The organism is Nonomuraea sp. NPDC050663 (assembly GCF_044456985.1).
GTDB lineage: Bacteria > Actinomycetota > Actinomycetes > Streptosporangiales > Streptosporangiaceae > Nonomuraea.
The window spans coordinates 449,000-497,070 of record NZ_JBITGL010000008.1 but is presented as its reverse complement, the minus strand read 5'-3'; the positions used below and the strand labels follow the sequence as shown (position 1 = coordinate 497,070).

The 48,071-nt window shown below is 69.2% G+C and carries 52 protein-coding genes, 1 tRNA gene and 1 pseudogene (1 of these 54 cut by a window edge); 32 read left to right on the top strand and 22 right to left on the bottom strand.

The window, feature by feature from the left end:
- On the bottom strand, positions 1–257 hold a 257-nt coding region (locus ACIBH1_RS27365; RefSeq protein ID WP_397316774.1), incomplete at its 3' end, for a transposase.
- A gap of 666 nt (positions 258–923) precedes the next feature.
- Here ACIBH1_RS27365 and ACIBH1_RS27360 point away from each other — a divergent pair.
- The gene (locus ACIBH1_RS27360; RefSeq protein ID WP_397316773.1) at positions 924–1,463 is read left to right on the top strand and encodes an SMI1/KNR4 family protein; all 540 of its coding nucleotides are present in this window, start codon (positions 924–926) and stop codon (positions 1,461–1,463) included.
- A gap of 61 nt (positions 1,464–1,524) precedes the next feature.
- Positions 1,525–2,037 (top strand): GNAT family N-acetyltransferase, encoded by a 513-nt coding sequence (locus ACIBH1_RS27355; protein WP_397316772.1) that lies wholly within the window; start codon positions 1,525–1,527, stop codon positions 2,035–2,037.
- Positions 2,038–2,148: 111 nt separating this feature from the next.
- Here ACIBH1_RS27355 and ACIBH1_RS27350 read toward each other — a convergent pair whose 3' ends face one another.
- Positions 2,149–2,547: a hypothetical protein gene (locus ACIBH1_RS27350; protein ID WP_397316771.1), complete on the bottom strand. Its 399-nt coding sequence runs from the start codon at positions 2,545–2,547 to the stop codon at positions 2,149–2,151.
- A gap of 158 nt (positions 2,548–2,705) precedes the next feature.
- Between ACIBH1_RS27350 and ACIBH1_RS27345 the strand changes: the two genes are divergently transcribed.
- Positions 2,706–3,017 (top strand): putative quinol monooxygenase, encoded by a 312-nt coding sequence (locus tag ACIBH1_RS27345; protein WP_397316770.1) that lies wholly within the window; start codon positions 2,706–2,708, stop codon positions 3,015–3,017.
- A 23-nt stretch (positions 3,018–3,040) separates the two neighbouring features.
- Here ACIBH1_RS27345 and ACIBH1_RS27340 read toward each other — a convergent pair whose 3' ends face one another.
- Positions 3,041–4,297, bottom strand: coding sequence for an MFS transporter (locus tag ACIBH1_RS27340; RefSeq protein WP_397316769.1), 1,257 nt, complete (start codon positions 4,295–4,297; stop codon positions 3,041–3,043).
- Positions 4,298–4,418: 121 nt separating this feature from the next.
- On the opposite strand from ACIBH1_RS27340, the gene ACIBH1_RS27335 reads away from it, so the two are divergent.
- The 8 genes and pseudogenes from ACIBH1_RS27335 to chrA all read left to right on the top strand — a co-directional run bounded on the left by ACIBH1_RS27335 (position 4,419) and on the right by chrA (position 12,298).
- Positions 4,419–6,074, top strand: coding sequence for an ABC transporter ATP-binding protein (locus ACIBH1_RS27335; RefSeq protein ID WP_397316768.1), 1,656 nt, complete (start codon positions 4,419–4,421; stop codon positions 6,072–6,074).
- The gene (locus ACIBH1_RS27330; RefSeq protein ID WP_397316767.1) at positions 6,071–7,774 is read left to right on the top strand and encodes an ABC transporter ATP-binding protein; all 1,704 of its coding nucleotides are present in this window, start codon (positions 6,071–6,073) and stop codon (positions 7,772–7,774) included. Before ACIBH1_RS27335 ends, ACIBH1_RS27330 begins: the two co-directional genes overlap by 4 nt.
- 9 nt (positions 7,775–7,783) lie before the next feature.
- Entirely contained in the window at positions 7,784–8,422 is a 639-nt protein-coding gene (locus ACIBH1_RS27325; RefSeq protein ID WP_397316766.1) for a TetR/AcrR family transcriptional regulator, read from the top strand.
- Positions 8,423–8,480: 58 nt separating this feature from the next.
- Positions 8,481–9,392 carry an aminoglycoside phosphotransferase family protein gene (locus ACIBH1_RS27320; RefSeq protein WP_397316765.1) on the top strand — a complete coding sequence of 304 codons (912 nt, stop codon included), beginning with the start codon at positions 8,481–8,483 and terminating at the stop codon, positions 9,390–9,392.
- Between the two features lie 255 nt (positions 9,393–9,647).
- A complete protein-coding gene (locus ACIBH1_RS27315; RefSeq protein ID WP_397316764.1) occupies positions 9,648–10,004 on the top strand; it encodes a hypothetical protein in 357 nt (118 codons plus the stop codon).
- Positions 10,001–10,480 (top strand): Chromate resistance protein ChrB, encoded by a 480-nt coding sequence (locus ACIBH1_RS27310; RefSeq protein ID WP_397316763.1) that lies wholly within the window; start codon positions 10,001–10,003, stop codon positions 10,478–10,480. Before ACIBH1_RS27315 ends, ACIBH1_RS27310 begins: the two co-directional genes overlap by 4 nt.
- Positions 10,477–10,907: pseudogene (locus ACIBH1_RS27305) on the top strand (chromate resistance protein ChrB domain-containing protein). The gene ACIBH1_RS27310 and the pseudogene ACIBH1_RS27305 overlap by 4 nt, the downstream one beginning before the upstream one ends.
- Positions 10,904–12,298, top strand: coding sequence for a chromate efflux transporter (gene chrA, locus ACIBH1_RS27300; RefSeq protein WP_397316762.1), 1,395 nt, complete (start codon positions 10,904–10,906; stop codon positions 12,296–12,298). The pseudogene ACIBH1_RS27305 and the gene chrA overlap by 4 nt, the downstream one beginning before the upstream one ends.
- Before the next feature lie 47 nt (positions 12,299–12,345).
- Here the strand turns inward: chrA and ACIBH1_RS27295 are convergent, their stop codons facing one another.
- Positions 12,346–12,615 carry a hypothetical protein gene (locus ACIBH1_RS27295; protein ID WP_397316761.1) on the bottom strand — a complete coding sequence of 90 codons (270 nt, stop codon included), beginning with the start codon at positions 12,613–12,615 and terminating at the stop codon, positions 12,346–12,348.
- Positions 12,616–12,969: 354 nt separating this feature from the next.
- On the opposite strand from ACIBH1_RS27295, the gene ACIBH1_RS27290 reads away from it, so the two are divergent.
- Together ACIBH1_RS27290 and ACIBH1_RS27285 are read left to right on the top strand one after the other, a co-directional pair.
- Positions 12,970–13,341, top strand: coding sequence for a type II toxin-antitoxin system RelE/ParE family toxin (locus ACIBH1_RS27290; RefSeq protein ID WP_397316760.1), 372 nt, complete (start codon positions 12,970–12,972; stop codon positions 13,339–13,341).
- On the top strand, positions 13,338–13,694 hold the full coding sequence (locus ACIBH1_RS27285) for a helix-turn-helix transcriptional regulator (protein WP_326635308.1): 357 nt from the start codon (positions 13,338–13,340) through the stop codon (positions 13,692–13,694). The genes ACIBH1_RS27290 and ACIBH1_RS27285 overlap by 4 nt, the downstream gene beginning before the upstream one ends.
- Before the next feature lie 159 nt (positions 13,695–13,853).
- Here ACIBH1_RS27285 and ACIBH1_RS27280 read toward each other — a convergent pair.
- Positions 13,854–13,927 (bottom strand) — tRNA-Gly (locus tag ACIBH1_RS27280).
- A gap of 100 nt (positions 13,928–14,027) precedes the next feature.
- Between ACIBH1_RS27280 and dcd the strand changes: the two genes are divergently transcribed.
- The 3 genes from dcd (at position 14,028) to ACIBH1_RS27265 (ending at position 16,462) form a co-directional block, all read left to right on the top strand.
- Entirely contained in the window at positions 14,028–14,603 is a 576-nt protein-coding gene (gene dcd, locus ACIBH1_RS27275) for a dCTP deaminase (protein WP_397316759.1), read from the top strand.
- A 209-nt stretch (positions 14,604–14,812) separates the two neighbouring features.
- A complete protein-coding gene (locus tag ACIBH1_RS27270; protein ID WP_397316758.1) occupies positions 14,813–15,430 on the top strand; it encodes a DUF47 domain-containing protein in 618 nt (205 codons plus the stop codon).
- Complete coding sequence (locus tag ACIBH1_RS27265) at positions 15,431–16,462, top strand: anion permease (RefSeq protein ID WP_397316757.1); 1,032 nt, start codon at positions 15,431–15,433, stop codon at positions 16,460–16,462. It abuts the gene before it with no gap.
- A 44-nt stretch (positions 16,463–16,506) separates the two neighbouring features.
- Here ACIBH1_RS27265 and mshD read toward each other — a convergent pair whose 3' ends face one another.
- Entirely contained in the window at positions 16,507–17,424 is a 918-nt protein-coding gene (gene mshD / locus ACIBH1_RS27260) for a mycothiol synthase (protein WP_397316756.1), read from the bottom strand.
- A 108-nt stretch (positions 17,425–17,532) separates the two neighbouring features.
- Between mshD and ACIBH1_RS27255 the strand changes: the two genes are divergently transcribed.
- Positions 17,533–19,323, top strand: coding sequence for a bifunctional metallophosphatase/5'-nucleotidase (locus tag ACIBH1_RS27255; protein ID WP_397316755.1), 1,791 nt, complete (start codon positions 17,533–17,535; stop codon positions 19,321–19,323).
- A 4-nt stretch (positions 19,324–19,327) separates the two neighbouring features.
- On the opposite strand, the gene ACIBH1_RS27250 is transcribed toward ACIBH1_RS27255, so the two are convergent.
- A complete protein-coding gene (locus ACIBH1_RS27250; protein WP_397316754.1) occupies positions 19,328–19,693 on the bottom strand; it encodes a pyrophosphatase in 366 nt (121 codons plus the stop codon).
- Between the two features lie 55 nt (positions 19,694–19,748).
- Between ACIBH1_RS27250 and ACIBH1_RS27245 the strand changes: the two genes are divergently transcribed.
- The gene (locus ACIBH1_RS27245; protein WP_397316753.1) at positions 19,749–20,717 is read left to right on the top strand and encodes an NAD-dependent epimerase/dehydratase family protein; all 969 of its coding nucleotides are present in this window, start codon (positions 19,749–19,751) and stop codon (positions 20,715–20,717) included.
- A gap of 73 nt (positions 20,718–20,790) precedes the next feature.
- On the opposite strand, the gene ACIBH1_RS27240 is transcribed toward ACIBH1_RS27245, so the two are convergent.
- Positions 20,791–21,387 (bottom strand): TetR/AcrR family transcriptional regulator, encoded by a 597-nt coding sequence (locus ACIBH1_RS27240; RefSeq protein ID WP_397316752.1) that lies wholly within the window; start codon positions 21,385–21,387, stop codon positions 20,791–20,793.
- Between the two features lie 63 nt (positions 21,388–21,450).
- Between ACIBH1_RS27240 and ACIBH1_RS27235 the strand changes: the two genes are divergently transcribed.
- The 5 genes from ACIBH1_RS27235 to ACIBH1_RS27215 all read left to right on the top strand — a co-directional run bounded on the left by ACIBH1_RS27235 (position 21,451) and on the right by ACIBH1_RS27215 (position 25,923).
- Entirely contained in the window at positions 21,451–22,353 is a 903-nt protein-coding gene (locus ACIBH1_RS27235; protein ID WP_397316751.1) for an RNA polymerase sigma factor, read from the top strand.
- A 252-nt stretch (positions 22,354–22,605) separates the two neighbouring features.
- Complete coding sequence (locus tag ACIBH1_RS27230; protein ID WP_397316750.1) at positions 22,606–23,259, top strand: hypothetical protein; 654 nt, start codon at positions 22,606–22,608, stop codon at positions 23,257–23,259.
- A 73-nt stretch (positions 23,260–23,332) separates the two neighbouring features.
- A complete protein-coding gene (locus tag ACIBH1_RS27225) occupies positions 23,333–24,271 on the top strand; it encodes a ribose-phosphate diphosphokinase (RefSeq protein ID WP_397316749.1) in 939 nt (312 codons plus the stop codon).
- A gap of 75 nt (positions 24,272–24,346) precedes the next feature.
- Positions 24,347–24,979, top strand: coding sequence for a maleylpyruvate isomerase N-terminal domain-containing protein (locus ACIBH1_RS27220; RefSeq protein ID WP_397316748.1), 633 nt, complete (start codon positions 24,347–24,349; stop codon positions 24,977–24,979).
- A 122-nt stretch (positions 24,980–25,101) separates the two neighbouring features.
- Positions 25,102–25,923: an NAD(P)H-binding protein gene (locus ACIBH1_RS27215; RefSeq protein WP_397316746.1), complete on the top strand. Its 822-nt coding sequence runs from the start codon at positions 25,102–25,104 to the stop codon at positions 25,921–25,923.
- An 11-nt stretch (positions 25,924–25,934) separates the two neighbouring features.
- Here ACIBH1_RS27215 and ACIBH1_RS27210 read toward each other — a convergent pair whose 3' ends face one another.
- Both ACIBH1_RS27210 and ACIBH1_RS27205 read right to left on the bottom strand, forming a co-directional pair.
- Complete coding sequence (locus tag ACIBH1_RS27210) at positions 25,935–27,083, bottom strand: FAD-dependent monooxygenase (protein ID WP_397316745.1); 1,149 nt, start codon at positions 27,081–27,083, stop codon at positions 25,935–25,937.
- A gap of 37 nt (positions 27,084–27,120) precedes the next feature.
- Positions 27,121–30,225 carry an AfsR/SARP family transcriptional regulator gene (locus tag ACIBH1_RS27205; RefSeq protein WP_397316744.1) on the bottom strand — a complete coding sequence of 1,035 codons (3,105 nt, stop codon included), beginning with the start codon at positions 30,223–30,225 and terminating at the stop codon, positions 27,121–27,123.
- Between the two features lie 78 nt (positions 30,226–30,303).
- Here ACIBH1_RS27205 and ACIBH1_RS27200 point away from each other — a divergent pair, with 78 nt between their 5' ends.
- Positions 30,304–31,179 carry a TauD/TfdA dioxygenase family protein gene (locus ACIBH1_RS27200; RefSeq protein ID WP_397316743.1) on the top strand — a complete coding sequence of 292 codons (876 nt, stop codon included), beginning with the start codon at positions 30,304–30,306 and terminating at the stop codon, positions 31,177–31,179.
- On the opposite strand, the gene ACIBH1_RS27195 is transcribed toward ACIBH1_RS27200, so the two are convergent.
- From ACIBH1_RS27195 to ACIBH1_RS27175, 5 genes are read right to left on the bottom strand one after another with little or no spacing between them, the layout of a single operon-like run.
- The gene (locus ACIBH1_RS27195; RefSeq protein WP_397316742.1) at positions 31,155–32,141 is read right to left on the bottom strand and encodes an ABC transporter ATP-binding protein; all 987 of its coding nucleotides are present in this window, start codon (positions 32,139–32,141) and stop codon (positions 31,155–31,157) included. The two genes, ACIBH1_RS27200 and ACIBH1_RS27195, sit on opposite strands and share 25 nt — an antisense overlap.
- A complete protein-coding gene (locus ACIBH1_RS27190) occupies positions 32,138–33,151 on the bottom strand; it encodes an ABC transporter ATP-binding protein (RefSeq protein WP_397316741.1) in 1,014 nt (337 codons plus the stop codon). Before ACIBH1_RS27190 ends, ACIBH1_RS27195 begins: the two co-directional genes overlap by 4 nt.
- Complete coding sequence (locus tag ACIBH1_RS27185) at positions 33,148–34,032, bottom strand: ABC transporter permease (RefSeq protein WP_397316740.1); 885 nt, start codon at positions 34,030–34,032, stop codon at positions 33,148–33,150. Before ACIBH1_RS27185 ends, ACIBH1_RS27190 begins: the two co-directional genes overlap by 4 nt.
- Positions 34,029–35,078, bottom strand: a complete 1,050-nt coding sequence (locus ACIBH1_RS27180; protein ID WP_397316739.1) for an ABC transporter permease — start codon at positions 35,076–35,078, stop codon at positions 34,029–34,031. Before ACIBH1_RS27180 ends, ACIBH1_RS27185 begins: the two co-directional genes overlap by 4 nt.
- A complete protein-coding gene (locus tag ACIBH1_RS27175; RefSeq protein WP_397316738.1) occupies positions 35,075–36,895 on the bottom strand; it encodes an ABC transporter substrate-binding protein in 1,821 nt (606 codons plus the stop codon). The genes ACIBH1_RS27180 and ACIBH1_RS27175 overlap by 4 nt, the downstream gene beginning before the upstream one ends.
- Positions 36,896–37,034: 139 nt before the next feature.
- On the opposite strand from ACIBH1_RS27175, the gene ACIBH1_RS27170 reads away from it, so the two are divergent.
- On the top strand, positions 37,035–37,391 hold the full coding sequence (locus tag ACIBH1_RS27170; RefSeq protein ID WP_397316737.1) for a DUF2809 domain-containing protein: 357 nt from the start codon (positions 37,035–37,037) through the stop codon (positions 37,389–37,391).
- Here the strand turns inward: ACIBH1_RS27170 and ACIBH1_RS27165 are convergent.
- Complete coding sequence (locus ACIBH1_RS27165) at positions 37,385–37,648, bottom strand: heavy-metal-associated domain-containing protein (protein WP_397316736.1); 264 nt, start codon at positions 37,646–37,648, stop codon at positions 37,385–37,387. The genes ACIBH1_RS27170 and ACIBH1_RS27165 overlap by 7 nt on opposite strands.
- 46 nt (positions 37,649–37,694) lie before the next feature.
- Here ACIBH1_RS27165 and ACIBH1_RS27160 point away from each other — a divergent pair, with 46 nt between their 5' ends.
- Positions 37,695–38,234 carry a type 1 glutamine amidotransferase domain-containing protein gene (locus ACIBH1_RS27160; protein ID WP_397316735.1) on the top strand — a complete coding sequence of 180 codons (540 nt, stop codon included), beginning with the start codon at positions 37,695–37,697 and terminating at the stop codon, positions 38,232–38,234.
- Here the strand turns inward: ACIBH1_RS27160 and ACIBH1_RS27155 are convergent.
- Positions 38,231–39,775 carry an OmpA family protein gene (locus ACIBH1_RS27155; protein ID WP_397316734.1) on the bottom strand — a complete coding sequence of 515 codons (1,545 nt, stop codon included), beginning with the start codon at positions 39,773–39,775 and terminating at the stop codon, positions 38,231–38,233. The genes ACIBH1_RS27160 and ACIBH1_RS27155 overlap by 4 nt on opposite strands.
- A gap of 92 nt (positions 39,776–39,867) precedes the next feature.
- On the opposite strand from ACIBH1_RS27155, the gene ACIBH1_RS27150 reads away from it, so the two are divergent.
- Both ACIBH1_RS27150 and ACIBH1_RS27145 read left to right on the top strand, forming a co-directional pair.
- Positions 39,868–40,746, top strand: coding sequence for a phosphotransferase (locus ACIBH1_RS27150; protein ID WP_397316733.1), 879 nt, complete (start codon positions 39,868–39,870; stop codon positions 40,744–40,746).
- Positions 40,743–42,260: an amino acid permease gene (locus ACIBH1_RS27145; protein WP_397316732.1), complete on the top strand. Its 1,518-nt coding sequence runs from the start codon at positions 40,743–40,745 to the stop codon at positions 42,258–42,260. The genes ACIBH1_RS27150 and ACIBH1_RS27145 overlap by 4 nt, the downstream gene beginning before the upstream one ends.
- Before the next feature lie 19 nt (positions 42,261–42,279).
- On the opposite strand, the gene lipB is transcribed toward ACIBH1_RS27145, so the two are convergent.
- The 3 genes from lipB to ACIBH1_RS27130 form a co-directional block, all read right to left on the bottom strand.
- Positions 42,280–42,915, bottom strand: coding sequence for a lipoyl(octanoyl) transferase LipB (lipB, locus tag ACIBH1_RS27140; RefSeq protein ID WP_397316731.1), 636 nt, complete (start codon positions 42,913–42,915; stop codon positions 42,280–42,282).
- 9 nt (positions 42,916–42,924) lie between these two features.
- Positions 42,925–43,095, bottom strand: a complete 171-nt coding sequence (locus tag ACIBH1_RS27135) for a PspC domain-containing protein (RefSeq protein ID WP_397316730.1) — start codon at positions 43,093–43,095, stop codon at positions 42,925–42,927.
- A gap of 62 nt (positions 43,096–43,157) precedes the next feature.
- A complete protein-coding gene (locus ACIBH1_RS27130) occupies positions 43,158–43,667 on the bottom strand; it encodes an HAD domain-containing protein (protein ID WP_397316729.1) in 510 nt (169 codons plus the stop codon).
- A gap of 314 nt (positions 43,668–43,981) precedes the next feature.
- Here ACIBH1_RS27130 and ACIBH1_RS27125 point away from each other — a divergent pair, with 314 nt between their 5' ends.
- Positions 43,982–44,809, top strand: a complete 828-nt coding sequence (locus ACIBH1_RS27125) for an undecaprenyl-diphosphate phosphatase (RefSeq protein WP_397316728.1) — start codon at positions 43,982–43,984, stop codon at positions 44,807–44,809.
- Here the strand turns inward: ACIBH1_RS27125 and ACIBH1_RS27120 are convergent.
- Positions 44,767–45,750, bottom strand: a complete 984-nt coding sequence (locus ACIBH1_RS27120) for a hypothetical protein (RefSeq protein ID WP_397316727.1) — start codon at positions 45,748–45,750, stop codon at positions 44,767–44,769. The two genes, ACIBH1_RS27125 and ACIBH1_RS27120, sit on opposite strands and share 43 nt — an antisense overlap.
- A gap of 74 nt (positions 45,751–45,824) precedes the next feature.
- On the opposite strand from ACIBH1_RS27120, the gene ACIBH1_RS27115 reads away from it, so the two are divergent.
- Positions 45,825–46,427: a TetR family transcriptional regulator gene (locus ACIBH1_RS27115; protein WP_397316726.1), complete on the top strand. Its 603-nt coding sequence runs from the start codon at positions 45,825–45,827 to the stop codon at positions 46,425–46,427.
- On the opposite strand, the gene ACIBH1_RS27110 is transcribed toward ACIBH1_RS27115, so the two are convergent.
- Positions 46,400–47,524 carry an MFS transporter gene (locus ACIBH1_RS27110; protein ID WP_397316725.1) on the bottom strand — a complete coding sequence of 375 codons (1,125 nt, stop codon included), beginning with the start codon at positions 47,522–47,524 and terminating at the stop codon, positions 46,400–46,402. The genes ACIBH1_RS27115 and ACIBH1_RS27110 overlap by 28 nt on opposite strands.
- Positions 47,525–47,588: 64 nt before the next feature.
- Between ACIBH1_RS27110 and ACIBH1_RS27105 the strand changes: the two genes are divergently transcribed.
- Entirely contained in the window at positions 47,589–47,894 is a 306-nt protein-coding gene (locus ACIBH1_RS27105; protein WP_397316724.1) for an ArsR/SmtB family transcription factor, read from the top strand.
- Positions 47,894–48,071: the 5' end (the start) of an ATP-dependent helicase HrpB gene (gene hrpB / locus ACIBH1_RS27100; protein WP_397316723.1), read on the top strand. 2,228 nt of this gene lie beyond the right edge of the window; the window shows 178 of its 2,406 coding nt (coding positions 1–178); its start codon is at positions 47,894–47,896; its stop codon lies beyond the right edge, outside the window. The genes ACIBH1_RS27105 and hrpB overlap by 1 nt, the downstream gene beginning before the upstream one ends.

The window sequence follows — 48,071 nt, the reverse complement described above, 5'->3', positions numbered from 1 at the left end:
AGCCGCTGCCAGACACCGGAGGCGTTCCACTCGGCCAGGCGCCGCCAGCAGGTCATGCCCGAGCCGTAGCCGAGTTCTTGCGGCAGATGCTCCCAGGCGATGCCGGTGTGCAGGACGAACAGGATGCCTTGCAAGGCGAGCCGGTCATCCAGTCGCTTACGGCCCGGGTGCCGGAATCTCCGTCGTCGATGCGGCAGCAGCGGTTCGATCACCGCCCATAACTCGTCGCTGACCTCCCAGGGCTTCAGCTTCGCCATCGTGTCCCTCTCACTCGGGCTACAGCGAGAGATCAAACCACGACAGAGATCATTCTGTTAGGAGCTCTTACACGGGAGACGACTGGACCTCCATCGACCGCATCCCCGAATTGCACCCACCGACCATGAGCGACTCCTATGGCAGCGTCTACGACGGGCGCCTGATCCCCCGCTTCCAGCGGGACTGGAAGCGGTCAGGAGGATGCTCCGCGGCGACCGGCAGACCACGAATTCTAAGCGGAAGTGGAGCAGCCGGCAGGCGGAACGCGGTGCCGTCGGCACACGCGCCCAGCTGCAACCTCGCGCTCGTGTCACGGCCCTTCCCGAGCCCCTTCGTCGTCCCGACGGCCCCCTGAACAAAATCGCCCAACATGCCAGGCACCTCCTCGACGCGGACAGTACAGTCAGCGGCGTCAACGGCCTGATCGAGGATCGTGCCAAGGGGAAGCTCCGGCACGACTACCACCTCTTGGACGAGGAAGACCTGGACGGTTGGCTGCGTATCGCTCGCACCGCCGGCCGTTGCGACGTGTATCTAGCCGATGCCGCCGACCGTGAGGGGGCGCTGGCAGGGGTGCTACCGCATGCGGACGGCGTTGTCCGACCTCCGTGGTAGTCGGGATGAGATGGGGTGCCAGGTCAGACAAGTCCCGCTACAGTCGCTGCGTGGCTCGCGATCTCTCCGCTCTCGATCGTCTGACGGCCCTGGTTCCGCCACCCGATGCACCGCTGTTCGGTACCCGGGACTGGGATGCGATCTTCACCGAGCTCGGGCTGGTGCTTCCGCCTGATTTCGTCGCCTTCGCCGAGCGGTACGGGAGTTCGAGTTTCGCCCGCTGGCTGGCGGTCTCGGACCCGCGAGGCTGGAGTCCAGAAGTCATCACCGGCGTCTCGGAATGGATGGACTTCTACCGGGATCTCAGAGAGGACTCGCCCGAGGACTACACGCTCGGAATGTGGCCCGAGCCAGGCGGCTTCTTCCTCTGGGGATCCACCATCGACGGCGATCATCTCGGGTGGATGACCTCCGGCGATCCGGAGCAGTGGCCGGTGATGCTCATCAAGCACGAGGCCGAGAACGGCGAGCTGCATGCGGAGACCATGACCGAGTGGCTGGCCGGGTGGGCTGCTGGAGCTCGGTTCGACGGCAGCGGCTTCGCTCGCCGGGAGGCGGGCCACCCGCTGGTGTGCGAACGGCTCGAATAGCAGTGGCGCGCCGTACTCCGTATGCTCGGCGGCTCGATTGATCGAAGAAGGGGACATCACCATGAGCGCCATCAGCACTGAGCGGCTGGACCTGCTGCCGCTCCTCGTCGAGCACGCCGAGGAGATGGCCGTGGTGCTGGCGGATCCCGCCTTGCACACCTTCATCGGCGGCGAGCCGTACAGCCCGCGGGCTCTGCGCGAGCGTTACCAGCGCCTGGTCGTGGGGTCCGCCGATCCGGAGGTCTCCTGGTTGAACTGGGTGATCAGGTTGCGGGAGGAGTCGTGCCTGACGGGCACCGTTCAGGCGACGGTGGGGCCCGGGCCGGTCGCCGAGATCTCGTGGGTGGTGGGGACTCCGTGGCAGGGGCGCGGCATCGCGGGCGAAGCGGCTCGTGGGCTCGTGGGGTGGCTCGGGTCGCAGGGGGTGCTGACCGTGGTGGCGCACATCCATCCTGACCATCGGGCGTCCGCGGCCGTGGCCACGGCGGCCGGGCTCAGCCCTACGGATGAGTGGCAGGACGGGGAACTGCGGTGGAGCGTGGACTTGGCCGGGGCTGCGGGGCACTCGTCCTGAGACGGCGGTCGAGGTCAGCGCTTGTCCTCCTCTGGTTCGAGAGATATGTGCCCAGGCGATCACCTGGGCACGTGGTTCTCTGTCTGACGGAACGGCACCGCCACGCCCCCGTCAGGCGGCGTCGAGCGCTGCGATGATCTTGCCGGCCATGGCGGCGACCGCGGGGCTGGACGCGCCCTGGCTCGCGGCCTCGATGGCGACGAGGACGGTGCCGCGGAAGTTTCCCGCCTCGGCCGGGTCCTGCTCGCCGAGCAGGGCCATGGTGGCGCTCAGAGCGGGCAGCACCTGGTCGGCCAGGTCGGCGACCGCCTTGCCGTACAGGCGGATGTCGTTGCTCCTGGCCGCGAGCACGTGGCCGACCGGGCCGGTGGCGGCGGTCAGGGCGAGGGTCCCGGCGGTGGCCATCTTGTGCGGCGACCCGGCCGCGCCGGCGGCGGCCAGCAGGGCGACGGCGCCGTAGGCGGCGGTGCGGAGGGTGGACTTGTCCTGGGTGGTGAGGGAGAGGGTCATGGTGGTGAGCTCCGTGGTGTGTGGGGCGGCTTCGATGGGATGACTATCGCGGGCGATGCTGACGTGAACCGGGTGCCGTCCTGACATGGCGGCCGCGACGGACGTCAGCGACCGATGAGATTCGCCACGGCCAATGGTCAGTCGTTGGTGACAGCCAGATGTCGAGCCACGAGGAGCAGCAGATGGTGATCGTCGCGGGGCACATCGTCGTCGAACCGCAGCAGCGTGAGGCCTATCTGGCGGGGTGCGTCGAGGTCGTCGAGCAGGCTCGACGCCAGCCGGGGTGCTTGGACTTCTCCATCGCCGCCGACCTCGTGGACGCCGGGCGGGTGAACGTCTTCGAGCGGTGGGAGTCGCAGGCGGCGGTGGAGGCGTTCCGCGGCGACGGGCCCGGTGGCGAGCAGGGGGCCGCGATGCTGGGTGCTGTGGTGGCGGAGTACGACGTCGCGGGAGAGCGGTCGCTGGCCTGAGGCAGCCGGTGGAGCATGGCAGCTCAGGACGGCTCCGCCTTGGCCAGGCCGCCGAGCTGGTCCGTGGCCGAGGTGAGCCGCCGCAATGACCGCGTGAGGACGACGACCGTGCCCAGGCCCGCCACCCCCGCGATGAGGAAGGTCGGCCCGAAGCCGAGCGAGGCGGCGACCGCCCCGGCGAGGTTGGTGGCGACGGCGTTGCCCAGCGCCTCGGCGCAGTAGAAGAGCGTGAAGTCGGTGCCGGCCTGTTCGCGTGAGGACAGGGCCATGAACATGGCGTACATCGTCACTGCGGCGGCGGTGATGAACAGGTATCCGCCCGCCTGGGCGAGGATCGGCACCGCCGTACCCCGGCCGCCGGCGACCAGCCAGCCGCCGAGGGCGGCCCAGACCACGGCGGCGAGCGCGAGCAGGGCGGACACGCTGCGGCCTAAGCCCAGACGGGTGACGACGGCCGGGGCGATCGCGGCGCCCGCGACCGACACGAGCGCGACCACGGTGGCGGCGGTGACGGAGACCTCGGTGTAGGAGGCGCCCTGGTCCACCAGCAGGGTGGTGACCAGGCCGTAGCCCATCATGAGCGGCAGCTTGTAGCCGGCCGAGAGCAGGAGCAGGCGCCACGCGCCTGGCCTGCGCAGGAAGCGGCGGATGGAGGCCCGGGAGGGGCCCGCCTCCTCCGGTGTGGGCGCGAGCAGGTCGCGCGAGAGCCACACGGGCAGCAGGCAGGCGAGGAGCAGGGCCACGATCAGCAGGATCGCCGCTGTCCACCCGGCGGCGGAGAAGGCGAAGAGCGCGCCGCTGCCGCCCGCGACCATGCCCAGGGAGAAGCCGCCGCCCTGCACCGCGTTGGCGCCGAGCCACTGGCGGCCGTGCAGGCGGGTGACGGCCAGGGCGTCGGCTGCCACGTCCTGGGTGGCGAAGAGCAGGTTGGCCGCCAGGAGCACGCCGAGCAGCAGCCAGAAGTCGGTCACGGGATCGACGGCCAGCAGGACGAGGGTCACGGCGACGGTGGCGAGCTGGCAGGTGATCACCCAGCCGACCCTCCGGCTCGCGCCCCGGGCGAGCGGCGGCCTGCGGTTGTCGATCTGGGGCGCCCACACGAACTTGGCGGCCCAGGGCAGGATCAGCAGGCCGAGCGTCCCGATCTGGTCGAGGCCGACGCCCTGGCCGTAAAGGATGGCGGGCAGGGCGATCAGCGACAGGCCGACCGGTATGCCCTGGGCGAGGTAGAGGCCGCCCAGGACGGCCAGCAGGCGGCGCGAGCCGGTGTGAGGGGGCATGGTCGGCGCCTTTCGGAGCGGCAGTGAGCAGACTCTAATAAGGTAAGCCTTGCCTATTCAAGAGTGTCTGTAACAAAATCGATCGCGTGCAGAAACCCCGCCCCATGCCGGAGGCCCGCTCATGACCGAGCTCGTCACGCTCATGGCGCCCATCCGCAAGCGCCTGATCACCGCCGCGCTCGCGCACGTGGTGTACGCGCTCAGCGCGCTCGTGCCGTTCGTGTGCGTCGCCGAGCTGGCCAGGGCGCTGCTCACCGGCGGCGACCCCTGGCCGGTCGTGTGGGTCGCGATCGGCGCGCTGCTGCTGCGCTTCCTGGCGTTCGGCGCCTCAGGGGTGATCACGCACTTCGCCGACGCCGACCTGCAGCTCCACCTGCGGCGGCGGCTGGCCGCCCGGTTGTCGAAGGTGCCGCTGGGCTGGTTCACCGAGCGCAACTCCGGCCAGGTGAAGAAGGTGCTGCAGGACGACGTGCGCGAGATGCACCATCTGGTCGCGCACGCCCTGCTCGACCTGCTCGCCGCCGCGGTCATCCCGGTCGCCGCGCTCGTCTACCTGCTGTGGGTGGACTGGCGGCTGACCCTGGTCACGCTGCTGCCCATCCCGCTGTTCGCGGCTGCCTTCGCCGTCATGATGCGCGGGTACGGCGAGCAGATGCGTCGCTGGGGCGAGGCGACCGCCCGGATCAACGCGGCGGTGGTGGAGTTCGTTCAGGGCATCGCCGTCATCAAGACCTTCGGCCAGGCCAGCCGCTCCCACGAGCGCTTCGCGCGGGCCGCCGACGACTTCGCTGACTTCTTCGGCGCGTGGGTGCGTCCCATGCTCAGGCTCAGCGGCGTCAGCACCGCGCTGATCGCGCCGCCCACGATGTTGCTGGTCACGCTGGCCGGCGGGGTGCTCTTCATCTCCCAGGGCTGGATCGCCCCCGTCGACGTGCTGCCGTTCGTGCTCGTCGGCGTCGGGCTGACCGCGCCCTTCCAGCAGCTGGACTCCGGCTCGATGCGGCTGCGTCAGGCGGCGGAGGCGGCGGGCCGGGTGGCGGAGCTGCTGGCGGAGCCGGTGCTGCCCGAGCCGTCCCCGGGAGCGACGCCGGAGGGTGCGCGCGTCGAGTTCCGCGGCGTGAGCTTCTCCTACGGCGGGACCACCCGGGCGCTGGAGGGCGTCGACCTCACGCTCGAACCCGGGACGCTCACCGCGCTCGTCGGACCGTCCGGTTCTGGCAAGTCGACGCTGGGCCGGCTGCTGGCCCGCTTCTACGACGTCGACGAGGGGGCGGTGCTCGTCGGCGGGCGCGACCTGCGCGAGATCGGCTCGGCCGAGCTCTACCGGCACGTGGGCTTCGTCTTCCAGGACGTGCAACTGCTGCGCACCTCGGTCGCGGACAACATCGCGCTCGGCAACCCCGACGCCGGCCGTACGGAGATCGAGAAGGTCGCGCGAGCCGCCCAGATCCACGAGCGGATCGAGCGGCTCCCGCGCGGCTACGACTCGGTGATCGGCGAGGACGCGCACCTGTCCGGCGGCGAGATGCAGCGCGTCTCGATCGCCAGGGCGCTGCTGGCCGACTCGCCCGTCCTGGTGCTCGACGAGGCCACGGCCTTCGCCGACCCCGAGTCGGAGGCGGCCATCCAGGACGCCCTGTCGACCCTCGTGGCGGGGCGCACGGTGCTGGTCATCGCGCACCGGCTGCACACCATCCTCGGCGCCGACCAGATCGTGGCACTCGACCACGGCCGGATCGTCGATTCGGAAACGTACCTGAGGCAGGCAATGCGATGATCAGACAACTCCACGCGCTGCTCGGCCCCCGCCTTCCCCGCCATCTGGCCTGGCTGACCCTCTACGGCGTGCTTCAGGGCGTCACGTTCGCGATGCTCGTGCCCGTGCTGCGCGCCCTGCTGTCGGGCGAGCCCGCGGGCGGGTGGCTGGGCGCGTTCGCCGCGGTGGTGGCCGCCACCGCGCTCGCCTACTACGTCCAGTCCATGTACGGCTACCGCACCGGTCTGGACGCCATGCGCGGGCTCTACCATCGCGTCGGCGACCACGTGGCCGCGCTCCCCATCGGCTGGTTCAGCTCGGACCGGGTGGGCCGCCTGAGCCAGCTCACGAGCAAGGGCGTCATGGACGTGATGCGCATCCCCGCCCACATGCTGCAGGTCGTCGTCAACGCGGCCGTCGTCCCGATGACGGTGCTGGTGTGCATGTTCGTCTTCGACTGGCGGCTGGCCCTGGCCGCCCTGATCACCGCGCCGCTGATCTGGCTGGCCTTCCGCTGGACCGCCGCCCTGACGCAACGCAACGACAGGGCGATGGACGACGCGGCCGCGGAAGCCACCGACCGGGTCGTGGAGTTCGCCAGGCAGCAGGCCGTACTGCGGGCCTTCGGCCGGGTCGGCGAGGGTCACCGGCTGCTCGACGACGCCCTGGTGGAGCAGCGGCGGGCGTTGCGCTCCATGCTCAGGACCGCGCTGCCGGGGCTCGGCGCGGTCGCGCTGACGGTGCAGTTCGCCTTCACCGTCGTCCTCGTCGCCGGGTGCGCGCTCGCCCTGGGCGGTTCGCTCGGGGCGCCCGAGCTGATCGGCCTGCTGGTGCTCGCCGTACGCTTCACCGAACCCCTCCTGACCGCCGCCGACGTGGCCGCCGACCTGCGGCTCGCCCGCGGCAGCCTGACGCGCGTCAACGAGGTGCTGGCCGAACCGGCGCTGGCCTCGGGGCCGGGAGCGGTCCCGCAGGACTCCTCGATCTCGTTCTCCGACGTCCGCTTCTCCTACGACAGCCAGCCGGTGCTGGACGAGGTGACCTTCACCGTCCCCCCGCGCACGATGACCGCCCTGGTCGGCCCGTCCGGCTCGGGCAAGACCACGATCACCCGGCTCATCGCCCGTTTCTGGGACGCAGGCTCCGGATCGGTCCGGGTCGGCGGACACGACGTGCGCGACTACCGACCAGAGGAGCTGATGGCCCAGCTGTCCATCGTCTTCCAGGACGTCTACCTGTTCGAGGGCACCCTGGAAGACAACATCCGCCTCGGCCGCCCCGCCGCCACAGACGCGGAGGTACGGCAGGCGGCCCGGCTGGCCAGGGTCGACGAGATCGCCGAGCGGCTCCCCGACGGCTGGCAGACCCGGGTCGGCGAAGCGGGCGCCACCCTCTCCGGCGGCGAGCGCCAGCGGGTCTCCATCGCCCGCGCCCTGCTCAAGGACGCGCCCATCGTCCTGCTCGACGAGGCCACCGCCGCCCTGGACCCGGAGAACGAGGCGGCGCTCGTCGAAGCGCTCACCGCGCTCACCAAGGACCGCACCCTGCTCGTCATCGCGCACCGGCTGCAGACCGTGGCCAACGCCGACCAGATCGTCGTGCTGGACCACGGCCGGGTCGCCGAGCTGGGCAGGCACGAGGAGCTCCTGGCCGGTGACGGCAGATACGCTGCGTTCTGGACGGAACGCAGCAGAGCCCAGGGGTGGCGACTGGCCGGATAGGAGCGGAACATGGCCGAGCAGAAGTGGCGCGTGCTCGGCCGCCCGCGCGGCCGCCCCGCCAGCATCACCCGCGCCGCCATCGCCGACGCGGCCCTGCACGTCGGCTTCGAGCGCCTGACCATGGCCGCCGTCGCCGACCGCCTCCACGTCAGCCACTCGGCGCTCTACCGCCACGTCAAGGACCGCGAAGGCCTGGTCACGCTCGCCATCGACCGGGCGCTCCAGCAGATGAGCTGGCCCGCCCCCGCCGGCCACTGGCGCGCCGACCTGGAAGCCCAGGCCAGAGCGATCTGGAGCCTCCTGGAGGGGCATCCCGGGCTGATGCGGGAGTTCCTCAAGCTCCGGGGCTTCCCGCGGGAGATCATGCACAGGTTCGGCTCCGCCGTACGGCAGCTGATCTCGTACGGCTTCGCGCCCGAGGAGGCCTTCCTCGCCGTCGACACCGTGTTCGACCTCACCATCGACGTCTTCACCCGGGGCGATCAGCCCGACGCGCCCGCGGCCACCGCCGACGCGTGGGCGGAGGCCGTGGGGGCGGAGCTCTCCCCGCTCATGCGCCGGGCGCTGGCCGAGCCCGCCTCCCTCTGGTTCGAGCGCAAGCTCGGCCTGGTGCTGGACGGCGTCGCCGCTCGGCACGCAGCTTCTTGACCGGTGCTCTGCGGGATCCTTGTGGTGATCCGACGGGGTGCCGTACGGTCTGCCCCTGATGAACGACATGTCCGCAGTCCTGCCGTTGCCGGACCGCAAGCCGGTCGTCGACACCGCCGTGGTGGGCCGGTTGATCGCCGCGCAGTTCCCGCACTGGTCCGACCTGGAAATCCGGCCGGTCGACGCGCAGGGGTGGGACAACAGCACGTTCCGCCTCGGTGACGAGATGCTGGTACGGCTGCCGACCGCCGAGGAGTACGCCCTGGCGGTGGAGAAGGAGCACCGGTGGCTACCGGTGCTCGCACCCGCCCTGCCGGTGGAGATCCCGGTCCCGCTGGCCAGAGGCATACCCGACGAGAATTTTCCGCACGACTGGTCGGTCTATCGCTGGCTCCGCGGCGAGCCCGCGAACCGTGCCGACGTCGGGGACATGACGGAGTTCGCCATCGACCTGGCGGGCTTCCTCGCCTCCCTGCAACGAATCGATCCGACAGGCGGTCCGGGGCCGGGGCTGCACAACTGGTTCCGAGGCGGGCCGCTGCAGACCTATGACGGGTGGACTCGGAACGCCCTGAAGACCTTGGACGGGCTGATCCCGACCGAGGTCGCCGAGGAGATCTGGGAACGGGCGCTGCGGGTCTCGTGGGACGGGCGCCAGGTCTGGTTCCACGGCGATATCGCCTCTGGGAACCTGCTGGTAAAGGACGGGGCACTCGCGGCCGTCATCGACTTCGGCACGTGCGGGGTCGGGGACCCGGCCTGCGACCTGGCGATCGCCTGGACGATGCTGACCGGCGAGAGCCGGGCTGCTTTCCGTGATCGGTTGGGGGTGGACGAGGCGGTCTGGGAGCGGGGGCGGGGCTGGGCGCTCTGGAAGGCCCTGGTCGTCTGCGCCGGATCGGTTCGCGACGGCGACGGGCTGCCGGCGGACGCGGCGGGTGTTCTTGGGGAGATCTTCGCCGCGTACTGAGGGACGGGCTCGATTCCGTGAGGTTGACGATGGGTCCCTCGAACACTCGGCTTCTCTGCCGGGCGAGGTAGCCGCAACGCTCCTGGCTTGTGCGGCTCGATGCACATGGGAGATCGATGTCCGCACTTCCTGGATACCGCTGTTTGAGCCTGTACCGCGAAGCCCGGTGTGGCGCCGCTCGACCGACATAGCCAACAGGTGTAGCCGCGGTTACAGTAACTCTGGTTTCACCCTGGAGGCCATGTGGATAGGACTGTGCTGTTTGTCTGCCCGCACGGCGCGGGCAAGAGCAGGATTGCCGCGGCCTGGTTCGCCGGAGCTGCCCCGGCCGGATGGGGCGCGTCAACCGCTGGGCTGGACCCGCAGGATCGGGTAAGCGTGCATGCTCCCCGGCTCCTGGCGGGCAGTCCGGTGGAGCGTCTGCTTGATCACGAGCTGCCTCGTCCGTTGTCGGCTGCGCCGGAGCCGTCCATGGTGGTGACGATCGACTGCCCGTCCGGGGTCATCCCTGGCGCCGTCGAGTGGCGCCTGGAACACGGTGACTTCGATCAAGCGATGGCGGATGAACTGCGTGTACGCGTGCTGCGACTGACCAAGGAGCTGGCTCTGTGACCGGTACGGCGGAGCAGTGGGTGCTGTTGGCCTATCGGATCCCGCGTCAGCCGTCCACGCTGAGGATCACCATCTGGCGCAAGCTCGATCGGCTCGGCGTGGCTCGCCTGGGTGATGGCCTGGTCGCGCTGCCCGCGGACGCACGGACCCGTGAGCAGTTGGAGTGGATCGCTCAAGAGATCAGCGAGGTGGGCGGCAGCAGCACGCTGTGGCTGGCCCTGCCAGGAAGTCCGGCTCAAGCGCAGGCCATTGCCGAGGAGATGAGGCAGGCAAGAGCGGCCGAATATCGCTCGGTCATCGAGCAGGTGCAGTCGGCGAAGCTCGCGCGGCCAGGTGAACGTGTCCGCGCGGTCAAGCGCCTCCAAGCCGAACTCCGCCGGATCAGGCGGCGCGACTACTTTCCGCCTGCGGAACGTGAAGCCGCGCGGCTGGCCGTACGAGATCTGAACACTTCGATCGAGGAGGGCGCGTCGTGAAGTGGGCGACCCGGCAAGGCGTTCACATCGATCGGGCGGCCTGCGCTTGGCTCATCCGGCGCTGCCTCGACGACCAGGCCGAATTCGTCTTCATCAACGATCCCGCGCAGGTTCCTGACGATGCGACGCCCTTCGACATGCGGGGTGTCGAGTTGTCCCATCACGGGGAGACTGCACGTTCGAGACGATCCTGCGGCGCTACGAACTCGACGATCCGGTGTTGTGGAAGCTGGCCGAGATCGTCCATGAGGCCGATATCGACGACGAGCGTTATGACGCCCCCGAGGCGCCCGGCCTGGACGTCGTCCTGAGGGGCTTGTCGATGATCTGCCATGACGAACGCGTCCTGGACGTCAGCGGACCCATCTTCGACGGGCTGTACGAATTCCACCGGCGGGCGCTGCTGCTGGGTCGGGAGCCGTCATGACCGAGCCCGCCGACGGCCAGCCTTCTGGAGATGCGATGACATCCAACGTCATCGGCGATGTGATCCCGTTCCGCCAGGCCGTGCGAGCCTGGTTCCTGATCTCGTTACAGACCTTCGGCGGTCCCGCCGGTCAGATCGCGGTCATGCAGCGCACGCTGGTCGAGGAAAAGCGCTGGATCGGCCAGCAGCGGTTCAACCACGCCCTGAACTACTGCATGCTGCTGCCCGGCCCGGAAGCCCAGCAGTTGGCCGTCTACGTCGGCTGGCTGCTCAACGGCACCCGCGGCGGCCTGGTGGCGGGCACGCTCTTCGTCCTGCCCGGCATGCTTGCGCTGCTGGCCCTGTCGGCGATCTACATCGTGTGGCGGGACACCGCGGTCGTGACCGCGCTGTTCGCCGGCATCGCTCCCGCCGTGCTGGCCATCGTCGCCCAAGCCGTCATCCGGGTCGCCAAGCGCTCCCTGACCCATCCGGTCTTCGTCGGCGTGGCGGTGGCCGCCTTCGTCGCCCTCGCCCTATTCGGTATCCCCTTCCCCGTGGTCATCGCCGCCGCCGCGCTCATCGGTTGGCTCGTGCACAGGTTGGCCCCGAGCATCGCGGCGGGAGGCAACGGGCACGGCGGCGATGGTGGACCAGCTCCGCTGATCTCTGACGAGGCCCTGCACCATGCTCAGCCGAGCCGGCGTACGGCAAGCAAGATCCTTGCCGTGGGGTTAGTGGCCTGGTGGGTGCCCGTGGCGGCCGTCGCCCTCCTCCTCGGCACGGACAGCGTCTTCACCACCCAGGGCCTGTTCTTCTCCGGAACCGCGCTGATCACCTTCGGTGGCGCGTATGCGGTGCTGTCCTTCGTCGCTGAACGTGCCGTCGAAACCTACGCATGGCTGACCCCGGGTGAGATGGTGCGCGGTCTGGCCCTCGCCGAGACCACCCCCGGCCCGCTCATCATGGTCGTGCAGTTCGTCGCCTTCCTCGGCGCTTACCGTGACCCTGGCGTCCTCTCACCTTGGGCAGGAGCCCTCCTCGGCGCCCTGCTGACCACGTGGGTCACCTTCGTGCCGTGCTTCCTGTTCATCTTTCTGGGGGCGCCTTATGTGGAGAAGCTGCGCCACAACAGGTCCGTCAGCGCAGCGCTGACGGGCATCACTGCCGCCGTCGTCGGAGTGATCGCCAACTTGGCGCTCTATTTCGCCGAGCACACGCTGTTCGGGCAGACCTTCACCTGGACTTGGGGGCCGTTCGCGATCCAACTCCCTGTGCTCGGCACTCTCAGCCCCGTTGCTATGGCCATAACCGTGGCAGCGATGATCATGACGTTCGTTCTCAAGTGGCCGATGCTGCGCATTCTTGGCATCTGCGCTCTGCTGGGGGTAGGCACCGTTCCGCTGCTTTGAGGGACGGAGGGGCGTCATGGCGAGTGTAGGGCTGTGAGCCTAGATTCTTAGCAGGCGCCAGAAGGGGCCAGGGCCATGGTCTCGATGTCTTTGAGGTTCAGGTCACCACCATCCCGCACCTGCGCCTCCATGATCTTCGCCACACCGTCGACAGGATCGCGGCGGGCCCGAGCGTCGGGCGCGAGGATCTGATGGCCAGGATGGGTCACGACAACGTCAGAGCCGCGCCCGTGGCGCCGCCCGACCAGCACCTCATCGGGCGAAACCACACGCGACACCGACGAAGATGAATAGCACGCAGGGATCAACAAGATCAAAGCCCAGATCCCGAATCCCTCGGATGACCTGGGCTTTCACACGTGGAGCGCGTGACGGGAATCGAACCCGCGCTGTCAGCTTGGGAACCGGCTACTGACCTTGGTGCTTTGAGCTGGGAAAACGGGGGTGCAGGTCAGGGCGGGTCGAGTCTCCGTGATTCCCCGTGAGTGACCGTGACTCCCCGCCTGTTCTGGCACGCATCTGGCGTGCGATCAAGGTCTTGACCGCTTCTCCATCGTGATCACGCCATGCGTGATCAATGGTTGCGACCAAGATCGAGGAGCGGACGCGAGGTCAGGCCTGGCGCCCAGCTCCGCTGCGGGTTACCATCGAGTACATATATTATTGATGGTATGTCACAGTGGGCGATCGATCTGGAGCCGGAGGTGGAGTCTTGGCTGGACGGACTTTCCTTTCCGCTCTACCAGCGGGTCATGCGGAACGTAGACGACTACCTCGTCACTGGTGGCGTCCCTGATGGGGATCACGTGAAGAAGCTGAAGGATGCCGAAGGTGTGCACGAGCTGCGTGTCGCTCTCGACCGCACAACCTGGCGGTTGACCTTTTGGAAGCCGTCCAACAAGGTGATCGTGATTCTGACGGTTTTCCGTAAGACACAGAATGGGACACAGACCGCCGACATCGCCCGAGCGATCGCCGCCAAGAAGCGATGTGAGGCAGAGCACGACCTGACCACCACGCACGTGTTCGAGAGGAGCGCATGATGGGGCACAGCCGTTGGGAGACCTACAAGGCGAAGCGTCTGCGCGAGATGGAGGCGGATGCGCAGCCTCACTCCGAGTACGAGCAGGCGGGCCGTGACCTGGAGCTTGGAGACCAGTTGCGTGAGATCCGTAAGCGCCGAGGCTTGTCTCAGAAGGTCGTAGCGGAACGCTCCGGGATGTCCCAGCCCGCCCTGTCTCGCATCGAGGGCGGCGGCGGCATTCCGGATATAGCGACACTGCTGCGCCTCGGCGCGGCTATGGGAGTTCGGTTCCGCGTCGAGCTCGTCGTCGACGACGACACCACTGAAATCGAGCCTCTAACGGTGCATCACCGACAGCTCACGAACGCATAAGCCGCAGGCGGCCACTTCGAGGCTCAGTCCGTGAGCTTCCGCTGCTCCTCCCGCAGTAGCGGTCTTCGGCTGCGGCAAGCCTGGCTCGGGATCGTCGGCGCCAGAGGAACGAAGAAAAAGCCCAGCTTAGATCACATTCTTAAGCTGGGCTTTCAGTCTTGGAGCGGGTGACGGGAATCGAACCCGCGCTGTCAGCTTGGGAAGCTGATGTTCTGCCATTGAACTACACCCGCAACCGACCAACGGCCGCGCCACCACTGTAGCGGAAACCCAGCCCCGTCGAGCAACCCCACAACCCCTCAACACGTCAACCCACACGGTAAGTTCGACCCCGTGTTGCTATCCGACAGAGACATCCTTGCCGAGATCGACGCAGGTCGCCTGAGTCTGGACCCGTTCGACAAGGACATGCTCCAGCCCTCCAGCATCGATGTGCGTCTCGACCGTTTCTTCCGCGTCTTCGAGAACCACCGCTATCCCCACATCGACCCCGCCACGGAGCAGCAGGATCTCACCCGCCTGGTCGAGCCGGAGGGCGATGAGCCGTTCATCCTCCATCCTGGCGAGTTCGTCCTGGCGAGCACGTTCGAGGTGATCTCTCTGCCTGACGATCTGGCGAGTCGGCTGGAGGGGAAGTCGAGTCTGGGCCGGCTGGGTCTGTTGACTCACAGTACGGCCGGGTTCATCGATCCGGGCTTCAGCGGTCACGTCACGCTGGAGCTGTCCAACGTGGCCACGCTTCCGATCAAGCTGCATCCCGGCATGAAGATCGGCCAGTTGTGCGTGTTCAGGTTGAGCTCTCCGGCGGAGCACCCGTATGGGAGCGACAGGTATGGAAGCCGGTATCAGGGGCAGCGTGGCCCGACGCCGAGCCGCTCCTACCTGAACTTTCACCGGACCAAAATCTGAACTTTCGACGACCAGAAGATGAACGGAAGGTGAACAGAAGGCAAAGCCGCACGTCCGCCGGATGACCGAAACCCCAAAGGATGCGGCAATCTGCGTGTTCAGAAACCACACAGAGGGTAGCCAGGGGTAGAAGAGTGGGTGAAGTTCGCGTTTCTGCGGGCTACCCGTACCCTTCTCTGCGGACCATCCCCGCACATCTGGAGATCGACGTGCGTCTGCGTCTCACGCCACGTGAGGACAGCTACTACGACCTGTTCGCCGACTCGGCGAACAACCTGGTCACCGCATCACGGTTGCTGGTTGAGATCATCAGCGACGGCTCGGACAGGGAAGGCCTGGCCGAGAAGATGCGTGCTTGCGAGCACACCGGTGATGAGCGCACTCATGCGATCATGAACCGGTTGAACGAGAGCTTCATCACGCCGTTCGACCGCGAGGACATCTATCGCCTCGCGAGCAACCTCGACGACGTGATGGACTCCATGGAGGCTGCCAGCGATCTGATCGTGCTGTACCAGATCGACCACCTCCCCAAGGACGTCGTACGCCAGGTCGAGGTGCTTGAGCGGGCAGCCGAGCTGACCGCCGAGGCGATGCCCCGCCTGCGCTCGATGAAGAACCTCAACGAGTACTGGATCGAGGTCAACCGCCTGGAGAACCAGGCCGACCAGGTCTACCGGCGCCTGCTGGCCAAGCTCTTCAGCGGTGAGTACGACGCTCTCACCGTCATGAAGATGAAGGAGGTCATCGACCAGCTCGAAGCTGCCGCCGACCACTTCGAGCACGTGGCCAACACGATCGAGTCGATCGCGGTCAAGGAAAGCTAAGTGGACCTCACGCTGTTCCTCGTCATCGGCGTGGTGATCATCGCTCTGGCGTTCGACTACACCAACGGCTTCCATGACGCGGCGAACGCCATCGCGACGTCGGTGTCGACCCGGGCACTGACGCCGCGGGCCGCGCTGTTCATGGCGGCGGCGATGAACTTCATCGGCGCTCACCTGGGCACCCAGGTCGCGCAGACGGTCGGCAAGGGCATCATCACCACACCCGAGGGCAATCACGGGTTGGTGATCGTGGCCGCCGGCCTGATCGGTGCGATCACGTGGAACCTGATCACCTGGTACTTCGGTCTGCCCTCCTCCTCCAGCCACGCGCTGATCGGTGGCCTGGTCGGCAGCGCCCTGGCCTCCGCGATGGTCCCGGCCCCGCCCGGCCAGGACAGCACCGTGCTGTGGGGCGGGATCGTCGAGAAGGTCGTCATCCCGATGATCCTCTCGCCGGTCGTCGGCTTCACGCTCGCCGCGTTGATCATGATCGCGATTTATTGGATCTTCCGCAACGCCCAGCCGGGCAAGGCCAACCGCGGCTTCCGCTACGCCCAGACGGTCAGTGCGGCCGCCATGGCGCTCGGTCACGGCCTGCAGGACGCGCAGAAGACCATGGGCGTGATCTTCCTGGCCCTCTTCGTCGGCGGCTACGTCGGCGAGAGCGACCCGATCCCGCAGTGGGTGATCCTGTCCGCGGCGGGCGCGATCTCGCTCGGCACGTACGCCGGAGGCTGGCGCATCATGCGCACCCTCGGCCGGCGCATCATCGCGCTGGACCCTCCGCAGGGTTTCGCGGCCGAGTCCGCCGCCGCAACCGTCCTGTACGGCGCGGCGATCGGCTTCGGCGCTCCCATCTCCACCACTCACACGATCACCAGCGCGATCATGGGTGTCGGCTCGACCAAGCGCCTGTCAGCGGTTCGCTGGGGCGTGGCGGGCAACATCGTCACCGCGTGGGTGCTGACCATCCCGATGGCAGCCCTGGTGGCCGCGCTGTGCTTCTTCCCGCTCTACTGGATCGTGGAATAGGCACACGGAACCGAACAAGCGGTACGGCTCTGCCGTACCGCTTTTCAGTTTTCCGAGGGAGTCGAGGCGTACATCACGTCCACGTCCCACCGGCTGAAGCCGAGCCCCGTGTAGAGCCGGATCGCGGCCGGATTGTCCTCGTCGACGTAGAGCATCGCCTGGGCCAGGCCGCGCGAGCGCAGGTGGCACAGTCCCACCATGGTCAGCGCCTTGCCCAGCCCGGTCCCCTGCTGCGACGGGTCCACGCCCACCACGTAGACCTCGCCGATGGGCTCGTGTCCGTGATCGTGCGATCCGTGGACCTTCGTCCAGTGGAATCCGACCATCCGCCCGTCGCGCTCGGCCAGGAAGAAGCCGGCGGGGTCGAACCACGACTCGCTCTCCCTGAGCCGCACGTCGTCGATGGTCCACGCGCCCTGCTCGGGGTGGTGGGCGAAGGCGGCGGCGTTGACCTTCAGCCACTCCTCTTCGTCCTGTCCAGGGACGAAGGTGCGCACAACCACCCCTTCCGGCATCGGCACGGTGGGGAGCGGGGCGTAGAGCGAGCGCCGCATCTGCCACAACGACCGGACCCGCTCCAGCCCCGCCGACCGGGCGAGTGCGTCCGACCCCGGCGTGCCGCCGTGCGCCCACAACCGCAGCCTGCCGCCGGTCAGATCCAGTACGGCACGCAGCAGCCGCCTGCCGTACCCCTGACGACGGAACGACGGATGGATCACCAGTTCCCCGCTGGGACCCTCCACCTCGTCGGTGGGGTCGACGTGCGCGTAGCCGGCCAGTTCCGAGCCGACGCGCAGCAGCACGGAGCGGGCCTGGTCGTCGCCGCCGTAGCGCAGGTGCAGCATGACGTGCTCGTTGAGCGGGCGCACCCCGTCCGCATCGGTCGCGGCCTCCACGACACCGAGGACTTCGGCAATGTCGTGATCGCTCAGGCGTTCCTTGATCTCCACAGAAGCACTCACAGCTCGAACTCTAGGTGCCGGACTGGCAAACAACGCCATAAGCAGGACAGATGAATCGTTACCTTTGCGACATTTGATGCATAGCTACACCCCGTAACGTTCTCCCACATGACCTCACGTACCCTCCTCCGGCTCGCGGTGGCCGGAGCCGTGGCCGCGGGCGGGTTCGCTCTGGCGAGCATCCCGGCAGAAGCGGCCAAGCCCCCGAAGAAGGACGGTTCCGTCCGCCTTCTGACGATCAACGACTTCCACGGCAACCTGGAGACCCCCGCCGGGTCCAGCGGCCGCATCCTGGACGAGAACGGCGTCTTCGTCCAGGGCACCGGCGGCGCCGCCTTCCTGGCCACCGCCGTCAAGGAACACTGGGCCGCAGGCAAGACCAACGTCGTGGCCTCCGGCGACCTGATCGGCGCCTCGCCGCTGATCTCGGCCGCCTACCACGACGAGCCCACCGTGCAGATCCTCGGCAAGCTCGGCCTGGACGTCTCGGGCGTCGGCAACCACGAGTACGACGAGGGCATCGCCGAGCTCAGGCGTATCCAGAACGGCGGCTGCCACCCGGTCGACGGCTGCGCGCCCGCTCCTGGCGGCCGCTGGCGGGGGGCCGAGTTCCAGTACCTCGCCGCCAACGTGGTCGACGAGCGCGGCCGCTACCCGATCGCGCCGTTCAGCATCAAGATCGTCAACGGTGTCAAGGTCGGCTACATCGGCCTGGTCACCAAGACCACGCCGACGATCGTGACCGCCGAGGGCATCCAGGGCCTGACCTTCCAGGACGAGGTCGAGGCGGGCAACCGGGCCTCCAAGTGGCTGTCCAAGCTGGGCGTCAAGGTCCAGGTCGCACTGGTGCACGAGGGCGACGCCGTCGCCGTCGCCAGCCCCGACGCCTGCCCGAGCAAGGTCGGCACCGCCGGCGAGGTCATCGCCAAGGGCCTCGACGCCGCCGTCGACGTCGTCGTGATGGGCCACTCGCACCAGGCCTACATCTGCGAGACCGCCGACCCCAAGGGCCAGCGCCGCGTCTACACGCAGGGCTCCTCCTTCGGCCGCGTGCTCACCCAGATCGACTTCAAGGTCAACCCGCGCACCAAGGACGTCGACCGCGCCTCCGTCGTCGCCGACAACCACGTCGTCGCCACCCCCGCGGCGTACATCACCAACGCGGGCGGCACCGTCAACAGCGGGCCGTACACCGGCAGGCTCTACGCGCCCGACGCCGCCATCGACACGCTCGTCGGCCAGTGGAAGACCGCGGTCTCCGCCGTCGCCAACAAGCAGGTCGGCACCATCACCGCCAACATCGGCCGCGCCCCGGCCGCCTCCGGCGAGTTCCCGCTCGGCAACCTGATCGCCGACTCGCAGCTGGCCGCCACCAAGGCCGACGGCGGCGCGCAGATCGCCTTCATGAACCCCGGCGGCGTCCGCACCGACCTCACCTTCACCCAGTCGGGCAGCGAGGGCGACGGCGTCGTGACGTACGGCGAGGCCTTCGCGGTCCAGCCGTTCAACAACCTCACCCAGGTGATCACCCTCACCGGGGCCGAGCTCAAGACCGTGCTGGAGCAGCAGTTCGCCGGCGGCCCGAACAACCAGGTCGCGGCCGGCCGCATCCTGCAGCCCTCCTCGAACTTCACCTACTCCTACTCCACGAGCGCCGCCTGGGGCACCAAGGTGTCGGACATGAAGATCGACGGCGTCCCGGTGACCGACACCCAGACCATCAAGGTCGCGGTCAACAACTTCCTGGTCGGCGGCGGTGACGCCTTCGCCCAGTTCGCCGGCCGTACGGACAAGTCGCTGTGGAGCGGCCCGCTGGACATCGACGCGTTCGTCGCCTACCTGAGCGCCAACTCGCCGGTGGCTCCCCCGGCCCCGACCCACATCACGGTCCTGCCGTAAAGGATCACTCCGAGGCCCGCACTTCGGTGCGGGCCTCTTCTTTTGTACGGCCGGCGTCATCGGTACGGCTGGGCCAGGCGAGCCATTTCGCACCCACCTCCCCCTCCAGGTCCACGCCATGGTGGCGAGCCAGCAGCAGGACATGGCACAGCACGTCCGCCACCTCCTCCCCGAACCGGCGGTCGATCTCCTCCCTGCTCAACCCCCTGGTCCTGGCCTGGCCCGTCCGCATGAGGTAGGCCTGGGTGAGCTCCCCCATCTCCTCCTGGAGCTTGAGCAGGAACCAGGCGTCGTCGCGCTCGATGCCCACCCTGTCGGCGTACGTCCTGGAGATCGACTCGATCTGTTCGCTGAGGCGCAGAAGATGCATGCGCCAGGAGCTTAATCAGCCCTCTCCCGGTCTCGAATCGGACAGACTCCCAGATATGCGACTTCTTGTGCTGGGAGGAACCGAGTTCGCCGGGCGTGCCCTGGTCGAGACCGCGCTGCAGCGGGGCGACGACGTGACCGTCTTCAACCGCGGCACCCACCAGGCCCCCGCGGACGTCACGGCGCTGCGCGGCGACCGCCTCACCGACCTGTCAGCGCTGCGCACCGGCACCTGGGACGTCGTCGTCGACACCTGGTCGTGGGCGCCCTCGGCCGTGCGCGACAGCGCCGAGCTGCTGAAGGACCGCGCCGGGCGATACGTCTACGTCTCCAGCTCGTCCGTGTACACCTATCCCAGCGCCCCCGGCTCCACCGAGGACGCGCCCGTCATCGACGGCGACCCGGGCGGGGGCGACGCCGACTACGCCCCGATGAAGCGCGGCGCCGAACTCGCCGTCCTGGAGGCCTTCGGCGATCGGGCCATACTCGCGCGTGCCGGGCTCATCATCGGCCCGTACGAGAACATCGGGCGCCTGCCGTACTGGCTCACCCGCATCGCCCGCGACGGCCAGGTCCTCGCCCCCGGGCCCGCCTCGCTCGGGCTGCAGTACATCGACGTGCGCGACCTCGCCGAGTGGTGCCTCGACACGACGGCGGGAGGCGCGTACAGCGTCATCGGGCCTCCCGGGTTCGCGACCATGGGCGAGCTGCTGGAGACGTGCGTGTCGGTGACGGGATCCGGGGCGGAGCTGCGGTGGGTGCCAGCCGAGCCGCTGCTCGCCGCCGGGGTGCGGCCATGGATGGACCTGCCGATCTGGGCGCCGCCTGGCGAGCTGTACGACTCTGTGCACGCCTTCGACACGCGGAAGGCAGCGGTGCGGTGCCGGCCTCTGGCGGAGACGGTGGAGGACACGTGGAGGTGGCTGCAGGAGCTCGGCGGCGTGGCGCCCCAGCGGGCGGACCGGCCCCGGGTGGGACTGGACGCGGAGGTGGAGGCCCGGCTGCTGGAGAAGCTGGCGGGCTGACCGGCGCGCCACGCGGCCGTCGGGTCCCCGACGGCCGCCCTCGACATCGGGTCCCTGACGGCCGCCCTCGACACTAGAACCGCCCGACGGAGGGTTCCAGCAGATCGAACACCCGACGCGCATCCCCCGACACCGCCGCCGCGATCTCGGCGTTGCTCTCCCCCGCCAGCGTACGGCGCTGCACCTCGGCGAAGATCACCCGATGCGCCCCCGCCAGCTGCGCGGCCACCGCCCGAGCCATCACGTCATCCAGCTCCCCGAACTCCCACGCCAGCGCCTCCTCCCGCTGCTCGTGCAGATCCCGCAGCCGCGCGACCAACGTCGGGCTCTCCGCGATCATCCGCGAGAACTCCTGCCCCGCGAACCCGATGATCGGATCCTGGGCCGCGACCCCCTCCAGCAGGCTCCGCCTCAGCGCCGCGAACACCGTCTCGCCCTCCCCCCGCGCGGCAGCCGTGGCCGCCAGCCCGGCGACGAACTGCTCGTGATGGTCGAGCGCCATGTCCTCCTTCCTCGCGAAGTAGTTGGTGACGGTCATCTTGGACACGCGGGCGGCCTGCGCGATCTCGGTGATCGTGGTCTTCTCGAAGCCCTGCTCCACGAAGAGCCGGGTGGCGGCGTCCGAGATGGCCTCACGGGTCTCCAGCTTCTTCTGCTCCCTCAGGTTCACGCTTCTTAGGTTAGTCATAAAATTATGTTGACAACAACTTAGGTTCGACATAATCTTAGGTCCATGCAGATCTCTGAATACCTCAACCAGATCGCCCGCATCCCCCTGCTCACCGCCGACGAGGAAGTCGTGCTGGCCGAGAAGATTGAGGCCGGGCTGTTCGCCCAGGAGCGCCTGGACAACCAGCCCGACTGCGACCCGGCCCTGCGCGCCGACCTCGAATGGCTCGCCGAGGACGGCCGCCGCGCCAGGCAGCGTTTCCTCGAGGCCAACCTCCGCCTGGTCGTCTCGATCGCCAAGCGCTACGCGGGGCGCGGGATGGCGTTCATGGACCTCATCCAGGAGGGGAACGTCGGACTGATGCGGACCGTGGAGAAGTTCGACCACCGGCTCGGCTTCAAGTTCTCGACCTACGCCACGTGGTGGATCAAGCAAGCCATCGGCCGCGCCCTCGCCGACCAGGCCCGCACCATCCGGGTGCCCATCCACATGGTGGAGCAGATCAACCGCCTCGCCCGCATCGAGCGCCAGCTGGGAGTCGAACTGGGCCGCGAACCGACCATCGAAGAGCTCGCCGCCGCGGCGGAGCTGACGGCCGAGAAGGTCACCGAGATCCAGGGCTACGGGCGGGAGCCGATCTCGCTGCACACACCACTCGGCGAGGAGAGCGGCGGCGAACTGGGGGACTTGATCGAGGACACCGCGGCCGTCGACCCGGCCATGGCGGTGGACGCCGAGTTCCTGCGCAGGGACATCGCCGACCTCCTGGAGACGCTGACCGAGAGGGAGGCAGGGGTGATCGCCATGCGGTACGGGCTCACCGGGGCGGAGCCGATGACGCTGGACGAGATCGGGCGGGTGTACGGGGTGACGCGGGAACGGATTCGGCAGATCGAGGCCAAGACCATGTCCAAGCTCCGGCACCCGGGGCGCTCGACGCGACTGCAGGAGTATGCGGCCGCATGAGGGGGCCGGGCGAAGGGGTGGTGGCGCAGCACCTCCGCTCGCTGGGCGCTCGAGGCGGCGTAGCGCGGGGTGCAGCGGGGACGGTCGAGCGCGTGGAGCTGACGAACAGGGGCGGAGCGCGCGGAGGCGGGCATGCGGAGGCGGGGCGAGTGGCGGAGGCAGGGGCGAGCAGGCCACGCACTGCGCAGCCCACCACCCACCGGACCGCCGAGACCGGGAACGACTGAGCCCGTTCGCGCGTTGGCAATCTCGATGCGGTTCATCGAGTCGAGCGACACGAGCATAAGGTCGTCGGTCATCACGTTCCGTCGGCCCGGCATCCCCATGCAGTTCGTCCTCTTCCCCATGGTCCACATCGCGGAGCCCGCCTTCTACGAAGAGATCACCGCCCGCCTGAAGGGCTGCGGGCTGATCGTGGCCGAGGGTTACCCCATGGCCGAGATGAAGCGCCTGCGGCGACTGGCCGAGTATCGGCTGGACGACCTGGTCGATCAGGTGGTCGCGATGGACATCGAGTCGCTGGGCATCCCGATTCTCTGGCCGGAGCACTTCCATTCGGACACCCCGCCCTCCAAGCTCGACGAGCTCCTGTCGGACGCGGGTGCGGTGGTGACGTGGTTGAGCCGGGTGGCGTTCCCGAGCAATCTGCCCGACATCGATGACACGTCGCGCAAGGATCAGCCCACGAACCGCATCGCGAAGGCGTGGAATCGCATCACGGTGGAGGACCGGGACAGGGAGCTCATCTCCGCCCTGGGGAAGATCTACAAGATGAAGCAGCAGCAGCCGCTGATGGTCGCGGTGCTGTACGGGGCGTATCACATGACCGCGGTGGCCGAGTTCCTGACGGACAAGCTGGGATACCAGCCTGTCAGCGCGGAGTGGTTGACAGTCCGGCATACCTGACCACAAGCCACCAAAAGGGCGTTGGATAGGCTGCCGCACGGCCCTGATATTCCGCCCGCGTCAGGAAGAGTTCGTGCGCGACATCACAGTGTTCAGCGGCAGTGCCCACCCCGAGCTGGCTGAGGAGATCTGCGCCCAGCTCGGCACTCCGCTCCATCCGGTCCGTGTCAGCAGGTTCGCCAACGACTGTCTCGAGGTCCAGCTCCAGGCCAACTGCCGCGAGCGTGACGTCTTCCTCATCCAGCCGCTCGTCCCGCCTGTGCAGGAACACCTGGTGGAGCTGCTGCTCATGCTGGACGCCGCGAAGGGGGCGAGCGCGGCCAGGACGACCGTCGTGATGCCGCACTACGCCTATGCCAGGTCGGACAAGAAGGATGCTCCGCGGATCTCGATCGGTGGGCGGCTGGTGGCCGATCTGCTGGTCACGGCTGGCGCGAGCCGGGTGCTGACGATGACGTTGCACTCGCCGCAGGTGCATGGTTTCTTCAGCGTCCCGGTCGACAACCTGCACGCGCTCAACGAGCTGGCCGCGCATTTCCAGAAGGCCGATCTGGCCAACACGGTGGTGGTCTCCCCCGACCTGGGCAACGCCAAGGAGGCGGCGGCCTTCGCGCGTATGCTGGGCGTCGAGGTGGCGGTGGGCGCCAAGCAGCGTTTCAGTGACGACCGGGTGGTCATCAGTTCGGTGATCGGCGACGTCGCCGGCAAGGACGTGATCGTCCTCGACGACGAGATCGCCAAGGGGTCGACGGTGATCGAGCTGCTCGCCCGGCTCAGGGAGCGGGGGGCCAGGAACGTGCGCATCGCCTGCACGCACGGGCTGTTCGCGAGCGGGGCCGTGGAGCGGTTGAGCGCCGAGCCGAACGTGGTCGAGATCGTCTGCACCAACACCGTGCCGGTTCCCAAGCCGAGCGACAAGCTCACCGTGTTGTCGATCGCGCCGGCGCTGGCCGAGGCGATGCGCCGGATCCACGACGGGCAGTCGGTGAGCGCGCTTTTCAGTACGTCATGAGGCGCGCCACGAGGAGCGCCACGAGGCACGGCGCGCATGTCACATCATGAGCACGTCACGAGGAGGAACGACCGAATGATCAGAGAGTCCTACCTGCTCGCCGCGAACTCCGCGGTGTCGTTGCTGGGCGATCCGGCGGTGGCCGCCGCCTGGCACAAGCCCAGCGCATTGACGGAGTTCTCGGTGGGCGGGCTGGCCGCGCACCTGGCCAACCAGCTCGTGCGCGTCGAGGACGTGCTGGCGGCCGACCGCAACGGCGGCGAGCTGATTCCCGTGCTGCAGCATTTCGTGCGCTCGCCGTGGGTGCAGGCGGGTCTCGATCACGAGAGCAACGTGAGCGTACGGCAGGGCGGTGAGAAGGTCGCCTCGGAGGGTCCGGAGACGCTCACGGCCAGGGTCACCCAGCTGCTCGGGCGCCTCACCCGGGACGTGCCCGCGCAGGAGCCGGAGCGGGTGGTCTTCCTGCCGTGGGCGGGCTGGTCGCTCGATCTGGACGACTTCCTGCTGACCCGCATGATGGAGATCGTCGTGCATTCCGACGACCTGGCGGCCAGCGTGGGCATCTCGACTCCCGAGCTGCCCGCCGAGGTGATCGAGCCGGTGGTCGATCTGCTGGCCAAGCTCGCGGTGTACCGCCATGGCCCGACCGCGGTGATCCGCGCGCTGAGCCGTACGGAACGGGCCCCTGCCACGATCAGCGCTTTCTGATCTCCACAAATACCAGCGGCCTCCCCCATCCGGGAGGCCGTCGGTATTTGTGGAATGAATCGTTCCGTTCTGATATAGTGGAACCAATCGTTCCGTTCCACAAAGAACTGGGGTGCATCACCATGACCTTCCTCGTCACCGGAGCCACCGGCACCGTCGGCCGCCACGTCGTCACCGAGCTGCTCGAGGCGGGCGTCCAGGTCCGTGCGCTCACCAGGAACCCGGCCAAGGCCGACCTGCCCGCGGGCGTCGAGGTGGTCGGCGGCGACCTGGCCGACCCCAGCAGCCTGCGCGGAGCGCTCAAGGGCGTCGTCGGCGTCCACCTGATCAACTTCGCGGGCGACGACTACGCGCCGCTCGAGAACGGCGACAAGCTCGTGGAGGTGCTCGCGGAAGCCGGCGTCGAGCGGGTGACCGTGCTCGGCGGGCGGGCCGACGGCCCGCTGGAGACTGCGCTGGCGGGAAGCACGCTGGAGTGGACGCTGCTCAACCCGGTCGAGTTCATGTCGAACACGCTGCAGTGGTGGGCCGACAGCGTGCGCTACCAGGGTGTCATCCGCGAGCCGTACGGCGAGCGGCTCAGCGCGATGGTGCACGAGCGCGACATCGCGGCGGTCGCGGCCACCGTGCTCGTCGAGGGCGGCCACGGCGGTCGCACCTACACGCTGACCGGCCCGGAAGCGGTGCGGACCACGGAGAAGGTCCGGCAGCTCAGCGAGGCGATCGGCAAGGAGATCCGCTTCGAGGAGCTGACCGAGGAGCAGGCCCGCGAGATGTGGGCGGGGTTCGGCATGGGGCAGGACACGATCGAGTTCCTGGTCGACGCGCTCGGCAACACCCCCGAGGTCGGCTACACCGTGGTGCCGACCGTCGAGGAGGTCACGGGGAGGAAGGCGCGCTCCTTCGCGCAGTGGGCCGGCGAGAACGCGGCGTCGTTCCGCTGACGGAGCGCCGTTCACGCGAAGCTGTAGTCGGGCAGCCGGTGCTGCCCGGCTGCGCGCTTCTCCCCCTCCTTGGCCATCCGGTCGAGCAGGAACCGCTTGCGGAACAGCAGGTTGCGCAGCCAGATGCCGTACCTCCTGCGCGGCGCGAGGAACCGCCCGGCGTTGCCCTGGGCGGCGCCCTTCGCGAAGGACCTGAGGATCTTTTCGTACCTGTCGAAAGCCGTGCGGTAGTCGGCCTGCGACAGCTCACCGGCCAGCACGTAGGCGGCGGTCAGGGCCAGGCCGGTGCCGATCCCGCCGAGGGTGTGCGCGTAGCCGGCGTCGCCGATCAGCACCACGCGCCCGGTGGAGTAGCGGTCGATCTCGACGTGGCCGATCGAGTCGAGGTAGACGTCCGTCGCCCCCGCCAGGGCGGTGAGGATCTCCGGACCGCGCCAGCCCAGCCCGCGGTAGGCGTCGAGCAGGATCCGCTTCTGCTCGTCGGCCGAGTAGCGGTCGTAGGTGAGCTCGGGCGAGGAGAAGACGAAGAACGTCGGCGACTTCGAGCCGCCGACCTGCACCATCCGTCCTGGCTCGTTGTAGCCGACGGCCTCGTGCGTGATGGGTGCCATGTCGACCAGGGCGTAGTAGTAGTTGAGGTGCTTGACGTAGTCCTTCTCGGGGCCGAAGGCCAGCCGGCGCACGTTGGAGTGGATGCCGTCGGCGCCGACGACCAGGTCGAAGGTGCGGGGCGCGCCCTCCTCGAAGGTCACGTGCACGCCCGAGGCCGTCTCGGTCAGCGAGGTGATCGAGTCCCCGAAGACGTACTCACAGGTCGACGAGGTCAGGTCGTGGAGGATCTCGGACAGGTCGCCGCGCAGGATCTCCAGGTCGCCGCCGGTGAACTCGCCCGGCATCACCGCGAGCGGTTCGCCGTCGCGGGAGACGAAGGTGACGTCGGCGCCGCCCGTCTGGCGGCGCCGCACCTCCTCCAGGATGCCCATGCGGCGCAGGAGCTCCATGTGGGTCTCGCCCTTGAAGTCGACCGCCTGACCGCCGGGGCGCAGGGCGGGGGCCCGCTCGACGATGGTGACGGTGGCGCCGTCGCGGGCCAGCCAGTAGGCGAGCGCGGGGCCGGCGATGCTCGCGCCGGAGATCAGGACCGTGGTGGTGTTCGTCATGGGTACAGGGTCGTGAGCGGCGCTGACAGGTGATTGATCAGTCGCTGACAATCCGGTCGAGGGTTGTCAGCGCCTCCTCGCGGCTCATCGCGGCCCCGCGGGCGAAGACCTCGGGGCGGTCGCGGACGGTCTCGGCGGTCCGCGCGACGTCGGGGTCGCCGACGGCGGCCGTGCCGCGCAGGGCCACGGCGACGCCGAGCAGGAGGGCCGCGTCGTCAGGGGGTACGGCACCGGCCAGGCCTTCCACGGCGTCGGCCAGGTCGCTGACCAGAGGCGAGCGCCGCGCCAGCCCCACAGCACGCTCGTGGAGCGCTCGGGCTTCATCGGGGGCGTCGCCCCTGACCCGGGAAAGGCGCCCCAGCGCCGTCAGTGCCCTGGCCTTGGCGCCCTCCACCACGAAGCCGCCCTGACCGGCCTCCGCCAGCGCCCGCTCCAGCAGCGTGCCCGCCTCCTCCAGCCGCCCCTCCAGCCGGGCCAGCTCCCCCAGCCCCAGCGTCGAGCGCCCTGGCTGGCCGGCCTTGCGGAACAGCTCGTCCGCCCGGCGGTAGTCGTCGGCCGCCCCCTTGAGATCGCCCTCACGCACGAGCGCCTCCGCCCGCCGTACGAGAATGTCGCCGCACTCCTCCAGCGCTCCGAGCTCCTCCAGCAACACCAGCGCCTCCTCCCGCAGTGCGCGGGCACGCTGCCACTGGCCGCGCCAGGTCGCCACCATCGCCAGCCCGTCGAGCCCCTGCGCCACGCCCCACCGCTCGCCCAGCTCGCGGAAGGCCGCCAGCACCGCCTCCAGCTCCCGCTCGGCGCCGGCGGGGTCGCCGCCCATGGCCAGCAGCAGCGCGCGGCCGAGCCGGTTGAGCGCCCGGGTCCACGGCTCGCTGTCCAGCAACGTCACGTTGTCGGAGTCGAACGGCCCGGCGAGCATGCCGAACATCGCCACGACGAACGGATGACGGAACGGCGTCCGCGTGCCCCTGATGATCGCGGCCGCCCGTTCCCAGTGCGGCGGCCGCGCCCTGGGTACGGCGTGCACGACGCAGGCGACGTAGCTCTCCTCCTGGCCAGGAAGCTCCTCCAGCAGCCCCGCCGCCAGCTCGCCCGCCTCGCTCCTGCGCCCGCTCAGCCACCAGTACGCGGCCAGCGCGGAGATCATCTGCCGTCCGGTCAGCGGGTCGTGGCGCAGGGCGGCCATCAGGTTCGCGTGGTCGGCCGTGAGCGTGGCCAGCCATTCCAGCTGCTCGGCCCCGCGCAGGTGACCGTCGGCGCGGCGGGCGAGCTCCAGGTGGTAGGCGGCGTGCTCGGCGGCGACCCCGGGTGGCTGGTGGGCGGCGCAGAAGAGGCGGATCGTCTCCAGCATGCGGTAGCGCCCTCCGTCGATCACGACCAGGGACTTGTCGACGAGGTCGGTGACGTCGCCGCAGATCTCCTCGGCGGCCTCCAGCGTCGCCCCGCCCGCGAAGATCGAGAACCGGGCGGCCTGCCTTTGCTCCTCCGAGGTCAGCAGGTCCCAGCTCCAGCCGACCACGGAGGTGAGGGTCTGGTGCCTGGCGGCTGCCGTACGGTCGCCCCTGGACAACAACCGGAAACGCCCGTCGGCGGCCAGGCGGGCGGCGATCTCCTCGACGGGGAAGGTGCGCAGCCGGGCCGCGGCGAGCTCGATGGCCAGCGGCAGGCCGTCGAGGGTGGCGCAGATCGCCGTGACGGCGCCGGCGTTGGCGTCGGTGAGCTCGAAGCCGGGCCGTACGGCTGCCGCCCGGTCGGAGAACAGGCGCACGGCGGGGTAGGCCGCGGCCTCGGCGGCTCCCTGGCCGGGCGAGGCCGGGAGCGGCGGCGCGGGCAGGGGCGCGAGGGGGACGAGGGTCTCGCCGGTGAGGCCCAGCGCCTCCCGGCTGGTCACCAGGACGCGCAGTCCGCGGCACTCGCCCAGCAGGCGCCGCATCAGCCTGGCGACGGCGACGACCACCTGCTCGCAGTTGTCGGCCACGAGCAGCAGGTCGCGGTCGGCCAGGGCGATGGCCAGGCGGTCGGCGGGGTCGCCGACGGGCTGCAGGCCGCTCTCGCGCACGCCGAGCGCGCGCAGCACGGCCGGGGCGACGCCGGCCTCGTCGGAGACGGGCGACAGGTCGACGAAGCAGACCTCGCCCGCCTCCCGGGCGGCGAACTCGGTGGCCAGGCGCGTCTTGCCGACCCCACCGGGCCCCACGAGCGTCGTCAGCCGGGGCCTGCCGACCCCGCCGGGTCCCACGAGCGTCGTCAGCCGGGGCCTGGCGCCCTCGACGGCGTCCGCGGACGGCGACGGGCGGGACGGGCCGGCGCCACGTCCACCGGCCTGCGCCCCCAGGAAGCGTAGTTCCGCCTCGCGGCCCACGAAGCTCGTCAGCGGCGCCGCCACCCCGGCCCGGGGAGCGGGCCGCTCGGCGCGCAGAATCGCCACGTTGAGCTCGGCCAGCTCGGGCGAGGGATCGGCGCCCAGCTCGTCGGCGAGCCGCCGCCGGGCCGCGTCGAAGACCGCCAGCGCCTCCGCCTGCCGCCCGGCCTGCTGCAGCGCCCGCATGAGCAACCCGACGAGGCGTTCACGCAGCGGATGAGCGTCGACGAGCTCCCGCAGCGCGGCCACGGACGCACCTCCGGCCCCCTGGGCCTCCGCACCGCCCCCCGGCAGGCGCAGCCCGGCCTCCGCCAGGTCCTCCAGGGCCGACAGCCGCAGTTCCTCCAGCCGAGCCACCTGCGCCTCCCCGAAGGGCAGGTCGGGTAGGGCGGGGCCGCGCCACAACGCCAGCGCCTCACGCAGCGCCGCGGCGGCCGGCGCGGGATGCCCGGAGGCCAGCAGCCGCCGCCCCTCCCCTGCCAAGGCCTCGAACCGGTGCACGTCGACGGATCGCGCGGGCACCGCCAGCCGGTAACCGACGGCGTCGAACTCGACGGGCAGATGGCGCCGCAACCGGGAGACCTGTGCCTGCACCGCGTTGGACGCGCCGGCCGGTGGCGCGTCGCCGTACTGCCAGTCGATCAGTTGCTCCAGCGAGACGACCCGCCCAGCGTTGAGCAGCAGCATCGTCAGCAGCGCGCGCGGCCGGGGCCCGCCGACGGCGATCTCCTCGCCGTCGGCCGAGCGGACGACCAGGGGGCCGAGGATGCCGAAATCCATGGCCGATTCTCGCATTTCTTGTATTTCCTACCTAATGTGTGGAGAATCGAGGACATGTCGTCCTTCACCGTAACCCCAGTGGCAGGCCGCATCGGCGCCGAGATCTCAGGCGTGAAGCTCGGCGGCGATCTGTCCGCGGACACCGTGGCCCAGGTGCGCGAGACCCTGCTCTCCCGCAAGGTCGTCTTCTTCCGCGGCCAGGACCACCTCGATCAGGAAGGCCAGATCGCCTTCGCCAAGAGCCTCGGCGAGCTGACCACGGGCCACCCGACGCTGCCCTCGCTCGGCGGGCACGTCCTCGACCTCGACTACAGCAAGGGCCAGAAGGTGGACCGGTGGCACACCGACGTCACCTTCATCGAGCGCCCGCCCCTGGCCTCGGTCCTGCGCGCGATCGAGCTGCCGCCCGCGGGAGGCGACACGCTGTGGGCCAACACAGTCACCGCCTACGAGACGCTCCCGTCGGAGCTGCGGGCGCTGCTCGACGGGCTGCACGCGGTGCACACCAACCAGTACGACTACGCGCGCGTGGCCTTCTCCGACGACCCCGAACGCACCAGGAAGTACGCGGAGATCTTCGCCTCCACGGTGTTCGAGACGCTCCACCCGGTGGTGCGGGTGCACCCGGAGACCGGCGAGCGCTCGATCCTGCTCGGCGACTTCGCCCGCCGGATCTCCGGCTATCCGGCGCACCTGTCGAACAGCGTGATCAAGCTCGTGCAGGAGCACGTCACCAGCGTGGAGAACACCGTGCGCTGGCGCTGGGCGCCGGGTGACGTGGCCGTCTGGGACAACCGCGCCACCCAGCACCGGGTGGTGCACGACTTCGCGGGACCGCGCCGCCTGCACCGGGTGACCGTGGCGGGCGACGTGCCGGTCGGCGTGGACGGCCGCGCCAGCCAGGTCCTGGCCGGCGGGCCCGCCATCGACTACTCGCCGGTGGCCGCCGCGTAGTGACAGGCCACCTGCGGTTCAGGTACGGCAGGCAGGACGGCGAGCGGCTCACCCTTGCACTTGCCGTCCACACCGGCCTCGGCGGCCCTGCCGGCGCCCAATACCTGGCACCGCGGATGGAACCGGCAGCCGCCGGGCACCCGAGTGGGGTCCGGCGGCTCGCCGGTCAGCACGACCGGTTCCGGCGACTCCGGCAGCACCGACAGCAGCGCCTGTGTGTACGGATGCCGAGGAGCGGTGAGCACCTGCTCGACGGGACCCGACTCGACGATCCTGCCCAGATACATGACCGCGACCCGGTCGGCGATGTTCCACGCCAGCCCCAGGTCGTGGGTGACGACGAGCGCCGACAACCCCAGCTCCTCGCGCAGCCGCAGCAGCAGGGCGAGGATCTCGCCCCGCACCGAGGCGTCGAGCGAGGCCACCGGCTCGTCGGCGACCAGCAGCCGCGGCGCCAGGGCCAGCGCTCCGGCGATGACCACACGCTGGCGCTGCCCGCCGGACAGCTCGTGCGGATAACGCAGGAAGAACCGCTCGGGAGGCCGCAGCCCGGCGCGGGAGAGCGCGTCGCGGACGATCTCCTGCTCGTCGGCCAGCCCGTGGATGCGCGGGCCCTCGGCGACCGCCTCGTAGACGGTGTGCCGGGGGTTGAGCGAGCCCGTCGGGTCCTGCAGCACGAGCTGGACCTCGCGGCGGTAGGCCTTCAGCGCGCGCGAGCCGTAATCGAGCCCGCCCCCGCCGTACAGGACCTGGCCCGAGGTGGGGCGCTCCAGGCCGAGCAGGGTCCTGGCCAGGGTCGTCTTGCCGCAGCCCGACTCCCCGACCAGCGCGACGATCTCGCCCTCGCCGATGGCGAGGTTGACCCCGTCGACGGCCCGCGCCTTGCGTCCGCGCGAGGCGAACTGCACGTGCAGGTCGCGGGCCTCCAGCAGGGTCTTGCGTCCGGTGAGCACCTCGGTCACGTCGCCTCCACTGAGGTCTTGCTCGGCTCGCTGCCACCGGTCTCGGAAACAGGCGGATCAGGCAGCACGTGCACGCACGCCGCGCTGCGGCGCTCGCCGGCGGGCCACAACTCCACGTCGATGGAGGTGCACGTGTCGAGCGCCACCGGGCAGCGAGGATGGAACGGGCACCCGGCCGGCATGTCCATCGGGTCGGGCGGGTCGCCGCCGAGGCCCTTGGGCGCCATGCGCGAGGCCGGGTCGCCGACCGTGGGGAAGGCCGCGGCCAGCGCCCGGCTGTACGGGTGCTTGGCGTCGTGGAACACCTCGTGAGAGGGTCCCACCTCGACGAGCCGCCCGGCGTACATGACGCCGAGCCGGTCGCACATGTCGGCCAGCACCGACAGGTCGTGCGAAATCATGATCAGCGAGATGCCGTGCTCGGCGATCAGCTTCTTGATCAGCGTCAGCACCTGCGCCTGGACCATGACGTCGAGCGCGGTGGTCGGCTCGTCGGCGATGATCAGCCGTGGCTCGCAGGCGAGCGCCATGGCGATCATGACGCGCTGCCGCTGGCCGCCGGAGAGCTCGTGCGGGTAGGAACGCGCCCGCCAGGCGGGCAGGCCGACCTGGGCCAGGAGTTCGGCCACCCGCTTGTCGGGCTCTTTGGTGGTCCCGTGGACGATCATCGGCTCGGCGATCTGCTCGCCGATGCGCCTGACCGGGTTGAGCCCGTGCTGGGCGCCCTGGAAGACGATCGACGCGGAGGCCCAGCGCACCGCGCGCAGCCGCCCCCACTTCATCGCGGCGACGTCTTCACCGTCGAGCAGGATCCGGCCGTCGACGCGCGTACCGCTGGGAAGCAGCCGCAGCAACGCCATGGCCAACGTCGACTTGCCGGACCCCGACTCGCCCGCGATGCCCAGCGCCTCGCCGGCACCGAGGTCGAGAGAGACGTCGCGCACCGCGGCCACCTCGCCGGAGGCGATGCGGTAGGTGACGGACAGGTCTTGCAACGAGAGCAGGCTCACCGGGACACCCCTCGCAGACGTGGGTTGAGCACGGCCTCCAGCGCACGGCCGCAGAGGGTGAAGGCCAGCACCACCGCGACGATGCACAGGCCGGGCGAGAGGATGTACCACCACGCGCCGTTGGTCAGCGCGCCGTAGTCGCGGGCGCCGCGCAGCATGCTCCCCCACGACGTCGACCCGGTGGTCGCGCCGAGGAAGGCCAGCGTGGACTCCGCGACGATCGCGCTGGCGACCTGGAGCGTGGTGTTGGCCAGCACGAGCGGCGCCACGTTGGGCAGCACGTGCCTGGTCATGATGTGCCAGTGGCCGGCGCCGAGCGCCTTCGACCGCTCGATGTACGGCCTGGCCTCGACCGCGAGCGTCTGCGCCCGGATCAGCCTGGCCGTGGAGGCCCAGGAGGTGACCCCGATCGCCAGGATGATCGTGAAGCTGCTGCCGCCCAGGATGGCGGAGAGCACCAGGGCCAGCACCAGCGACGGCAGCACCAGGAACCAGTCGGTGACGCGCATCAGCCCCGCCGACAACCATCCGCGGAAGTGGCCGGCGGCGATGCCGACGACCGTGCCGATGACCATGCTGAGCAGGGCGGCCAGGAAGCCGATGAACAGCGAGACGCGCGAGCCCCACATGAGCATCTGCAGCACGGACCGGCCGGACTCGTCGGTGCCCAGGAGGTAGTCGAGGCTCGGCGGATCCATGTCCTTGCCGGTGGCCTTGGTCACGTCCATGATCGACGCGTCGCTGATCAGGGGCGTGAGCAACGCGATGAGCACGGCCAGGCCGAGGATCACCGCGCCCACCACGCCGGCCCGCTGCTTGCGGAACTGCTGCCAGAACCGGCCGAGCCCGGCCTTGCGACGCTCCCAGACGATGGTTGTCATGCCGCCCTCACCCTCGGGTCGAGCAGGTGATAGACCACGTCGGCCAGCGTGTTCATGATGATCACCGCGATGCAGACCACCAGGAACGCGCCCTGCATCACCGGGAAGTCGGGTCCCTTGATCGCCTCGACGAACAACAGCCCGAGGCCCGGCCACGAGAAGACGTACTCGACCGTGACCGCGCCGCCGACCACGAAGCCGATGTGGATGAACACCAGCGTGACCGTCGGCAGGAGCGCGTTGGGTACGGCATGGCGGCGCCGTACCAGGTCGTCGCGCAGTCCCTTGGCCCTGGCCGTGGTCACGTAGTCCTGGCCGATCTCGTCGAGGAGCGAGGAGCGCATGACCAGGAGGTACTGCGCGTAGACCACCGCGACCAGGGTGAGGCAGGGCAGGACCATGTGATGGGCGACGTCCAGGATGTAGGCGAAGCCGTCGGGCGCGTCGACGCTGTCCATGCCCCGGGTGGGGAACATGCCCGGGATCGGGCCGATGCCCGCGGCCAGGGTCATGAGCAGCAGCAGGCCGAGCCAGAACGTCGGCACCGACCAGAGCACCAGTGAGATCGCGGTGGAGTAGCGGTCGAAGCGGCCGCCGTGGTTCCAGGCCGCGCGGGTGCCCTGCCACAGGCCCAGGCTGACCGCGATGACCAGGCCGACGCCGGTGAGCAGGAGCGTGGAGCCGACCTTCTCGCCGATCAGGTCCATGACCGGCCGCCGGTACTCGTAGGAGGTGCCGAAGTCGAACCGCACCGCCCGCACGACGAAGTCGACGAACTGGTTGAACACCGGCTGGTCCAGCCCCATCTGCTTGCGCAGCAGCTCGATCTGGTCGGGACTGAGCGGCACGTCGCGCGTGTAGGCGATGACCGGATCGCCGGGGATCAGGCGGAACATGAAGAACGTCGCCACGATCACCATGGCGATGCTGACCAGCGCCCCGCCCACCTTGGTCAGCGCGTAGCGGAGCGTGCCGCGGGCGGGGCGATCCTCGGGAAGACCCGCCGCCACCTCGGCGGCGGGTCCCGTGTCGATCGGAGCGGTCACTCTCGGTCGTCCGCCGTGGTCTTGCGGCGCCTGGCGAGCAGGACACCGGCCAGGCCCAGGACGACCACACCGCCGATGATGCCGATGATCAGGCCGGTGTTGGAGCCGCCGCCCGAGGCGGTCGCGCTGCCGGGGTCGGCCTTCACGTCGGCGGTGTACATCGGCCAGCCGCTGCTGCCGCCGTAGAGGATGCCCTCTCCGCTGCGGCCGGCGGGCACCGGCTCGATGCTGGTGATCTTGTCCTTGCGGTAGAGCTCGAGGTTGTTCGGGTAGTAGATCGCGATGACCGGAGCGTTGACGTAGAGGTTCTTCTGCATCTGCTTGATCAGGTCGGCGCGCTTGGCCCGGTCCAGCTCCTTGAGCTGGTTGGTGTACAGGTCCTCGTACTCCTTGTTGCACCAGAACGACTCGGTGCCGCCGCCGTCACCGGTCGGGGTGGGCCGCCGGCTGCACAGGTGCGTGGCCAGGACCTCCTCCGGGTCGGGGTTGACCGACCAGCCGCTGATGGCGATGTCGAAGAGCGCGGTGGAGCCGGTCTCCTCGGTGAACTGGTTGGAGTCGAGCTGCTTGGTCGTCAGCGTGATGCCGATCTCCTTGAACCAGCCGGTGAGGTACTGCGCCAGCTTCTCCTCCGTCGGGGTCTCCGTGTGGATGGTGAAGCGGAACTCCAGCTTCTTGCTCGGGTCGTCGGGCATGGTGCGGACGCCGTCGGCGCCCTTCTTGTAGCCCGCGTCGTCGAGGATCTGGTTGGCCTTGGCCAGGTCGAAGGCGACCTTGTCGGCGCCTTCCGCCTGCCAGAAGAAGTCCTGGTACATCGGCGGCACGATCGAGCCGTCGGCGGGGACGGCCAGGCCGTTCTGGACCTGGTCGACCAGGGCCTGCTTGTCGATCGCGTAGTGCAGCGCCTGCCGTACCTTGACGTCCTTCAGCGCCGGGTGGCCGTCGCCGACGGGCTTGTCGTCGCTGGTGGTGGCGCCGTGGTTGATCTGCAGGTAGGCCGCACGACGGCCGGGGGTGTTCCACTGCGTGATGGTCGCGTCGCCCGCGCCCGCTTCGTACTGCGGGGCGGCCAGGCGGCCGATGAGGTCGATCTCACCCTTCTTCAGACCGGCGATCGCGGCCTCGGGGTTCTCGTAGAAGATGACCTGCAGCTCGTTGATCTTGGCCTGGCCGCGCCAGTAGTTCGGGTTGGCCTTGAGCTTGACGTACTGGTCCTTCTTCTGCTCGTACGGGATGTACATGCCGTTGACCGCAGGGTTGTCCTCGGCCTCGTACGCGCCGATGTCGGCCTGCTTCTCCCAGGCGGCCTTCGGCACGATCGGAATCGGATTCTCCAGCATGGAGGCCTGCGGCGCCTTCGTCTTGATGACGAGGGTGCGGTCGTCGGTGGCCGTCACGGTCTCGAAGTTCTCGACGGCCGGGCCGTTGCCGGTCTTGGCCTTGTCGTCCGTCATGATCTTGTTGAAGGTCCACGCGGCGTCGTGGGCGGTCACGGGGGTGCCGTCCGACCACTTGGTGTCGCGGATCTTGAACGTCCACGTGAGACCGTCGGGCGAGGTCTCCCACGACTCCGCCAGATCCGGGCTGGGCGCCAGGGTCTTGGGGTCGGGCGTGGTGAGGAACAGGTAAGACCAGCGCTGCAACTGACCCGCGATGAGGCGAACCGCCTTGAACGGGTTCATCGAGTCGACGGACTGCGTCGAGCCGATGCGCAGAACCTTCTTACCCGCAGGGGGGTCAGCCAGGGCGGCCTGACCCTGGACGGTCAGTAAAAACACGACCCCGAGCGCCGCCAGGCGCGCGAGCCATTTAGTCATCTGTGCCTCACCTTCAGGCGGGGGTTACCTGTTGAGAAGAAGGCACACCCTACGGGTGTCGTGCGTCAACGAATGACGGAGAATTGTTTCATTCTTGTTGCATTCCGCGACGTAAATTTTCAGACGATACGGTCGGGGTATGCGTCTCCGCCTCGCCGTCGCCGCCATGATCACCATTGCCGCAGGTCTGGCTACGAGAAAGTTCACCGGCTGGCCCTACCTCGGGGACGCGCTCTACACCGTGTTGATCTATCTGCTGGTGTTGCTCGTGCGGCCCTCGCTGAAACCCCTCTGGGCCGCGCTGATCGCGATCGGCGCCAGCTGGTTGATCGAATTCGCCCAGCTCGCCGGAATTCCTCCCCTGCTCCAGCCGCTCCTCGGCAGCACCTTCAACGCCCCCGACCTGTTCTGGTACACCGCGGGCGGGCTGGCCGCCTGGCTCGCGCACGAAAAAGGCCGGGCACTGGCCCGGCCTCTTTCCACACGACGTCAGTGACAACCACCGCCCCCGCAGCACGAACCACCCGCCTGCTGCAGGAGCTCGACCTTGGGGGCAAGCTCGTAGCCGGCCTCGGCGACCGCGGCGCCGATCAGCGACTCGTCGACCGGCTCCGCGCTGGTCACGGTGACCGCCTTCGTCGCAAGATCCACCTTGACCCCGCTGACCCCGGCGACCTTGCCCACCTCAGCCGTCACCGAGCTCACGCAGTGACCGCACGTCATGCCCTCAACCTGGTATGTAGTAATCGTCATGGCGCCACTATACCCCCTGGGGGTACATCGTGGGTAGGGGACCCCCATGATGACCATTGCCTTCCTCGTCGCCCCCGAGGGCGTCGAGCAGATCGAACTGACCGAGCCGTGGAAGGCCGTCAAGCAGGCCGGTGGCACCGCCCTGCTGGTCTCCACCGAGCAGGGACAGGTGCAGGGCTTCAATCACCTGGACAAAGGTGACCAGTTCGCCGTCGACGCCACCGTGGAGAGCACCTCCTCGGCGGAGTTCGACGGCCTCGTCCTGCCCGGCGGGGTCGCCAACCCCGACCATCTCCGCACCGTCCCGGGCGCCGTACGCTTCGTCCGCGACTTCTTCGAGTCCGGCAAGCCCGTGGCCGCCATCTGCCACGCGCCCTGGACCCTCATCGAGGCCGACGTCGTGCGCGGACGCACCCTGACGTCCTGGCCCAGCCTCCAGACCGACCTGCGCAACGCGGGCGCGACCTGGGTGGACCAGGAGGTCGTGGTCTGTACGGCGGGCCAGAGCACCCTGGTCACCAGCCGCAAGCCCGACGACCTCAAGGCCTTCTGCCAGGCCGCCATCGACACCTTCAGGAGCGCCTAACGGATCGGGATCTCCTCATGGACGCCGTCGTCGCCGGCGTCGAGCGTGACGCTGGTGACGGCGTCCGGAGGAGCGGGGTAGTACACGAACACCCGGTTCCTCATCGTCGGCTTCAGGAACAGCAGCCGCCCCTCGGCGTAGGCCTCCTCGCCGATGCGCAGGCCGAAGTAGCGCGCCTTGCTCGCCGGGTCGACCACCGTGAACTGCGCGAAGTCGGCGGTCGACGACCACCGGTGCATGATGCTGCCGAACGGCGTGAACGCCGAGTTGTGGTCGCGGCTCCCGGTGTTGGTCACGTCGAAGACGCCCACCAGGTAGGCGCCGTCGCGGTAGAAGGGATGCACGTCGACCGTGAGCGTGGTGTTCCTGGCCCGGTGCTCGAAGCTCGTCACGACCTCGCCGTCGTCCTCGTGGAAGGCCGAGTCGGCGATGCCGCCCCGCCCCGGGGTGGTCGTCGTGGCACCGGTCGAGCCGGGCGTCTCCTGCTTGATCGAGTAGGAGATCTCCACCCGGCGGTTACGGGCCCGGCCGTCGGGGTTGTCCCTGCCGTCCACATCGTTGGGCGCGACCGGCTCCGCGGCGCCCCGGCCACTGGCCCGGTAGACGTAGTCGGAGCCCAGCCTGGCCTCCAGGTAGGCCTGGACGGCCCTGGCGCGCCTGACCGAGAGCGGCAGGTTGTAGGCGTCCGAGCCCTTGCCGTCGGTGTGTCCCACGATGGCCACCGGCGGCCTGGCGGGGTCGGCGCGCCTGCGCGTCTCCTCGGCCACGTCGTCGAGCACCGACCTGGCCCTGGCGGTCAGCGTGGCCTTGTCGAAGGCGAACAGCACGTCGCTGCGCAGGGCGATGGTCTCGGTCTGGCCGTCGTGCCGCGTCGAGCGCTGCGGTGACTCGACCAGCTCGCGCAGGTCCTCGATCTGCACGTACGGCGTGCCGCCCGGCTGCTCGACGGGGAAGCGCACGACGTCGCCGGGGACCGGGTCGCCGTCCTTCCCGGTAGGTGCGGGCGGCGGCCCCGGCTCGGAGTCGCCGACCGGCACCCCGGCGAACTCCCCCAGGGCTCCGGGGGCGACCACGGTGATCTCTTTCAGATCCTCGGGCAGGCCCGGAAAGTAAACCTCTACCGGATATCGGACGTCCGAATACAGGAAGACCTCGCGCCGCGTGCCGTACGCCTTGCCGTCCTTCTTCTCCAGCAGCGGCCGGTAGACCTTTCCGCCGACCGTGTCCATCAGGTAGAAGCGCGAGAAGTCGTCGTCGGTGATTCCGCTGAAAGCGCCCTGCCCGCTGGTGTTCTCGTCGTCGACCTTGGGGATGACCTCCATCCGGAGCAACGCGTGCTCACCCTGGCGTTCGACCGAGGTGACGGTCAGCTCGTACGGCTCCGCGGGCAGGCCGGCGAGCGCCGTGCGCGTGAAACCCTCGGGCGCCGGAGCCGCGCTGGAAACCGCCGGCGGGGAAGGGGTCGGGGCTTGGGGTTGAGTCGCCGGACTACAGGCGGCCAAGGCCATGACGGCCGCCGCGGGTATCGCTTTGCGAATCATTTACCGCAGCTTATTAGGACTTGTCCGTAATAAAGACCAGGGCTAGCGCACGAGAGCCGAATGGTCTAAATGTAGGCCAAAAGGAGTCCTGCATGATCGAGCTCGTCCAGGAGTGGGCGGGGCTACCCGTCCGCGAGGTTCCGATCAAAGGCGGCCTGAGCCACCGCATTTCCCGGGTGGAATGCGACGACGGACGCCGCTGGCTGCTGCGGGTGCTCGATCCGGCGGTCTGCGTGGCGGGGCTGGGCATCCCGCTCGAACAGGAGATCGCCAACACCGCGCTGGCCGCCTCCACCGGGGTCGGCGCGGGACTGGTCATGCGATGGAACGACCATCACGTGCTGCTGCTGGAATACCTGGACGGCGTGACGCTCGACGCGGCGGGGGTCGCGGCGAACATCGAGGGCATCGCCGAGGCCTGCAAGCAGCTGCACGCGGGACCACGCTTCGTCAACGACTTCTCGATCTTCGACAAGCTGCGGGAGTTCCTGCGCATCTGCCGCGACAACGGGCTCGACAGGCCTGCCGGATACGACGACGTGCTCCCCCTGGCGTGGGAGATCGAGCGGGCCATGCCCCGCGTGCCGACCGTGCCGTGCCACAACGACCTGCTCGCGGAGAACTTCATCCTGACGCCCTCGGGTGTCCGGATCGTCGACTACCAGCTCTCCGGGAACAACGATCCCGCCTTCGAGCTGGGCGACATCGCCGCGGAAGCGGACTTCGACCCTGACCGGACGGCGAGGCTGGCCAGGGCGTACGGCATCGACGTGGCCAGGGTGCGGCTCTTCCTGATCATGTCGAACCTCACGTGGACGCTCTGGTTCTCGGTCCACCACGGGCTCATGGCCAGGCAGGCCGACTTCGACTACGCAGCCGAGGCGGCCGACAAGTTCGCGCAGGCCGTACGAGATCTGAATGACCCATCGTTCGGTCAGCTGATCGACAAGGTAAGGAGCGACCCCCCATGACAGTCGACGAGGACGCGAAACGACTCGCTGAACTCGGCTACAAGCAGGAACTGGCCCGCACATGGTCGGGCTTTTCCAACTTCGCCATCTCCTTCTCCATCATCTCGATCCTGGCCGGCTGCTTCACCACGTTCGGACAGGCCTGGAACAATGGCGGACCGGTCGCCATCTCCTGGGGCTGGCCCGTCATCTCGATCTTCATCCTGATCATCGGCTTCAGCATGTCGGAGCTGGTGAGCGCCTACCCGACCGCGGGCGGCATCTACTGGTGGGCGGCCAAGCTCGGCAAGCCCATCCACGGGTGGTTCACCGGCTGGCTCAACCTCATCGGCCTGGTCGCGGTCACGGCCAGCGTCGACTACGGCTGCGCGACATTCCTCAACATCACCCTCAACCGGCTCACGGGCGGCGCCTGGGAGAACACCCTCACGAACGCGTTCCTGCTGTTCGTGATCGTGCTGGTGCTGCACGCCCTGATCAACATCTTCAGCCACCGGCTCATCTCGCTGCTGCAGAACGTCTCGGTCTGGTGGCACGTCGCCGGCGCGGCGGTCATCGTGGGAATCCTGATCTTCGCTCCGGGCGAGCACCAGACGATCGGCTTCGTCTTCACCGAGACGATCAACAACTCCGGCTTCGACAACAGCGCCTTCTGGTTCTACGTGCTGCCGCTGGGCTTCCTGCTCACGCAGTACACGATCACCGGCTTCGACGCCTGCGCGCACGTGTCGGAGGAGACGCAGGGCGCGGCCAAGTCGGCGGCGCGCGGCCTGTGGCAGTCGATCTTCTACTCCGCGATCGGAGGCTGGATCCTGCTCCTGGCCTTCCTGTTCGCCGCGACCAACGTGGACGAGATCAACAAGCAGTTCGGCTTCGTCGGTGCGATCTTCGACACCGCGCTGCCCGCCAACCTCGCCACCGCGGTCTTCGCCATCTCCACCATCGGCCAGTTCTTCTGCGGCATGAGCTGCGTGACGTCGATGTCGCGCATGACCTACGCCTTCTCGCGCGACGGCGCGGTGCCCGGCTGGCGGCTGTGGTCGCGCGTGGACCGCAACCGCACGCCGGTCAACGCCATCCTCGCCGGGTGCGCGGCGGCCGGGCTGCTGACCCTGCCCGCCCTCTACGCGCCCGCCGGCTCGGGCACCCCCGTGGCCTTCTACGCCGTCGTGTCGATCGCGGTGATCGGCCTCTACCTGGCCTTCCTCATCCCGATCTGGCTGCGGCTGCGCATGGGCGACGCGTTCGTGCCCGGCCCGTGGACGCTCGGCCCGAAGTACAAGGTGCTCAACTGGATCGCGGTGATCGAGATCGCGATCATCTCGATCTACTTCATCATGCCGCTGTCACCCGCCGGAGTCCCCGGCAATCCCGCGTTCGCCTGGACATCGGTGAACTACGCGCCGCTCGCGGTCGGTGCGGTCCTGCTCGGCATCTCGCTGTGGTGGACCCTGTCGGCCCGCAAGTGGTTCACCGGCCCGCGCCGCAACGTCGACGAGGTGCCGGCTCCATGACCCGACGCCGCCTTCGGGGTCAGGCGCGGACCTCGAAGGCGGCCCTCACCGCGTCGCGCACGTCGTCCATCGAGGCCGCACCCAGCTCGCGCTTGACCGACGTCATGTCGACGTCGGGCATCCCGCACGCCACCGCCCACTGCCACGGCTCCATGTCGCCGTCGACGTTGAGCGCGAAGCCGTGACTCGTCACCCGGCGCGACTGGCGCATGCCGATCGAAACGATCTTGCGGCCGGTGGTGGTCCACACCCCGGTGAGCAGCTCGGAGCCGGGCGGCGTGTCACGCCGCTCGGCGGGCACGCCCAGCTTGCCCAGTGCCTCGACCAGGCGCAGCTCGACCTCGCGCACGTAGTCGACGATGCCTTCGTCCTCATCGAGCTTGACGATGAGGTAGCCGACGAGCTGGCCGGGGCCGTGGTAGGTCAACTGCCCGCCCCGGCTGGTCCGCACCACCGGCACGCCCCGCGCGGGGTCGGGCAGGTGCGCCATCGGGGTGCGCAGCCCGATGGTGAACACCGGCGGGTGGCTGAGCAGCCACAGCGTGTCGGGCCGCTCGTCCCGCTGGCGTTCGAGGACCAGGTCCTTCATCCGCTCCATGGCCGGCTCGTAGTCGGCCATGGAGTCCTGCATCAGTGCGAGGGGGCGTTGCCTCATCTTTCGAGGCTAACGCAGCGGCAGCACGATCCAGAGCACGACGTAGAGGACCCAGCCGACGACCGGCAGCAGCGAGGCGATCAGCCACAGCACGCGAACGAGCGTGGGCGACCAGCCGAGCTGCTCGGCGATCCCGCCGCAGACGCCGCCGAGAACCTTGTGCTTGCTTGAGCGGTGCATCGCTCTCCTCCGTGTGGGTTGCTTTCACCTGGGAAACGGACACCCAGGTGGTTCACGTTCCACTACGGACCCTGAGAAAACCCTGACAGGGACAGCCAGTCGCGCGCCATTTCCACGTGTTCCCTGGTCAGGCCGCGTCTGGGCTCGATGTTGACGAGGAGAAAATCGCTGACTCCCTGATAGCCGCGCAGATACTCCTCGTCCTCCAGGAAGACATGGTCGTCGAACCAGACGAACGGGGTGCCGCCCACGTACTTCGCCACGTGCGGCGTCTTGAACATCTCACCCAGCTCGCTGGGCACGTCGCGGGCGAAGGGCACCACCGGCAACTGCGGCAGCCCCAGACGCGGCGCGATCCACTCGTTGGCCGAGTCTTCCCAGGTGGTGGCCCAGACCAGCTCGGAACGGGTCGCCACGGCCAGCTCCATCAGCCAGGAGCCGTGTTCGCGGTTGAGATGCACCGTGTAGTGCTCGCCGCCGACCGTGCACTCATAGCGGCGGAAACCCGGCTGCGAGGAGAAGGGATTGAGCACGCCGTCAACGTCGACCAGCAACATCGGGCGCCCATACATGGCGGGCATTCTTCCAGCAATCAGGCATCGCCGTACACACCCGCCCTCCAGGAACCCGGCTTGACCCCCAGGTCGGCCGCCAGTTCAAGGGCGACGTCATACCGAAGCAGATCGGTGGCGCGGTACCGCCCGTCGGCGCCGCCGCCTGCACCACCAGGAGGCGTGGGTGTCGGTGAAGATGCGGTCCGCGAATCCGTCATCCATGGGCGAGTCTCCGTTCCTCACAGTGCTCTACCGTCTGGAGATCGCGATCGGATGACACCTCTTTTCCGTTAGCCTCTCCTGTTGTCCGGACGGCGAAAGGTGCGTGGCACGTGGGTTGGTTGGAAGCGGTGGTCCTCGGACTGCTCCAGGGTCTGACGGAGTTCCTGCCGATCTCCTCCAGCGCCCACATCCGCGTCGTCTCCGCGCTGTTCGGCTGGAAGGACCCGGGCGCCGCCTTCACCGCGGTGATCCAGCTCGGCACCGAGGCGGCCGTGCTGATCTACTTCCGCAAGCAGATCTGGGAGATCATCACCACCTGGACCCGCTCCCTGTTCAACAAGGAGCTGCGCGCCGCGCCCGCCGCCCGGATGGGCTGGTACGTCATCATCGGCACGCTGCCCATCGTCGTCCTGGGGCTGCTGTTCGAGGACGAGATCGAGGGCGTCTTCCGCGACCTGCGCCTGATCGCGACCACGCTGATCGTGTTCGGCCTGATCCTGTGGTTCGCCGACCACACGGCGCGCAACAAGCTCACCCTGGAGAAGCACCTCAGCCCGGTCCACGCGGTCATCTACGGTCTGGCCCAGTCGCTGGCGCTCATCCCCGGCGTCTCGCGCTCGGGCGGCACGATCACCGCGGGCCTGCTGCTCGACTACCGGCGTGAGGAGGCGGCCCGCTATTCGTTCCTGCTGGCCATCCCCGCGGTGCTCGGCTCGGGCTTCTACCAGCTGCTCGACATCGGAGAGGGTGGCGCCCCCGAGTGGGGGCCCACCCTCCTGGCCACGGTGATCTCGTTCGTCGTGGGCTATCTGGCGGTGTCGTGGTTCCTGAAGTACATCAGCACCCACCGGTTCACCGGGTTCGTGATCTACCGGATCTGCCTCGGCCTGTTCATCTACCTGGCCGTGTGGATGGGCTGGATCCCGGCCGTCGGCTGAGGCTCGGCGCTTTCGGTCCGGCGGCGTCCCGGCAGGGCCAGGAGGGCCAGTCCGACCAGCGCCCAGGCTCCGAGCACGAGCAGCGGCCCGCCGAGGGCGGCGCCGTCGAAGAAGACGGTGTTGCGGATGGCCTCCGCTCCCGGGCCCACCGGCAGGTAGTGGCCGATCGCCGCGTACCACTCGGGGATGTAGCGGGCGCCGAGCGGTCCGCCGCTCGCCGGTAGGCCGATGACGAGGAAGAGCAGGGCGACCACGCCGACGCCGCCGGGGCCCAGCAGTCTGACCATGCCCGACCCGACCAGCGCGACCGTCAGGACGAGCGCGGACGAGACGGCCGCCAGGTTCCACAGGTCGTTCGGCAGCACTTCGAAGACCGAGTGGGCCAGCCAGGCGATGGCGGTCCCCGCCACGAGCGCGCCTCCGGCGAGGGCCGCCAGCCTGCCCGCGTAGTTCATGGCCGGGGCGAGCTGGAAGAGCAGCACGGAGAGCATGATCGCGGGGATGAGCAGGCTCATCGTGTAGAACATGCCCGAGATGCCTCCCGCGTCGGCGGGCGGCAGGGCGGCGGCGTCCTCCACCGCGAGCTGCTGCCCCTGGGCCGCCGCGGCGGCCTGGAAGGCGGCGGTGATCACGTTGGCCCCCGCCCGGCCGGCCGCGCCGGCGATGACGAGCTTGTGTTCCGCCGGCACGAGCACGGCGTCGACCTCGCGGTCGAGCAGCGCCTTCCTGGCCTCGCCGGCCGAGGGGTAGCCGTGCAGCTCGAACGCCCCGGGCTTGGCCCGGTCGACGGCGGTGGAGAGCTGCTGGACGACCGGGGCGGGCCCGACGACGGCGATCGGCACGTCGTGCGGGGTGGGGCTGCTGAAGGCGCCGAGGAACGAGCTTACGAAGAGCATCCCGATGAGGGTGACGCCCACGATGGCTCCGATGACCTTGCCCATCGAAATTCACCACCTGATGACTTCATCAATGTTGAATTCAAGGTAGATGAATTCAACATGGTTGAATAGACCTTGTGAGCGAGATCTCAGCCGAGCGAGGGCGCCGACCCGGCAACCCGCAGACCAGGGAGTCGATCCTGGAATCGGCGATGGCCGCCTTCGCGAAGCACGGCTACGCGAAGACGACCATCAGAGGGGTGGCGCGCGAGGCCGGAGTCGACCCGGCGCTGGTGATGCACTTCTTCGGGACCAAGGACGGGCTGTTCGACGCGGCCATCCGCGAGGGCGGCATCCCGGTGGCCCGGCTCCGCGAGGTCATAGACGAGGGCGTCGACGGGCTCGGCGAGCGGCTGGCCACGCGCTACCTGGGCCTGTGGGAGGACCCCGAGTCCGGCCCCAGGATGCACGCGGTGGTCTCGGCGGCCACCTCCTCGCCCGCCGCGGCGGGGCTGCTCAAGGAGTTCATGCGCGGCCAGCTCGTCCGCCCGATCGCCGATCAGCTGGAGGGCGACGACGCCGAGGAGCGGGTGCTGATGATGGCCACGCAGCTCATCGGCATCGGACTGATGAGATACGTGCTGCGGATCGAACCGCTGTCGTCGATGCCCCCCGCCGCCGTGGTCGCCCATGCCGCGCCCAACCTGCAGCGTTACCTGACGGGCACCGCCTCACGGTAGGTCGCCAAGGTGAACAGCAAAGCGACCAGCCCGATCACGCTCGACAGCACGATCACACCCGCCCTGCCGTACCACTCCAGGGCCAGGCCGCCGGCCATGCCGGCCACGAACAGGCCCGCGTACTGACTCGACGACAGCAGGCCGAGCGCGACGGGGACATTGCCCGGCACGGCCGTCACCGTGCGATACAGCTGCGACGGGCCGACCAGCCAGCCCAGCCCGCCCCAGAGGAACGACCAGACCAGCGCGACGGGCAGCGCCAGGTTGGCCACGGGGGCCAGCGCCATCAGCAGCGTGGCTCCCGCCAGGCCGAGCAGGATCATGCGGCGCGGGCCGTACAGGTCGGTCAGCCTGCCGCCGAAGTGGTTGCCCAGCACGGCCCCGAAGCCCCACGCCCACAACACCGCGGGCAGAGGCACGTCGATCAGAGAGTCCAGGTAGGTGTAGGCGGAGAAGGCCGCGGCGAACATCAGCAACTGGGTGAGCAGGACGGCCAGCAGCGCCCGGTCCGCCAGCGGGGCGAACCGGTCGCGGATCCGGTTGGAGGCCTCCAGCCGCAGATGGGGCACGAAGGCCAGCACGCCCACGAGTCCCACGACGCCGAGTCCCGCGACGGCCCAGAGCGTGGCACGCCACTCGGTCGCGCCCAGCCAGGTGCCGAGCGGCACGCCGATCGCGGCCGCGACGGTCACGCCGCCCATAACCAGCGCCAGCGCGCGGCCCCGCCGCTCCGGCGGGCTCAGCGCGCTGGCCACGGCGGAGGCGGTCGGGGTGAACATCGCCGCCCCGACGGCGGCCAGCACGCGGGTGACCAGCACGAGCGTGTAGGTGGGGGCCAGGGCCGACAACACGTTGGCCGCGACGAAGAAGACCATCGCCAGGATGAGCACCGTGCGCCGCGACAGGCGGGCGGTCACGGCGGCGAGGACGGGCGACAGGACCGCGTACGAGAGGGCGAAAACCGTCATCATCTGCCCGGCGGCGGCGGGCGAGACGTCGAGATCGTGAGCGATCGGCTCGACGAGCCCGGCCGTGACGAACATGCCGGTGCCGACCGCGAAATTTCCCAATGCCAGGGGATAGAGGCTTCGTGTCACCCTTGTCACGGTGACCGATAGTTGGATGGTTGTCAAACCTTCCAACTGACCTATGCTGGATCCCATGCGCTCGCCACAGCACCCGGCCACCGAGGACATCCAGCTCACCGAGGTGCTCCGGGCCCTGTCCGATCCGGTGCGGCTGGAGATCCTCGGCCGACTGGCGCGCGACGGCCACCTCTACTGCTTCGAGCTGGGCGCGGAGATGGACCTGCACAAGTCGACGCTGTCGCACCACTACCGCATCCTGCGCGAGGCGGGCGTGACGCACACCAGCCAGGAGGGCCGGCGCAAGCGCCTCACGCTGCGCCGCGACGACCTCGACGCGCGCTTCCCCGGGCTGCTCGACTCGATCCTGGCCGCCGTCTGATGCTTCCCGTCCCCGACCTGCTGCGGGCACTCGACGAGCACGGCAGCGCCGTGCTGACCGCGCCGCCCGGCACCGGCAAGACCACGGTAGTCCCGCTCGCGCTGGCCGCCGAAGGCCTGCGCGTGCTGGTCGCCGAGCCGCGCCGCCTGGCCGTACGGGCCGCCGCGCGCCGGATGG

Bases quoted from the DNA above. Each gene is read 5' to 3' on its own strand.
- ACIBH1_RS27325 (WP_397316766.1), top strand. From the start codon at position 7,784: ATGGCCGAGCAGAAGTGGCGCGTGCTCGGCCGCCCGCGCGGCCGCCCC.
- ACIBH1_RS27120 (WP_397316727.1), bottom strand. From the start codon at position 45,750: ATGGGCAAGGTCATCGGAGCCATCGTGGGCGTCACCCTCATCGGGATG.
- lipB (WP_397316731.1), bottom strand. From the start codon at position 42,915: ATGAGGCAACGCCCCCTCGCACTGATGCAGGACTCCATGGCCGACTAC.
- ACIBH1_RS27335 (WP_397316768.1), top strand. From the start codon at position 4,419: ATGACCGAGCTCGTCACGCTCATGGCGCCCATCCGCAAGCGCCTGATC.
- ACIBH1_RS27330 (WP_397316767.1), top strand. From the start codon at position 6,071: ATGATCAGACAACTCCACGCGCTGCTCGGCCCCCGCCTTCCCCGCCAT.
- ACIBH1_RS27165 (WP_397316736.1), bottom strand. From the start codon at position 37,648: ATGACGATTACTACATACCAGGTTGAGGGCATGACGTGCGGTCACTGC.
- ACIBH1_RS27130 (WP_397316729.1), bottom strand. From the start codon at position 43,667: ATGTATGGGCGCCCGATGTTGCTGGTCGACGTTGACGGCGTGCTCAAT.
- ACIBH1_RS27210 (WP_397316745.1), bottom strand. From the start codon at position 27,083: ATGACGAACACCACCACGGTCCTGATCTCCGGCGCGAGCATCGCCGGC.
- ACIBH1_RS27290 (WP_397316760.1), top strand. From the start codon at position 12,970: ATGTCACAGTGGGCGATCGATCTGGAGCCGGAGGTGGAGTCTTGGCTG.
- ACIBH1_RS27345 (WP_397316770.1), top strand. From the start codon at position 2,706: ATGTCGAGCCACGAGGAGCAGCAGATGGTGATCGTCGCGGGGCACATC.
- ACIBH1_RS27185 (WP_397316740.1), bottom strand. From the start codon at position 34,032: ATGACAACCATCGTCTGGGAGCGTCGCAAGGCCGGGCTCGGCCGGTTC.
- ACIBH1_RS27135 (WP_397316730.1), bottom strand. From the start codon at position 43,095: ATGCACCGCTCAAGCAAGCACAAGGTTCTCGGCGGCGTCTGCGGCGGG.
- ACIBH1_RS27245 (WP_397316753.1), top strand. From the start codon at position 19,749: ATGCGACTTCTTGTGCTGGGAGGAACCGAGTTCGCCGGGCGTGCCCTG.
- ACIBH1_RS27160 (WP_397316735.1), top strand. From the start codon at position 37,695: ATGATGACCATTGCCTTCCTCGTCGCCCCCGAGGGCGTCGAGCAGATC.
- chrA (WP_397316762.1), top strand. From the start codon at position 10,904: ATGACCGAGCCCGCCGACGGCCAGCCTTCTGGAGATGCGATGACATCC.
- ACIBH1_RS27145 (WP_397316732.1), top strand. From the start codon at position 40,743: ATGACAGTCGACGAGGACGCGAAACGACTCGCTGAACTCGGCTACAAG.
- ACIBH1_RS27235 (WP_397316751.1), top strand. From the start codon at position 21,451: ATGCAGATCTCTGAATACCTCAACCAGATCGCCCGCATCCCCCTGCTC.
- ACIBH1_RS27215 (WP_397316746.1), top strand. From the start codon at position 25,102: ATGACCTTCCTCGTCACCGGAGCCACCGGCACCGTCGGCCGCCACGTC.
- ACIBH1_RS27220 (WP_397316748.1), top strand. From the start codon at position 24,347: ATGATCAGAGAGTCCTACCTGCTCGCCGCGAACTCCGCGGTGTCGTTG.
- ACIBH1_RS27205 (WP_397316744.1), bottom strand. From the start codon at position 30,225: ATGGATTTCGGCATCCTCGGCCCCCTGGTCGTCCGCTCGGCCGACGGC.
- ACIBH1_RS27155 (WP_397316734.1), bottom strand. From the start codon at position 39,775: ATGATTCGCAAAGCGATACCCGCGGCGGCCGTCATGGCCTTGGCCGCC.
- ACIBH1_RS27150 (WP_397316733.1), top strand. From the start codon at position 39,868: ATGATCGAGCTCGTCCAGGAGTGGGCGGGGCTACCCGTCCGCGAGGTT.
- ACIBH1_RS27175 (WP_397316738.1), bottom strand. From the start codon at position 36,895: ATGACTAAATGGCTCGCGCGCCTGGCGGCGCTCGGGGTCGTGTTTTTA.
- ACIBH1_RS27170 (WP_397316737.1), top strand. From the start codon at position 37,035: ATGCGTCTCCGCCTCGCCGTCGCCGCCATGATCACCATTGCCGCAGGT.
- ACIBH1_RS27230 (WP_397316750.1), top strand. From the start codon at position 22,606: ATGCGGTTCATCGAGTCGAGCGACACGAGCATAAGGTCGTCGGTCATC.
- ACIBH1_RS27355 (WP_397316772.1), top strand. From the start codon at position 1,525: ATGAGCGCCATCAGCACTGAGCGGCTGGACCTGCTGCCGCTCCTCGTC.
- ACIBH1_RS27255 (WP_397316755.1), top strand. From the start codon at position 17,533: ATGACCTCACGTACCCTCCTCCGGCTCGCGGTGGCCGGAGCCGTGGCC.
- ACIBH1_RS27105 (WP_397316724.1), top strand. From the start codon at position 47,589: ATGCGCTCGCCACAGCACCCGGCCACCGAGGACATCCAGCTCACCGAG.
- ACIBH1_RS27320 (WP_397316765.1), top strand. From the start codon at position 8,481: ATGAACGACATGTCCGCAGTCCTGCCGTTGCCGGACCGCAAGCCGGTC.
- ACIBH1_RS27285 (WP_326635308.1), top strand. From the start codon at position 13,338: ATGATGGGGCACAGCCGTTGGGAGACCTACAAGGCGAAGCGTCTGCGC.
- ACIBH1_RS27340 (WP_397316769.1), bottom strand. From the start codon at position 4,297: ATGCCCCCTCACACCGGCTCGCGCCGCCTGCTGGCCGTCCTGGGCGGC.
- ACIBH1_RS27350 (WP_397316771.1), bottom strand. From the start codon at position 2,547: ATGACCCTCTCCCTCACCACCCAGGACAAGTCCACCCTCCGCACCGCC.
- ACIBH1_RS27250 (WP_397316754.1), bottom strand. From the start codon at position 19,693: ATGCATCTTCTGCGCCTCAGCGAACAGATCGAGTCGATCTCCAGGACG.